The sequence below is a fragment of the Micromonospora sp. NPDC049201 genome (genome assembly GCF_055586805.1).
This window is the reverse complement of the sequence record NZ_JBVJHM010000001.1, coordinates 403,701-460,926: the sequence shown is the minus strand read 5'-3', so window position 1 is coordinate 460,926 and position 57,226 is coordinate 403,701. Positions and strand designations below refer to the sequence as shown.

Annotated in this window: 48 protein-coding genes and 2 pseudogenes (2 of these 50 only partly in view); 20 read left to right on the top strand and 30 right to left on the bottom strand. The window is 73.9% G+C overall.

From position 1 onward, the window contains the following. From ACZ6O5_RS01785 to ACZ6O5_RS01775, 3 genes are all read left to right on the top strand, one after another. Positions 1-695, top strand: the 3' portion of a protein-coding gene (locus tag ACZ6O5_RS01785) for a ribonucleotide-diphosphate reductase subunit beta (protein WP_465974008.1). 319 nt of this gene lie to the left of the window's left edge; the window shows 695 of its 1,014 coding nt (coding positions 320-1,014); its start codon lies off the left edge, out of view; its stop codon occupies positions 693-695. A gap of 149 nt (positions 696-844) precedes the next feature. Next, complete coding sequence (locus tag ACZ6O5_RS01780; protein WP_465974007.1) at positions 845-3,079, top strand: hypothetical protein; 2,235 nt, start codon at positions 845-847, stop codon at positions 3,077-3,079. Continuing rightward, a complete protein-coding gene (locus ACZ6O5_RS01775; protein ID WP_465974006.1) occupies positions 3,073-3,600 on the top strand; it encodes a hypothetical protein in 528 nt (175 codons plus the stop codon). Before ACZ6O5_RS01780 ends, ACZ6O5_RS01775 begins: the two co-directional genes overlap by 7 nt. Here ACZ6O5_RS01775 and ACZ6O5_RS01770 read toward each other — a convergent pair. The 10 genes from ACZ6O5_RS01770 to ACZ6O5_RS01725 form a co-directional block, all read right to left on the bottom strand. After that, positions 3,597-4,361 (bottom strand): helix-turn-helix transcriptional regulator, encoded by a 765-nt coding sequence (locus tag ACZ6O5_RS01770; RefSeq protein WP_465974005.1) that lies wholly within the window; start codon positions 4,359-4,361, stop codon positions 3,597-3,599. The two genes, ACZ6O5_RS01775 and ACZ6O5_RS01770, sit on opposite strands and share 4 nt — an antisense overlap. Before the next feature lie 129 nt (positions 4,362-4,490). Beyond that, entirely contained in the window at positions 4,491-5,492 is a 1,002-nt protein-coding gene (locus ACZ6O5_RS01765; RefSeq protein ID WP_396774720.1) for a hypothetical protein, read from the bottom strand. A gap of 265 nt (positions 5,493-5,757) precedes the next feature. Further along, positions 5,758-6,678, bottom strand: coding sequence for an ROK family protein (locus ACZ6O5_RS01760; RefSeq protein ID WP_465974004.1), 921 nt, complete (start codon positions 6,676-6,678; stop codon positions 5,758-5,760). Then, on the bottom strand, positions 6,675-8,126 hold the full coding sequence (locus ACZ6O5_RS01755; RefSeq protein WP_465974003.1) for a lyase family protein: 1,452 nt from the start codon (positions 8,124-8,126) through the stop codon (positions 6,675-6,677). The genes ACZ6O5_RS01760 and ACZ6O5_RS01755 overlap by 4 nt, the downstream gene beginning before the upstream one ends. Next, complete coding sequence (locus tag ACZ6O5_RS01750) at positions 8,123-9,094, bottom strand: amidohydrolase family protein (RefSeq protein WP_465974002.1); 972 nt, start codon at positions 9,092-9,094, stop codon at positions 8,123-8,125. Before ACZ6O5_RS01750 ends, ACZ6O5_RS01755 begins: the two co-directional genes overlap by 4 nt. Further along, positions 9,091-9,909, bottom strand: coding sequence for a creatininase family protein (locus tag ACZ6O5_RS01745; RefSeq protein ID WP_465974001.1), 819 nt, complete (start codon positions 9,907-9,909; stop codon positions 9,091-9,093). The genes ACZ6O5_RS01750 and ACZ6O5_RS01745 overlap by 4 nt, the downstream gene beginning before the upstream one ends. Next, entirely contained in the window at positions 9,906-11,687 is a 1,782-nt protein-coding gene (locus ACZ6O5_RS01740; protein WP_465974000.1) for an ABC transporter permease, read from the bottom strand. The genes ACZ6O5_RS01745 and ACZ6O5_RS01740 overlap by 4 nt, the downstream gene beginning before the upstream one ends. A 55-nt stretch (positions 11,688-11,742) precedes the next feature. Continuing rightward, positions 11,743-12,816, bottom strand: a complete 1,074-nt coding sequence (locus tag ACZ6O5_RS01735) for an ABC transporter ATP-binding protein (RefSeq protein WP_465973999.1) — start codon at positions 12,814-12,816, stop codon at positions 11,743-11,745. 109 nt (positions 12,817-12,925) lie between these two features. Further along, on the bottom strand, positions 12,926-13,975 hold the full coding sequence (locus tag ACZ6O5_RS01730) for an extracellular solute-binding protein (RefSeq protein WP_465973998.1): 1,050 nt from the start codon (positions 13,973-13,975) through the stop codon (positions 12,926-12,928). 38 nt (positions 13,976-14,013) lie between these two features. Then, on the bottom strand, positions 14,014-15,177 hold the full coding sequence (locus ACZ6O5_RS01725) for an ROK family protein (protein ID WP_465973997.1): 1,164 nt from the start codon (positions 15,175-15,177) through the stop codon (positions 14,014-14,016). A 428-nt stretch (positions 15,178-15,605) separates the two neighbouring features. Between ACZ6O5_RS01725 and coaD the strand changes: the two genes are divergently transcribed. The 5 genes from coaD (at position 15,606) to ACZ6O5_RS01700 (ending at position 20,981) form a co-directional block, all read left to right on the top strand. Further along, positions 15,606-16,064 (top strand): pantetheine-phosphate adenylyltransferase, encoded by a 459-nt coding sequence (coaD, locus tag ACZ6O5_RS01720; protein WP_465974321.1) that lies wholly within the window; start codon positions 15,606-15,608, stop codon positions 16,062-16,064. A 323-nt stretch (positions 16,065-16,387) separates the two neighbouring features. Beyond that, the gene (locus tag ACZ6O5_RS01715; RefSeq protein WP_465973996.1) at positions 16,388-18,625 is read left to right on the top strand and encodes a ricin-type beta-trefoil lectin domain protein; all 2,238 of its coding nucleotides are present in this window, start codon (positions 16,388-16,390) and stop codon (positions 18,623-18,625) included. Positions 18,626-18,772: 147 nt separating this feature from the next. Next, positions 18,773-19,663 (top strand): SGNH/GDSL hydrolase family protein, encoded by an 891-nt coding sequence (locus tag ACZ6O5_RS01710; RefSeq protein ID WP_281942067.1) that lies wholly within the window; start codon positions 18,773-18,775, stop codon positions 19,661-19,663. Between the two features lie 200 nt (positions 19,664-19,863). Continuing rightward, on the top strand, positions 19,864-20,016 hold the full coding sequence (locus ACZ6O5_RS01705) for a hypothetical protein (RefSeq protein ID WP_281942069.1): 153 nt from the start codon (positions 19,864-19,866) through the stop codon (positions 20,014-20,016). Further along, positions 20,016-20,981 carry a golvesin C-terminal-like domain-containing protein gene (locus tag ACZ6O5_RS01700; RefSeq protein ID WP_465973995.1) on the top strand — a complete coding sequence of 322 codons (966 nt, stop codon included), beginning with the start codon at positions 20,016-20,018 and terminating at the stop codon, positions 20,979-20,981. Before ACZ6O5_RS01705 ends, ACZ6O5_RS01700 begins: the two co-directional genes overlap by 1 nt. A 79-nt stretch (positions 20,982-21,060) precedes the next feature. On the opposite strand, the gene ACZ6O5_RS01695 is transcribed toward ACZ6O5_RS01700, so the two are convergent. The 4 genes and pseudogenes from ACZ6O5_RS01695 to ACZ6O5_RS01680 all read right to left on the bottom strand — a co-directional run. Next, positions 21,061-23,835, bottom strand: coding sequence for a DUF7507 domain-containing protein (locus ACZ6O5_RS01695; protein ID WP_465974320.1), 2,775 nt, complete (start codon positions 23,833-23,835; stop codon positions 21,061-21,063). A 6-nt stretch (positions 23,836-23,841) separates the two neighbouring features. After that, positions 23,842-25,251 (bottom strand): annotated as a pseudogene (locus tag ACZ6O5_RS01690) (choice-of-anchor A family protein); the annotation flags it as partial. 32 nt (positions 25,252-25,283) lie between these two features. Then, entirely contained in the window at positions 25,284-25,871 is a 588-nt protein-coding gene (locus ACZ6O5_RS01685) for a GNAT family N-acetyltransferase (protein ID WP_465974319.1), read from the bottom strand. Positions 25,872-25,904: 33 nt separating this feature from the next. Beyond that, positions 25,905-27,905: pseudogene (locus ACZ6O5_RS01680) on the bottom strand (penicillin acylase family protein); the annotation flags it as partial. Positions 27,906-28,002: 97 nt separating this feature from the next. On the opposite strand from ACZ6O5_RS01680, the gene ACZ6O5_RS01675 reads away from it, so the two are divergent. The 4 genes from ACZ6O5_RS01675 to ACZ6O5_RS01660 are packed head-to-tail and all read left to right on the top strand — an operon-like array spanning position 28,003 to position 33,126. Beyond that, entirely contained in the window at positions 28,003-29,508 is a 1,506-nt protein-coding gene (locus ACZ6O5_RS01675; protein WP_465973994.1) for a pyridoxal phosphate-dependent decarboxylase family protein, read from the top strand. Positions 29,509-29,516: 8 nt separating this feature from the next. Further along, positions 29,517-30,791, top strand: a complete 1,275-nt coding sequence (locus ACZ6O5_RS01670) for a lysine N(6)-hydroxylase/L-ornithine N(5)-oxygenase family protein (protein WP_465973993.1) — start codon at positions 29,517-29,519, stop codon at positions 30,789-30,791. Then, positions 30,788-31,357, top strand: a complete 570-nt coding sequence (locus tag ACZ6O5_RS01665; protein WP_465973992.1) for a GNAT family N-acetyltransferase — start codon at positions 30,788-30,790, stop codon at positions 31,355-31,357. The genes ACZ6O5_RS01670 and ACZ6O5_RS01665 overlap by 4 nt, the downstream gene beginning before the upstream one ends. Then, entirely contained in the window at positions 31,354-33,126 is a 1,773-nt protein-coding gene (locus tag ACZ6O5_RS01660) for an IucA/IucC family protein (protein ID WP_465973991.1), read from the top strand. The genes ACZ6O5_RS01665 and ACZ6O5_RS01660 overlap by 4 nt, the downstream gene beginning before the upstream one ends. Before the next feature lie 297 nt (positions 33,127-33,423). Here the strand turns inward: ACZ6O5_RS01660 and ACZ6O5_RS01655 are convergent, their stop codons facing one another. Beyond that, on the bottom strand, positions 33,424-34,038 hold the full coding sequence (locus ACZ6O5_RS01655) for an ATP-binding cassette domain-containing protein (RefSeq protein ID WP_465973990.1): 615 nt from the start codon (positions 34,036-34,038) through the stop codon (positions 33,424-33,426). Between the two features lie 304 nt (positions 34,039-34,342). Here ACZ6O5_RS01655 and ACZ6O5_RS01650 point away from each other — a divergent pair, with 304 nt between their 5' ends. Then, positions 34,343-35,263 (top strand): nucleotidyltransferase family protein, encoded by a 921-nt coding sequence (locus tag ACZ6O5_RS01650; protein WP_465973989.1) that lies wholly within the window; start codon positions 34,343-34,345, stop codon positions 35,261-35,263. Further along, the gene (locus tag ACZ6O5_RS01645; RefSeq protein WP_465973988.1) at positions 35,256-35,663 is read left to right on the top strand and encodes a lasso peptide biosynthesis protein; all 408 of its coding nucleotides are present in this window, start codon (positions 35,256-35,258) and stop codon (positions 35,661-35,663) included. The genes ACZ6O5_RS01650 and ACZ6O5_RS01645 overlap by 8 nt, the downstream gene beginning before the upstream one ends. 6 nt (positions 35,664-35,669) lie before the next feature. On the opposite strand, the gene ACZ6O5_RS01640 is transcribed toward ACZ6O5_RS01645, so the two are convergent. The 3 genes from ACZ6O5_RS01640 to ACZ6O5_RS01630 are packed head-to-tail and all read right to left on the bottom strand — an operon-like array spanning position 35,670 to position 37,940. Beyond that, entirely contained in the window at positions 35,670-35,951 is a 282-nt protein-coding gene (locus ACZ6O5_RS01640; protein WP_465973987.1) for a PqqD family protein, read from the bottom strand. Beyond that, complete coding sequence (locus ACZ6O5_RS01635; RefSeq protein ID WP_465973986.1) at positions 35,948-37,081, bottom strand: asparagine synthase-related protein; 1,134 nt, start codon at positions 37,079-37,081, stop codon at positions 35,948-35,950. The genes ACZ6O5_RS01640 and ACZ6O5_RS01635 overlap by 4 nt, the downstream gene beginning before the upstream one ends. Then, a complete protein-coding gene (locus tag ACZ6O5_RS01630) occupies positions 37,074-37,940 on the bottom strand; it encodes an ABC transporter permease (RefSeq protein WP_465973985.1) in 867 nt (288 codons plus the stop codon). The genes ACZ6O5_RS01635 and ACZ6O5_RS01630 overlap by 8 nt, the downstream gene beginning before the upstream one ends. Before the next feature lie 491 nt (positions 37,941-38,431). Here ACZ6O5_RS01630 and ACZ6O5_RS01625 point away from each other — a divergent pair, with 491 nt between their 5' ends. From ACZ6O5_RS01625 to ACZ6O5_RS01615, 3 genes are all read left to right on the top strand, one after another. Continuing rightward, entirely contained in the window at positions 38,432-39,448 is a 1,017-nt protein-coding gene (locus ACZ6O5_RS01625; RefSeq protein ID WP_465973984.1) for a helix-turn-helix transcriptional regulator, read from the top strand. Beyond that, complete coding sequence (locus tag ACZ6O5_RS01620; protein ID WP_465973983.1) at positions 39,445-40,413, top strand: AraC family transcriptional regulator; 969 nt, start codon at positions 39,445-39,447, stop codon at positions 40,411-40,413. The genes ACZ6O5_RS01625 and ACZ6O5_RS01620 overlap by 4 nt, the downstream gene beginning before the upstream one ends. 79 nt (positions 40,414-40,492) lie before the next feature. Next, positions 40,493-41,458, top strand: coding sequence for an AraC family transcriptional regulator (locus ACZ6O5_RS01615; protein WP_465973982.1), 966 nt, complete (start codon positions 40,493-40,495; stop codon positions 41,456-41,458). Positions 41,459-41,462: 4 nt separating this feature from the next. Here ACZ6O5_RS01615 and ACZ6O5_RS01610 read toward each other — a convergent pair whose 3' ends face one another. The 5 genes from ACZ6O5_RS01610 to ACZ6O5_RS01590 form a co-directional block, all read right to left on the bottom strand. Next, positions 41,463-42,368, bottom strand: a complete 906-nt coding sequence (locus ACZ6O5_RS01610) for a siderophore-interacting protein (protein WP_465973981.1) — start codon at positions 42,366-42,368, stop codon at positions 41,463-41,465. An 18-nt stretch (positions 42,369-42,386) separates the two neighbouring features. After that, on the bottom strand, positions 42,387-44,486 hold the full coding sequence (locus ACZ6O5_RS01605; protein WP_465973980.1) for an iron ABC transporter permease: 2,100 nt from the start codon (positions 44,484-44,486) through the stop codon (positions 42,387-42,389). 5 nt (positions 44,487-44,491) lie between these two features. Then, the gene (locus tag ACZ6O5_RS01600) at positions 44,492-45,478 is read right to left on the bottom strand and encodes an ABC transporter substrate-binding protein (protein ID WP_465973979.1); all 987 of its coding nucleotides are present in this window, start codon (positions 45,476-45,478) and stop codon (positions 44,492-44,494) included. Between the two features lie 29 nt (positions 45,479-45,507). Then, positions 45,508-46,308 (bottom strand): ABC transporter ATP-binding protein, encoded by an 801-nt coding sequence (locus ACZ6O5_RS01595; protein ID WP_465974318.1) that lies wholly within the window; start codon positions 46,306-46,308, stop codon positions 45,508-45,510. A gap of 137 nt (positions 46,309-46,445) precedes the next feature. Next, positions 46,446-48,059: a cellulose-binding domain-containing protein gene (locus tag ACZ6O5_RS01590; protein WP_465973978.1), complete on the bottom strand. Its 1,614-nt coding sequence runs from the start codon at positions 48,057-48,059 to the stop codon at positions 46,446-46,448. Positions 48,060-48,419: 360 nt separating this feature from the next. Between ACZ6O5_RS01590 and ACZ6O5_RS01585 the strand changes: the two genes are divergently transcribed. Next, positions 48,420-49,316: a hypothetical protein gene (locus tag ACZ6O5_RS01585; protein WP_465973977.1), complete on the top strand. Its 897-nt coding sequence runs from the start codon at positions 48,420-48,422 to the stop codon at positions 49,314-49,316. 76 nt (positions 49,317-49,392) lie between these two features. Here the strand turns inward: ACZ6O5_RS01585 and ACZ6O5_RS01580 are convergent, their stop codons facing one another. From ACZ6O5_RS01580 to ACZ6O5_RS01570, 3 genes are all read right to left on the bottom strand, one after another. Next, the gene (locus tag ACZ6O5_RS01580) at positions 49,393-49,863 is read right to left on the bottom strand and encodes a hypothetical protein (RefSeq protein WP_465973976.1); all 471 of its coding nucleotides are present in this window, start codon (positions 49,861-49,863) and stop codon (positions 49,393-49,395) included. A 313-nt stretch (positions 49,864-50,176) separates the two neighbouring features. Further along, positions 50,177-50,851 carry an ABC transporter ATP-binding protein gene (locus ACZ6O5_RS01575; RefSeq protein WP_465973975.1) on the bottom strand — a complete coding sequence of 225 codons (675 nt, stop codon included), beginning with the start codon at positions 50,849-50,851 and terminating at the stop codon, positions 50,177-50,179. Further along, positions 50,848-51,855 carry an ABC transporter permease gene (locus tag ACZ6O5_RS01570; protein WP_465973974.1) on the bottom strand — a complete coding sequence of 336 codons (1,008 nt, stop codon included), beginning with the start codon at positions 51,853-51,855 and terminating at the stop codon, positions 50,848-50,850. Before ACZ6O5_RS01570 ends, ACZ6O5_RS01575 begins: the two co-directional genes overlap by 4 nt. A 219-nt stretch (positions 51,856-52,074) precedes the next feature. Between ACZ6O5_RS01570 and ACZ6O5_RS01565 the strand changes: the two genes are divergently transcribed. Beyond that, the gene (locus tag ACZ6O5_RS01565; protein ID WP_465973973.1) at positions 52,075-53,277 is read left to right on the top strand and encodes a sensor histidine kinase; all 1,203 of its coding nucleotides are present in this window, start codon (positions 52,075-52,077) and stop codon (positions 53,275-53,277) included. Beyond that, complete coding sequence (locus tag ACZ6O5_RS01560) at positions 53,274-53,909, top strand: response regulator (protein ID WP_465973972.1); 636 nt, start codon at positions 53,274-53,276, stop codon at positions 53,907-53,909. Before ACZ6O5_RS01565 ends, ACZ6O5_RS01560 begins: the two co-directional genes overlap by 4 nt. Before the next feature lie 37 nt (positions 53,910-53,946). On the opposite strand, the gene ACZ6O5_RS01555 is transcribed toward ACZ6O5_RS01560, so the two are convergent. The 4 genes from ACZ6O5_RS01555 to ACZ6O5_RS01540 all read right to left on the bottom strand — a co-directional run. Further along, positions 53,947-54,774, bottom strand: a complete 828-nt coding sequence (locus ACZ6O5_RS01555) for an ABC transporter permease subunit (protein ID WP_465973971.1) — start codon at positions 54,772-54,774, stop codon at positions 53,947-53,949. Beyond that, positions 54,771-55,691, bottom strand: a complete 921-nt coding sequence (locus ACZ6O5_RS01550) for an ABC transporter ATP-binding protein (RefSeq protein ID WP_357297562.1) — start codon at positions 55,689-55,691, stop codon at positions 54,771-54,773. Before ACZ6O5_RS01550 ends, ACZ6O5_RS01555 begins: the two co-directional genes overlap by 4 nt. 91 nt (positions 55,692-55,782) lie before the next feature. Next, positions 55,783-56,460 carry a response regulator transcription factor gene (locus ACZ6O5_RS01545; protein WP_281942109.1) on the bottom strand — a complete coding sequence of 226 codons (678 nt, stop codon included), beginning with the start codon at positions 56,458-56,460 and terminating at the stop codon, positions 55,783-55,785. Then, positions 56,457-57,226, bottom strand: the 3' portion of a protein-coding gene (locus ACZ6O5_RS01540) for a sensor histidine kinase (protein WP_465973970.1). It continues 412 nt past the right edge of the window; the window shows 770 of its 1,182 coding nt (coding positions 413-1,182); the start codon falls outside the window, past its right edge — the gene reads right to left on this strand; its stop codon occupies positions 56,457-56,459. Before ACZ6O5_RS01540 ends, ACZ6O5_RS01545 begins: the two co-directional genes overlap by 4 nt.

Sequence of the window (57,226 nt, the reverse complement as noted above, 5' to 3'; positions counted from 1 at the left end):
ACGTCCAGTTCTACCTGAACCTGCTGGACACGTACGTGCCTGACGAACGGGAGCGGTTCGCCGCGTTCGCGGCGGTGGAGAACATCCCGTCGATCGCCCGCAAGGCGGAGTTCTGCTTCCGCTGGATCGACTCGATCCACGAGCTGCGGGAGCTGCGCACCCGCTCCGACCGGCGGGCGTTCCTGCTCAACCTCATCTGCTTCGCCGCGTGCATCGAGGGGCTGTTCTTCTACGGCGCGTTCGCCTACGTCTACTTCCTGCGGTCCCGGGGGCTGCTCAACGGGTTGGCCTCCGGCACCAACTGGGTGTTCCGGGACGAGTCGATGCACATGGCGTTCGCGTTCGACGTGGTGGAGACCGTCCGCGCCGAGGAGCCGGAGCTGTTCGACGCCGAGTTGGAACGGCAGGTCCGGGACATGCTCGCCGAGGCGGTGGAGTGCGAGGCGCAGTTCGCCGAGGATCTGCTCGACCAGGGCGTCTCCGGGATGTCGCCGGCCGACATGCGGCAGTACCTGCAACACGTGGCGGACCGGCGGCTGGCGGCGCTGGGCCTCGCGCCGACGTACGGCAGCGGCAACCCGTTCGCGTTCATGGAGTTGCAGGACGTGCAGGAGCTGTCGAACTTCTTCGAGCGGCGGGTGTCGGCGTACCAGGTCGGGGTGACCGGCAGCGTCACGTTCGACGACGACTTCTGACCCCGCGACCCGTCCCGGCCGCCGTCCACGGCCGGGACGGGACCGTCCCGGATACGCGCATGCGCGTATCGCCCGCGGCGCCCCCGATCCGCACAGTTGTCTGCGCCGATCCCCACCCGGGGCGTCGGCGGACGAGGGGGAACCGCACCATGAAACGGATACGTCGACGGCTGCGGCCGTTGCTGGCCGCGGCACTGGCCACGGTGGTCGGAGTGGCGTTCGCCGCCGCGCTGCCGGCCGCGCCGGCCGCGGCGAGTTACGGCTCCACGGTCACCGTCACGGCCGACGAGATGCACACCACGGAGTGCCTGGACCGGGTCTGGCTGGTCGTCTGCGACCCGCCGGAGCTGTTCGGCGTCGCGATCATCACGCAGGACGACGGCCAGCAGCAACGCTGTGAGATGGCGCTGCCGGCGACCGCCGGCACGGACATCGTCGGCGCCCGCACGGTCTGCGCCGGGCGGTCGGTCACCGGCAACTTCCGGGTCAACTTCGAGCTGTGGGAGGACGACTCCACCGAGGGCGGCAGCCGCGAGCAGGCCGACCTCAACCCGGGCACGGCGAAGGACTGGGCCACCACGAACCTGCTCGGCGGCCGGGCCGGGGTGTCCCGGTGGACCACCAGCGGCGGGCCGTCCCGGGCGATCTTCACGGTGACGGTCGCGGCCCGACCGACGAGCATCGCCATCTCGTCGCCGTCGCCGACCGGCACGCCGCGCGAGTTCGACCCGCGGCTCGGCGAGCGGCTGATGATCAGCGGATCGCTGTCGGTGCCGTCGGCGCTGCGGTTCACCGTCACCTCGCAGGCGACCGGGGCGTCGATCGTGCTGGCCGAGGCGCCGTTCTACGGCGGCGCGTTCAACATCGACTGGGACGGCCGCTGGTCCGACGGGTCGTACGCGGCCGTGGGCGGGTACACGATCACGGTGGTCGATCCGGTCGACGCCGGCTCGGCACGGACCACCCAGGCCCGGGTCATCCAGCGGGTCGGGCTGGCGTTCACCGGCATGACCAGCCAGCCGGCCATGAACTGGCAGTACCGTAGCGGCCCGATCGTGGTGAGCGCGGTGGCGACGGCCGCCGGCACGTTCCGGATGCGGGTGCTGCGCGGCGGCGTCGAGGTGTTCCGCAGCGCCGACCAGCGCCGCGCCGCCGGCCCGATCTCGTTCTCCTGGACCGGCCGGCACGCCGACGGCTCCTGGGCCACGCCCGGCAGCTACGTGTTCACGCTGGAGGGCACCGCCGACGACGGGCGGGCGTTCCCGGCCACCTCCCGTACCGTGCCGGTCAGCGACCCGCCGCCCGGCCTGGAGGTGTACGCGCTGGCCGAGCCGGGCGTCCCGGCGGTCAACCCGCAGGCGGTGCCCGGCACGTCGATCCGCGCCAAGGTGGTCGCCACCGACCACACCGCCCGGCCGGCGGCCCGGATCACCGTGGAGATGAGCCCGGCCGGCTGGATCGGACGCCCGGTGACGCTCGCGCCCCGCGTGGTGAGGACCTGCGAGCAGACCGACGAGTGCCAGGCGGTGATCCCGGCGGACATCCTGGCCGGCGCGGCGGTCGCCTACCGGGTCACCGCCAGCGAGGCGGACGGGGTGCCGGAGGCACGCACCGCGACGGCGGACTGGCGGATCACCGACCTGAACCCGCCGGCGCCGTCGCAGACGCCGGAGGTGACCCTGGTGCCGCTGTGGCGGGCCAGCGTGCCGGCGGTGGTGGACGGGACCGGGCGGGTGAACACCCGGCCGCTGAACCAGAGCATCGACGTGGCGTACGCGCCGGGCACCGGCTACGACACCACCACGCTGGACGGCGCGCGGCAGTTCGGCAACGCGGTGGACGACAACGCGTGGCAGTTGCTGGGCATCCGGTCGCGGGTGTTCCCCAGCTCGATCGGCACGCACTGGTCGCAGGTGGGGATCTGGGTGCAGAACGTGCCGGTCGAGGTGACGGTCAGCCCGGACGGCGACGCGTTGTGCCGGCGCGGCGCGTTCAGCCCGGTCAGCTTCGCCGAGACCAACGGCGTGCTGCACACCGTCAACTGCCGGGACAACGCCTCCGGCTCGGTGTTCAGCGCCGACTCACCGATCGTGGGCTGGCACGAGCTGCACCACAGCGCCTACCACGAGGGCGACGAGTACTGCTGCGACGGCGGCTACTGGTACGGCGAGGGCAAGAACACCTACCACTCGTTGACGGACTGCCGGCGGGGCGGGTCGGACGCGGGCACCTGCAACGAGATCACCGACGGCGTGACCCCGACCGGCTGGTGGCGCAGCGACGGCCCGATGGCCGACGTCATGATCGACAACTCGGTCGAGCGGGCCGACGACATCCGGGCCGCCGAGGCGACCTTCGCACGATGCGGGAGAGGGCAATGCTGAACCGACGTCTCCGTACCCTGGTGGTGGCCGCGCTGGCGCTGCCGTTCCTGGGCGCCGTGGCGGTCGCCTCGCAGGCCGCGCCGACGGCGGCCGGCGCGGCGCCGGTGGTGCCGGCGCCGACCGTCGACCCGGCGAACCCGACCACCGGCACCCACCTGCGGCTCGGGCTGCGCGTGTCGGCGCGGGCCGCCACCCCGACCCTGCTGGAGATCGACCGGGGCTTCCCCTCGTCGCTGCGCGACTCCGGCGGGCCGTTCCAGCTCGTGGTGCGCGACGCCGCCGGGTCGGTGCTGGACACGCTGGCGCTCGACGACCCGCTCGCGGTCCGGGTGTACGACAGCAAGCGCAACGCGCACGACACGCCCCGGGTCAAGGAGGCGGACGTGGTCGTGGACCTGCCGGTCGCCGACACCGCGGCCGTGGTGGACGTGATCCTGGCCGACCGGCGGGTCGGCCAGATCGAGATCGGGTCGCTGATCCGGGCCTGCCAGGGCGCGCCGCTGCCCTGCGCCACCATCTAGGACCGCCGGCCGGGCACCTCCAGGATGCCGAGTTCGACCGCCTTCATGACGGTGGCGACCGGCCCGGAGGTGCCCAGCTTGCGGTGCACGTGTTCCAGGTGCTTGCGGACCGTGCCGGCGGCCAGGCCCAGTCGGCGGGCGGTGGCCGGCACGGTCAGCCCGTCGGCGACGCCGCGGAGCACCTCCACCTCCCGCCCGGTGAGCGTCGCGCCGCCGGGGAGGGCGACGCCGGCGGGCAGGCAGGCCCGCCGGTGCACCGGGATCAGCGCCGGTTGCAGGCGGGTGAGCAGGTCCATCTCGCGCGCGTCGAAGGCGCGGTCGCGGTTGAACTGGTACCAGCTCAGCACCGGGGTGGGCGCGACCACCAGGGTGACGGTGTGCGCGCCGATGCCACGCGGGGCGAGCACCTCGCGGTAGAGCGCGTGCTGCCGCCACTGCCGCTCCGACAGCACGTCGGTCACCTGCGCCGGCTCCCCCGGGTACCGGTGCGAGCGGCGGACCGTCGGCGCGAACAGCGGATGGTCGGTCACCTGGTGGTGCATCCGGTGGACCAGCGCCCGGTCCACCGGACGGTCGGCGGCGAGGTCGGGCAGGCGCAGCGTGGCCAGGTCGAGTTCGGCGTAGGTGGACAGCTCGCTGTCGAGCCGGCGGGCGACGGCGGCCAGCACGGTGTCGACGAGCGCGGCGCCGCGCAGCGCCCCGATCCCGGTCGCCATCTCGCGTATCCACGCCTGGTCCGCCGCGGCGGTGGGAAGCGTCACGAGCGGCACCCTAGGAGCCGGCCCGCCATCCTCACGTCGCCAACCCGACACCCGTCACCTTCCCAACAGGAAAGGAGGGGGCCCCGCTCAACGCCTGCTGCGTAAGCGGGGCCCCCGGTTAACACCTGCCTACTTGAGGAAGCGGTCGAGCGCCGCCTCCATGGTGCCGCTGTCCGGCGCCGCGTACGACCTCATCGTCACCTTGTTGTAGGAGATGAAGCTCGGGCAGCGGGCGGCCGGCGCGGTCACGGTGCCGCCGTCGCCGATCTTCTCGCCGGTCTTGGCCGCGTGGAACGTCAGCGTGTACCGCGAGGAGATGTAGTCGACCGTGACGGCCTTGCCGTCGCTGGCCTTGTACTGGCACTTCTTCGGCGTGCCCTCGCTGCCGTCGACCATCTTGAGGCAGCCGATCACCGACACGGTGGCGAAGTCCGCCGACTTGGCGTAGTACGGCTTCTCCGAGCTGAAGGACTTCTGCGACCAGTACGACGGCCGGTCCGGGGAGTTCGAGAAGACGTACGCCTTCGCGTTCGCCGGGGTGGTGTACGGGGCGGCGTTGAGGATCGCCCCGCCGTCGCAGACCGCGGACATCTCGCTGGAGTAGCGGGCGGTCAGCGCGTCGTTGTTGGACGGCTCGTCCGGCCCGGTCGACTCCGGCCCGGACTGGCTCGGGACGGGCGTCGAGGCGCCGGGCCCGGGAGTCGCGCTGCCGGACGCGATCGGCGTCGGGTCGTCCTTGTCGTCCCCACCGAACGCGACGTAGGCGAGCCCACCGCCGCAGCACAGCAGCGTGAGCGTCACCGCGCCGGCGGCGAGGCCGACGATCAGCCCCTTCTTCGACTTGGCCGGCGGCGGGACCGGCGCGAACGGCGCCGGCGGGGGATAGCCGGGCTGCCCCTGGTACGGCGCACCCGGCTGGGCGCCGAACGGCGCACCGGAGGCCGGCTGCGTGCCGTAGGGCGCGCCGGACGCGGGCGGCGTGCCGTACGGGGCACCCGACGCCGGCTGCTGGCCGTAGGGCGCGCCGGAGGCCGGCTGCTGGCCGTAGGGCGCGTTGGGGTCGGGCTGGTTGCCCCACGCTCCGGCGTTCGGGTCCGGATAACCTCCGTAGGGAGGGTGATTGTCACTCATCTGAGGTTCTTCCACCTGTCGTCCGTGGTTCCGGCGATCAACCACCCCGCAGCGTAATGACGGGTGCAAATCCGCGATCACCGAAATTCGATCGGTCTTCACCACCGGTGCCGGGTCGATTCCGGTGCGTGCCCGGCGCGGCGCGTGATGCGTCCGGTGACCGTACCCCACCAGGCCGGATCCGTTGCGGCACAACGGATGTCGGCATCGGGGCCGGTCACCGGAGGTATACAAAAATGTGACACACGCTACATCGGTAAAGCGCTCAGTGTGGGACGGGCACCGTGTCCCGGGCCAACGCCAGCGCGCCGTACAACGCCGAGTCGTCGGCGAAGCGGGAACGCACCACGTCGGGCGGGTGCGGCAGCGCCTCGGTCAGCCGGTCGACGAGCATCCGCCGGATCACCGCGCTGCGCGTCACGCCGCCGACCAGCACGATCCGCTGCGGATCGAGCAGCAGGCAGCAGGTCACCAGCGTCCGGGCCGCCTCGTCGACGCGGGCGGCCAGCGCGTCGCGCGCCGCGCCCGGCGCCTCGGCAGCGGCGGTGAGGCCGGCCGCCCCGTCCGGCACGCCGAGGTCGGCGGCGAGCCGGTCCAGCGCCCGGCCGGAGAAGTCCAGCTCCAGCATCGTCCCCGGCCAGGGCGCGCCGGCCACCGCGTACCCGATCTCGCCGGCCGCGCCGCGATGGCCCGGCAGCACCGCGCCGCCGACCGTCACGGCCGCCGCGATCCCGGTGCCGATGCCCACCACCAGCCCGGGGTCGACGCCGCGCAGCGCGCCCAGCCGCAGCTCGGCCAGCGCGGCGGCGTTCAGGTCGTTGTCCACCGCGACCCGGGGCACGTCCAGCGCGTCGCGGACCGCGTCGGCCAGCCGCAGCCGTTCCCAGCCGGGCACGTTGGGCGCCAGGTCGATGCCGTCCGGGCGGACCACGCCGGGCGACGCCACGCCCGCGGCGGCGAGTGGGCCGCCGACCTCGCCGACCAGGTCACCGGCGAGCTTCAGCGCCCGGGACAGCGCCTGGGGCGCGCCCTGCTCGGCGTGCGTGGGCACCCGCCGGTGGGCCAGCAGCCGGCCGTCGGCGTCGGACACCCCGACCGCCATCTTCGTGCCGCCGAAGTCGATGCCGAGCAGCAGCCCCGCCGTGCGCGTGCCGGTGACGGACGGATCGGACAGTCGCACGGTCACCGCGCCCCCAGCTCGGCGGCCACGGCGTCCAGGATGTCGTCCGCCTGGCGCAGCAAACCCCGTACGGCGCTCAGCCGGTCGGCGACCGGGTCGAGCGCGGCGGAGAGCACCCCCACCTGGGTACGGACCGCGCGGGCGCCCGGCCCGTCGGCCTGCGCCCGCTGGAGCACCAGCTCCGGCCGGACCGCGGCGGCGATGAGGTCGGCGACCGCGGCGTCGTCGAGCGCACCGGTGATCCCGTCGGCGGCGGCGCGGACACCGTCCGGGGTCCAGGTGTCCGGTCCGCCGTCGCGCACCAGCCGGCCGACGAGCGAGTGCGCGGCCCGGAACGGCACGCCGTGGCGGGTCAACGCGTCCGCCGCCGCGGTGGTGGTCGCGCCGGAGGCGACGATCTCCGCCCGGCTGGGCGGGCTCAGCGGGGCGATCTCGGCGAGGAAGCCGCCGACCAGCGTGAAGAACCGCTCGGCCCGGTCGTTGCTCTCCCAGAGCCGCACCTGCACGTCGGTGGTGGCGTTGTTGGAGTCCTCCCACCAGGCGGCGCCCACGTTGTTGAGCACCGACGCGGCGTCCGCCGCGGCCTGCCCGGCGTACGAGACGAGGTGCTCCAGCACCACCGGGTTGCGCTTCTGCGGCATGATGCTGCTGCCCTGGGTGAAGTCCCCCGGCGTGGTGACCCACTGCCAGCTCAGCCAGTCCATCAGCGTGCGGGCCAGCCGGGCGCCGCTGGCCAGCGCCCGCGCGTTGAGCGTGCCGACCCGGACCAGGTGGTCGGCGCCGGCCACGGCCTCGTACGAGTTGGTGACCAGGCCGGCGAAGCCGAGCAGCTCGGCCACCCGGGCCGGGTCGATGTCCAGGTCGGTGCCGGCGAACGCGCAGGAGCCCAGCGGCGAGACGTTGAGCTGGTCGATCACGTCGGCGTACGCGGCGGCCTGGTTGACCAGCGCCTCGGCGTAGCCGGCCAGCGCGTGCCCGATGGTGGTGGGCTGGGCCGGCCGGCGGTGGGTGTAGCCGGTGATGACCACGTCGGCGTACCGGTCGGCCTGGGCCAGCGCGGTGCGACCGGTGTCCAGCACCCGCTGGAGCACCTCGACGAGCTGGTCGCGCAGCAGCATCCGGAACACGCCGGCGTCCAGGTCGTTGCGGCTGCGGGCGAGCTGCACGTCCAGCTCGGAGGTGGGGATGCCGCACGCCGCCGCGAGCCGCTTCTCCAGCAGGTAGTAGGTGTCCTCGAAGCTGCCGTCGTACGCCGGCAGGGCGGTGGTGTCGGCGCGCAGCTCGGCCAGGCCGCGCAGCAGCCGGGCCCCCCGGTCGGCGGGGATCAGCCGCTGCTCGGTCAGCATCACCACGTGCGCCTGGCTGGCGCGCACCATGGCCGGGTAGAGGTGCCCGACGTGGTGGTCGTAGGTCGGGGCCAGGTGGTGGCGCTGGTAGGTGGTCAGCGTGCTCATCGGGTTTCCTTCCGGTTCGCGGTCAGGCCGAGCAGCCGCTCGGCGTTCCCGGCGAAGATCGCGCGCAGGTGGTCCTCGGGCAGGCCCAGCTCGTGGCAGACGCGGAGCTGGTCGTCGAGGTAGCGGGTGACGTAGCCGCGCGGGAACCAGGACGAGTCGCTGCCGTAGACGATGCGCTGCGGGCCGATCGTCTCGTAGCAGCGGCGGAACAGGTCCTCCAGCGTGAGCCGGTACGGCATCCAGCGCACCCACTGGTTCGAGCCGGACGTGTCGATGGAGATGTTGGGGCAGCCCCAGGCGGCGAAGAACAGCTCCTGCACGTGCTGGACGCCGAAGTGCGGCACCACCACGTTCAGCTCGGGGAACCGGCGGGCCATCCGGACCAGCTCGTCCGGGCCGCCGTACCGGCCGACGGACAGACCGCCGGCGCTGCCGTAGTGACCGATGTGGATCAGCACCGGCACGCCGAGACGCTGGGCGGTGGCCCAGAGCGGATCGAGGTCGGCGTGGTCGAGCGGACCGCGCAGCAGCGGCGCGAACAGCTTCAGCCCGCGCAGCCCCCGCTCGGTGACCGCACGCTCCAGCTCGGCCGCCGCGGCTGCGCCGTAGGGGTCGTGGTGGGCGAGGCCGAGCAGCAGGTCGGGATGGCGGTCGACCACGTCGGCGAGCGCGTCGTTGCCGCCGCCGGTGACGAAGACCGCCCGGCGCACCCGCACCGCGCGCAGCTCCTCGGCCCACCGGTCCGCCTCGTCCTGCCAGCGTTCGGCGGGCGGCTCCGGGTCGGGGAAGCTCCAGGCCCGGCGCCACTGCCGGGCGTACGGCGCGGAGCCGGCGGCCCGCACCTCGCGTTCGTGCGTGCCGCCCGGGTGCATCCCGGCCGCGTCCTCGCAGGCGTGGATCGTCTCGTCGGCGCCGATGCGGAAGTGCAGGTGGAAGTCGACGACGTCCAGTCCCCGGTCGACTGTCACACGTCCTCCTGAGGCAGCGGGTCGGCGGTGGGCGGGGCCGGCAGCGGGGCGGCCACCCAGGCGGCCACGATCTCGCGCAGCCGCGCGCCGGCCGTGGCGCGCACCGTCCGGCCGGCCTGCTCGGTGGCCCGCGACACGTGCCCGGACCAGCCCTGCCACGGGTCGGGCCGCGACTCGACGAGCACGTACGGGTGGGGCACCGGCAGCTTCGGGCGCGGCGGCAGGTCGGTGGCGGCGTCCAGGCGTACCGTCTGCGGCGCGAAGCCGAGCACGCCGGACGTCTCGTACGCGCCGCCGTGCCCGCGGGCGACCACGTCGCCGTAGAGCGCGCCGGTCTCCGCCGGGGTGACCAGTTGGAACCAGTTGACCAGCAGCAGGCTGGCGGTGCGCCGCCCGGAGACCCACTCCATGGCGGCCCGCACGGTGGACATGTTGGCGTCGTGGCCGTTGACCACCAGCAGCCGGGGGAAACCGGCCGCCACGATGCCCTCGATCACGTCGGCGAGGTAGCCGACCGCGATCTCCGGCCGGATCGCCACCGTGCCGGGCCAGGGGCGGGTCTGGCCGGGGCAGGCCGCGTACGCGACCGGCGGGAACAGCACGCCGCGCGGGCCGGGCCCGGGCGCGGCGCTCTCGCCGGCGAAGCCCTCGGCGAGGATGAGGTCGGCGCCGAGCGGCAGGTGCGGCCCGTGCCACTCGACGGCGCCGACCGGCAGCACCGCGAAGTCGGCCGCCGCCACGACGTCGGCCAGTTCGCCGCCGGGGATCTCGGCGGCGGGCAGCAGCCCGCCGCCGGCCGGCCACAGATCGGTCACGCCGTCCACTTCGTCGCCTCCCGGGCGGCCCGGCCGCCGTTCTGCAAGCGGCCGGAGACCACCATCACCACGAAGATCAACACAACCTGGAGCATGCCGTACGCGGCGGCGGTGCCGACCTCGAACGAGTACATCCGGTTGTTGATCTCCACCGAGATCGGCGCGGTCTCCGACGTGTAGATGAGCACCGAGGCGACGAACTCGCCGACGCCGTTGACGAACGCGAGCAGCGCGCCGGCCAGCACGCCCGGCAGCATCAGCCGCAGCGTGACGGTGCCGAACGCCCGCGTCCAGGACGCGCCGAGGTTGCGGGCGGCCTCCTCCAGCGACGGGTCGAGCTGGGCCAGCGTGGCCGAGCTGGACCGGAACACCAGCGGCAGGAACCGCACGAAGTACGCCAGCGGCATGATCCAGAACGTGCCGATCAGCACCTGACCGAAACTGAACGCGTTGCCGGTGCTGAACGCCGAGATCAGGTTGATCGCCACCACCGTGCCGGGCAGCGCCCAGGCCAGCATGACCGCGACGTCGAGCAGGCCACGCCCGCGGAAGTCGAGCCGGCGCACCGCGTACGCGATGAGCACGCCGACCACGACGCAGCCGACGGTCGCGAGCAGGCTCATCTGGAGCGAGTTGACGATCGGCCGGTACGCGTCCGGGTCGGAGAAGATGGTGACGAAGTTCTGCGTGGTGTAGCCGGACGGGATCACCTCGGTGGTCCACGTCCCGTCCTCGGAGAACGCCACCAGCGCGATGGTCGCCACCGGAGCGAGCAGCACCACCACGGCGAGCAGCGAGGCGGCCAGCGCCAGCCAGCGGGCGAACGGGTTGGTCAGCTCGCGGCGGTGGCTGGCCACGCCCTTGGACTGGGAGCGGTAGCTGCGCCGCCCCTCGTACCAGCGCATGCCGAGCAGGAACAGCACCGAGACGACCGCGAGCACCGACGCGTAGGTCGAGGCCATCGGCAGGTCACCGTTGGTGCGGTTGATGTAGATCTGCATGGTCATGGTGCGGTCCACCCCGAACAGCAGCGGAGCGGTGTACGACGCCAGCGACGTCATGAAGACCAGCAGCGAGGCGGAGACCAGCGCCGGGGTGAGCATCGGCAGCAGCACGGTCCGCCACACCCGCACCCGGCCGGCGCCCAGGTTGTAGGCGGCCTCCTCCACCGACGGGTCCATGCCCATCAGCGCGGCGGACGTGGCCAGGTAGAAGAACGGGTACATGGTGAACGTGTGCACCACCAGCACGCCGGCGATGCCGCTGAACGGCAGCACCGGGTTCTCGGTGCCGAGGAGCTGTTGCAGCGCCCGGGGCAGGATGCCGGTCTCGCTGTAGAGGAGCTGGAACGAGATCGCCCCGATCAGCGGCGGCAGCGCCGCCGGCACCAGGATGATCGCCTCGATGAGCCGGCGGCCGGGGAACGAGAACCGCTTCAGCAGGAACGCCATGGCCACGCCGACGACGCCGCACAGGAACACGCTCGCGGCGGAGATCATCAGCGAGGTGAGCAGCGCGGAGCGGGCCACGCCGTCGCCGGTGAGGAAGCTGGCCCAGTTCTCCGGGCCGTCCACGCCGACGCTCTCGCCGAACGTGGCGAGCATCGGCTGCACCACGTAGCCGAAGAGGATCAGGACCAGCGGGAACACCAGGAGGTACGGGAACCAGCGCGAGTTGGCGTTGAGCTGCGGGCGGCGGGACCGCCGGCCCGGGGGCGTGGGGTCCTCGGTGATCGGCGGGACGGTGGCCGCGCTCGGGGTCGCGGGGATGGTACTCACAGCGTCACCTCAGTTCGCGACTGCGGGGCTCGCAAAACCGGCTCACTCCTCGCGCTCACGCACCCACCACCCACATGCGCTCCGGCGGCAGGCGCAGCCCGACCTGGTCGCCCACGGCCAGCCCGGCCGGGACGTCGATCGCGGCCACCTGGACCGGCTCGCCGGCCACGTCGACCAGCAGGTTGGTGGCCATGCCGGTGAACTCCAGCTCGGTGACCCGGCCGGGCAGCGCGCCCTCGTCGGTGGCCGAACCGAGCGTGATGTGCTCGGGCCGCACGCTGACCAGCGCGGTCACGCCCTCGCGGAGCCCGTGCTCGGCGGGCGCGGCGACCGGGACCTCCCAGCCGCCGGGCAGCGCCACCGTCACCTGCTCCGGGCCGGCGGTCACCACCGGCAGGCTGAGCACGTTGCTGCGGCCGATGAACCGGGCCACGAACGAGGTGGCCGGCCGGTGGTAGATCTCCTGCGGCGTGCCGACCTGCCGGACCCGGCCGGACTCCATCACGGCGATCCGGTCGGACATGGCCATCGCCTCGGCCTGGTCGTGGGTGACGTAGAGCGCGGTGGTGCCGGACTCCTTCTGGATCCGGCGGATCTCGACCCGGGTCTCCTCGCGCAGCTTGGCGTCGAGGTTGGACAGCGGCTCGTCGAGCAGCAGCGTGCGCGGCCGGATCACCAGCGCCCGGGCCAGCGCGACGCGCTGCTGCTGGCCACCGGAGAGCTGGTCGATGCGGCGCTCGCCGTACCCGGCGAGGTGGACCTGCCCGAGCGCCTCGTCGATGCGGCGCTTCACCTCGACCCGGCCGACCTTGCGGATCTTCAGGCCGTACGCGACGTTCTGGGCGACGCTCAGGTGTGGGAAGAGCGCGTAGTTCTGGAACACCATGCCGGTGTCGCGCTTGTTCGGCGGCCGGTTGGTGACGTCCTCGGTGCCGAACCGGATCCGACCCGAGCTGGGGAAGTAGAAGCCGGCGACCATGCGCAGGGTGGTGGTCTTGCCACAGCCACTCGGGCCGAGCAGGGTGAAGAACTCCCCCGCGCCGATGCGGAGGTCGACGTCGTCGACCGCCGCGGTGTCGCCGGCACGCGGGAAGCGCTTGCTCACCGACTCCAGCGTGACATCGATCATGATGTCTCTCCTTGCGTCCGGTAACCGGATCGGACCGGTGACGGGGTGGGTGGTGCGGAACGGCGACGGCGGGACGCCGGGTGCGCGCGGCACCCGGCGTCCCGGCCGGTCAGCCCTTGTTCTTGATCTGGCTGTTCCAGTGGTTGATCCACTCGGTCTCGTTCTTGCCGATCACGTCCCAGTTGACGTCCAGCGGCTTGAGGTTGAGCTGGGCCAGCCACTCCGGCTTCTCCGCGATGTCCACGGCCGGGATCTGGTAGTAGTCCTTGGCCAGCTCGGCGCGGAGCGAGTCGTCGAAGAGGAACTCCAGGAACTTCTGCGCGCCCTCGCTGTTGCCGCCCTTGACCTGGGCCAGACCGTCGACCAGCACCGGGGCGCCGGAGGCCGGCATCACGTAGCCGAACGGCATGTTGGCCTGGTTGGCCTGGAGCAGGATGTCCTGGAGGTTCCAGGCGCTCAGCGTGCCCTGCTGGCGGGACAGCTTGAGGTACAGGTCGGTGGGGTTGGCGGCGTACGCGCCGGTGTTGGCGTCGAGCTTCTTCAGCCAGTCGTAGCCGGGCTGCGGGTTGCTGCCGTCCGGGGACTGTCGCACGATCATCGAGGCGTAGATCGACCGCATGGTGCCGGACGCGGCCACGTCCCGGATGATGATCTTGTCCTTGAACTCCGGCTTCAGCAGGTCGTCCCAGTCCTTCGGGGCCTGCTCCGGGGTGAGCGCCTTGTTGTTGTACATGATGACCTCGGGCAGCAGGATCTCGCCGAACCACCGGCCCTGCGGGTCCCTGTACTTCTCGTCCATCTTGTCGGCGAACGACGGCTTCCAGCTCGTGAGCAGGTCCTCGGAGGCGCCCGAGGCGAGCCCCTGCTGGGTGCCGCCCCACCAGACGTCGGCCTGCGGGTTGGCCTTCTCCGCCCGGACCCGCTCCAGGATCTCCTGGGCGCCCAGGTTGAGCACCTCGACCTTGCCCTTGTACTCGGGGTACTTGGCGGTGAACTTGTCGACGACGAAGGTGGTGACCTTCTTGTCGCGGGCCGTGTAGATCGTCAGCTTCTCGGCCTCGCCGGAGCCGGAGCCGGAGTCACCGGAGCCGCCGCCGCAGGCGGTGCCGGCGGCGAGGACGGTGGCGAGCGCACCGGCGAGCAGGAGTCGACGTCTCATGGGGTACCTCCGAGGGGTGTTGTGGGGGGGTGGAGCGGTCAGGGAGCGGGTAGCAGGGTGGACAGGCCCGACGCGGCGGCCGAGAGTGCGTAGCTGACCGCGCCGTGCAGCACCGCCTGGTCACCGAGGACCGCGCGGCGGACCTCGGTCGGGCTGGGCGCGCCGGCGGACACCAGCGCCTGGAGCCGGTCCACGGCGGCGTCGTCGAGGTCGGCCGCGGCGCCGCTGAGCAGCACCCGACCCGGGTCGATCACGCAGGCGCAGGAGACGATGAGCCGGGCCCAGGCGGCGAGCACCTCGGCCAGGTACGCGCCGGCCCGCTCGTCGGTGGCGGCCAGCTCGACGAGCGCCCGTACCGGCGCGGCCGGCCGTCGGCCCGGGGCCAGGGCCACCACCCGCTCGGCGACGGCGCCGGCGGACCAGCGGGCCTCGAACGGGCCGATGCCGTCGTGCCCCCGGTCGGCCGGGTCGAGCGGCAGGAAGCCGACCTCGCCGGCCGCGCCGCCGGAGCCGCGACGGACCTGCCCGTCCAGCACCAGCCCGGCGCCGATGCCGTCGGCGACGTGCAGCAGGAGCAGGTCGGCGACGTCGGTCCCGGCGCCGGCCGCGTGCTCACCGGCGGCCATCAGGTTCACGTCGTTGTCAACCACCACCGGCACGCCGAGCCGCCGCTGCACCGACTCCCCCACCGGGCGTGCCTCGACCAGCCCGACCGAGGGGGCGAGCCGGACCGCGCCGCCGGTGGAGACGCCGGGCGCGGCGATGGCCACGCCCCGCAGCGCGGGCAGCCCGTCGCCGGCCAGCTCCGGCACGGCGGCGCAGATCAGGTCGACGATGTCGCCGGTACGCCGCACCGTGCGGTGGGCGATCACGGCGCCGTCGCTGTCGGCGATCTCGCAGCTGATCCGGGCCGGTTCCAGCGCGACGGCGGCGACCAGCTCGGCGCGGGGGTTGAACTCGAGGATGGCGCGGGGGCGGCCGGCCCGGGAGGCGCCGGGGCCGCGCTCGATCAGGTAGCCCTCGGCAATCAGGTCCCGGACCAGCGGGGTGAGCGTGGCGGGGCTCAGCCCGGTCAGCTCGGTCAGCTCGGCACGGGACAGCACCCGGGCGGAGCGGGCGGCGGAGATGACGCTGCTGCGCTTGATCTCCTTCGACCGCTCCCGGCTCACCGGGCTCGTCGGCGGGGTCACCACGTCTGTCACACTTCCTTCCTACGGCGAACGAACTATTGCGTCAAGTAACGATCTGGTCTCGCGGGCTCGGCACCCCGAACCGCGAACTGGACAAATGGCAGTGATGGACGCGTCCGGGCGAGCCTGGTTCCGCCGATGCCACCACCTCGGCACCCACGATCAGCCCGCCTTTAGTTCGCGTCCCGAAGAAATGCCGTCGCGCCCTTCTCCTGAGCGCCGTGATGACCCTGCCATTGAGGACAGTCACCCTTCCGGCCGGGGCGTCGACCAGCCGCCGGCAACTTCCCGGCGCCCGTCGCCTGTCGAGCTGAGAGCAGAAACGACTCACCTGCCGCACCTCGACCGGCCCCTGCCTCGCTCCGGCCGATCATCAGGTCGGGATGCCGGCCACCTACAGTCGTGCCATGCGGACCGACACGACCGGGACAGCCGAACCAGTGGCAGGTTCACATCCGGCGGGGTCGATTGCGGGGCGCGCGCCCGTCCGGGCCGTCTATCCCGGCACCTTCGATCCCGTCACGCCCGGACACCTGGACGTGGTGAACCGGGCGCGCGGCCTCTTCGACGAGGTGGTCGTGCTCGTCGCGGTCAACGACGACAAACAGCCGGGCAGCGGCGAGGACCAGCGGGCAGCCGCCGTCCGGGCCGCGTTGCCGGTCGGGTGGACCACCGTCACCGTGGCGGCGTGGCGCGGGTTGACCGCCGACTACTGCCGTCGCCACGGTGCGGGAGTGATCATCCGTGGCGTGCGGAACACCACCGACCTCCAGGCCGAACAGCGGCTCGCCGGGATGAACCAGTCGTTGGGCGTCCCCACCGTGTTCCTGCCGGCGCGGCCCGAACTGGCCGCGACGTCGTCCACGGCAGCGCGCACGCGAGGAAAGGCATCCGCGTAGCCGGCCCTTGCCTCGCCCATTCCGTACCAAGATCTATGAGAGCGCGGACCGCCGCTTCAGGTTGTCGACGAACGCGCCCCGGGCTGCGGTGTCGAAGCTCGCCGACGCGGCCGGCCGACGGCGCCCGGATCGCGGCGCTCGCCCGCCTGACCCGCTGAGCGTCGTCGCGGGGCGGTGACCGAGCGTGTACCGAGTTCCGGAACCGTCCGATTTCATTGACTCCGGTCACTCTCACGCGGTTACGTGGCGGTAGCACCCCACCCCACCACCCCCACGGCACACGTGCCGCCCGCGACGCGTGCCGGCGACGAAAGGTGCCCGAAATGATGCGATTCGGAGCGGCGTACCGACGATGGCCCGGCCGGCTCACCGCGTGCGGCGCGGTCGCCGCCGTGCTCGGCGCGGTCGGCGCGGTCGCCGTCCTCGCCCCGACCGGGGCGTACGCCGCCAGCACCGGCTCGCTGGTGAGCGCCGCGAACGGCAAGTGCCTCGACGTGGCGAACAACTCCACCGCCGACGGCGCGACCGTGCACATGTGGACCTGCTACCCGACCGTGGCCAGCCAGAAGTGGACGCTCGCCGACGACGGTTCGGTGCGCTCCCAGGGCAAGTGCCTGGACGTCGCGAACAACGGAACCGCCAACGGCGCCGCTGTGCACATCTGGACCTGCTACGCCACGGTCACCACCCAGAAGTGGACGCTCACCGCCGCCGGGGACCTGGTCAACGCCGCGTCCGGCAAGTGCCTGGACATCCGCGACAACAACCAGGCCGACGGCGCGCCCCTGCAGATCTGGTCGTGCGCCGGCTCGGCCAACCAGAAATGGACACTCACCGGCGTGAGCACCCCGACCACCCCGCCACCGACCGCCACCCCCACCGGGCCACCGCCCTCGGACACGCCGGTGACCAACCCGGACCTCGGCCCCAACGTCAGCGTCTTCGACCCGTCGATGTCGACCTCGACCATCCAGAACCGGCTGAACACGGTCTTCGCGCAGCAGGAGACCAACCAGTTCGGCAGCGCCCGGTACGCGTTGCTGTTCAAGCCGGGCAGCTACGCGGTGGACGCCAACGTCGGCTTCTTCACCCAGGTCGCCGGCCTGGGCCTCACGCCGGGCCAGACCACCGTCAACGGCCGGGTGCACGTCGAGGCGGACTGGTGGCCGGACGGCTCGCAGAACGCCACCCAGAACTTCTGGCGCTCGGCGGAGGGGCTGACCGTCAACCCGACCGGCGGGCTGGAGCGGTGGTCGGTGTCGCAGGCCGCGCCGTACCGCCGGATGCACGTGCGCGGCAACCTGGCGCTCTCCGACGGCGGCTGGTCCTCCGGGGGTTGGATCTCCGACACCAAGGTCGACGGGCAGATCCAGTCCGGCTCGCAGCAGCAGTGGATCACCCGCAGCTCGCAGATCGGCGGCTGGACCGGGTCCAACTGGAACCAGGTCTTCGTGGGCGTGCCGGGCGCGCCGGGCAACAGCTTCCCGAACCCGCCGTACACCACTGTCGACACCGCGCCGGTGGTGGCCGAGAAGCCCTACCTGTACGTGGACGCGGCCGGCGCGTACCGGGTGTTCGTGCCCGCGAGGCGCACCGACACCGCCGGCACCACCTGGGCCGCCGGCACCCCGGCCGGCCGGTCGATCTCGCTGAGCCAGTTCCAGATCGTACGGCCCGGCGACACCGCGGCGAGCATCAACGCGGCGCTGGCCGCCGGCCGGCACCTGTTGGTCACCCCCGGCGTCTACCAGCTCGACCAGACGCTGACCGTGACCCGGCCCGGCACCGTCGTGCTCGGCCTGGGCCTGGCCACGTTCGTGCCGCGCAACGGCGTCACCGCGATGACGATCGCGGACGTGGACGGGGTACGGCTGGCCGGCGTGCTCTTCGACGCCGGCACCACGAACTCGAACGTGCTGCTCCAGGTCGGGCCGCCCGGGTCGAGCGCCGACCACGCCGCCGACCCGACCGTGCTCTCCGACGTCTTCGTCCGGGTCGGCGGCGCGATCGCCGGCCGGGCGACCGTGAGCATGCAGATCAACAGCGACGACGTGATCGGTGACCACGCGTGGATCTGGCGGGCCGACCACGGCAACAGCGGCACGGTCGGCTGGACCGTCAACACCGGCCGCAACGGGCTGGTCGTCGACGGCGACGACGTCACGTTCTACGGCCTGTTCGTGGAGCACTACCAGCAGTACCAGACCATCTGGAACGGCGAGAACGGGCGGACCTACTTCTATCAGAACGAGATGCCCTACGACCCGCCGAACCAGGCCGCGTGGATGAACGGGTCGACCCGGGGCTGGGCGGCGTACAAGGTCGCCGACTCGGTCACCAACCACCAGGCGTGGGGGCTGGGCAGCTACTGCTTCTTCAACGTCAACCCGGCCGTGGTGAGCGCCCGCGCGTTCGAGGTGCCGGTGCGGCCGGGGGTGCGGTTCCGCAACATGGTGACGGTCTCGCTGGGCGGTGTCGGCACCATCAGCCACGTCATCAACGACACCGGGGCCACCGTCGACAGCGGTCACCAGGTGACAAGCATCGTCAGCGGTCCCTGACGGGATCGGCGTGGGCCGGCCCCTCCTCGGGGCCGGCCCACCACCCCGACCACCCCTTAACGGCGTTCGTCCATATTGACGGATATCACCGGCAGCGGCAGACTCTCGGACCACCACCACCCCCGATCCCGCTCCCGGGAGGGCGCCATGAACCGTCCCCACCTGCCGCTGAGGCGTACGGCCGCACGACTGGCCGCGCTCGCCGCGGCCACCGCCGGCGTGCTGCTCGCCGTCACCGCGCCCGCCAACGCCGCCGTGCCCGCCGGGCGCTACGTGGCGCTCGGCGACTCGTACACCGCCGGCCCGCTGATCCCCACCCAGGTCGACCTGAACTGCCTGCGGTCCAACCGCAACTACCCGACGCTTGTCGCCGCGTCGGCCGGGTCGTCGTCGTTCGCGGACGTGAGCTGCTCCGGCGCCACCACCGACGACATCCTGTACGGCGGCGACGGCCAGCTCGGCATCAACCTGCCGCCGCAGCTCAACGCCGTCACCTCGGCCACGGCGCTGGTGACTGTGCAGATCGGGGGCAACGACATCGGGTTCTCCGGGATCATCAGCGACTGCGCGGAGGCGAGCGTCAGCAGCCCGCTCGGCTCGCCGTGCAAGGACCGGTTCACCGCCGGCGGCACCGACCAGCTCCGGGCCCGGATCGCGGCCACCGTGCCGAAGGTGACCACCGTGCTGCGCTCGGTCCGGCAGGCCGCGCCGAACGCGCGGGTCGTGGTGCTCGGTTACCCGGCGATCCTGCCGGACAGCGGGTACGGGTGCTGGCCGGTGGTGCCGATCGCCTACCAGGACGTGCCGTACCTGCGCGGGGTGGAGAAGGCGCTGAACAGCATGCTGGCCGACACCGCGGCGGCCAACGGCGCGAGCTACGCCGACGTCTACACCCCGTCGATCGGCAAGGACGCGTGCAAGAGCAGCGGCACCCGCTGGGTGGAGGGCCTGGTGCCGCAGAACTCGGCCGCGCCGTTCCACCCGAACGCCCGGGGCGAGCAGGGCATGGCCACCGCGCTGCTGGCACACCTGAACTGAGTCGACCCCCCGGCCGAGCCGGTCCCGCCGAGCGGCGGGGCCGGCTCGTCGCCGTTCGGCGATCCCGAGCGCCGGCAAATATTTTCGCTCGGAAGAGTAGGGGTGAAGGGTATCGACAGAACAGCGCGCGCCGGGATAGCGTGCCCGCACTCACATCCGTCGATCGATCGGATGCCGAGCGTCGTCGCCGAAGGAGCGCCATGCCCACGTCCCGATCCGTCCGTCTGCGGCGCCGAGGTCTGCTCGGCATCCCGGCCCTGGTGGCCGCCGCGCTGACCGTGGTCGCCCGTCCCGGCGCGGCCGTCGCCGCACCGAAGGCCGAGTGCCTGGCCGACCTGCTCCAGGAGCGGTGATGGCCACGATCCCCTGGCTGGTGGACGTGCTGCGGGCCGCCGGCGTGCAGGTCGTCGTGGAGGGCGACTGGCTCAACCGGGCCCGCCCCGGCTCGTTCGACCCGATCGGCGTGCTGTGGCACCACACCGCGGCCACCTCCAGCGCCACCAACCCGCACCCGGCGCTCAACATCTGCATCAACGGTCGCCGCGACCTGGCCGGCCCGCTCTGCCAGGCGCTCGTCGACTACCACGGCGTGTTCCACGTGATCTCCGCCGGCCGGTGCAACCACGCCGGTGTCAGCGGCGGCAGCGGGCCGATCCCGGCCGGCGACGGCAACACCCTGATGATCGGGTGGGAGATCGACTACAACGGCGTGGACCAACGGATGACCACCGCGCAGTACACCGCCAGCATCGCCGCCACCGCCGCCGTGCTCACCCGGCTCGGCAAGGACTCCAGCTATGCCCGTGGGCACCGGGAGACCAGCACCACCGGCAAGATCGACCCGTCCTTCATCGACCTGAACACGATGCGGGCCGACGTCGCGGCGAAGATGTCCGGCACTGGCGGCGGCTGGTCCTCGATCGTGGACAACGCGACCGCCGGCCGCTTCTCCGCCAGCGGCAACTGGGGCGTCTCGTCCTTCTCCGGGCAGCGTTACGGCGCCGACTACCGCTACGCCGACCCGATCGCCGCCAGTGACGCCGCCTGGTACAGGTTCAACGTCCCGCGCACCGGCAACTACCGGGTCGAGGCGTGGTGGCCGGCGAACGCGGGCTACAACGCCTCGACGCCGTACGTCGTGGCCACCACCACCGGCAACCGCACCGTCTACGTCGACCAGCGGGCGACCGGCGGGCAGTGGCGCAACCTCGGCACGTTCACGCTGGCCGCCGGCGACGCCGACCGGGTGGCGGTGAGCCGGTGGAGTTCCGCCGCCGGCCTGGTCATCGCCGACGCGGTCCGGCTCACCGAGGTCTGACCGGACCGGCCGAGATCTGGTCGGTGCGGTGGCGGGGCCGGGCGTACCCGACACCGCCACCGCACCGGGAACCGGTCGATCAGGCCGCGCCGTGCCGTGGTGCGGCCCGGCGACGCCGGCCCCACACGGTCAACGTGATGCCGATCAGCAGCACCAGCCCGCCGACGACGGAGAGCGGGAGCAGGAACGAACTACCGGTGATCGGCAGCTTGCCGTGGTGCCACGGCCACGGGCCGGGCTTGGGACCGGGCCCGGGATGCGGACCGGGGCCCGGCTTGATCTTCACGTGGACGCAGAGCGTGACCTCCGGTGAGACGGGTGCCGGGCCGGACGGCGGCGTTCCGGTCGCGGTCGCGGTGTCGGTGATGCAGCGCTCCCTGGCGTCCGCCTTGGACACGGTGTAAACCGCGGTACAGGTGATCGTCTCCCCCGGCGCCAGGATGACCTCACCGTTGGGCGTGCCGTCCGGCCCGCAGGTGATCGGCCCGAGGTTCGCCGGGTCGGCCGGCGGCGCCAGCGTGTCCGTCACGGTCACCCCGGTCAGCGGCACCGAGCCGGTGTTGGTGACCTGGAATCGGTACTCCACCCGCTGACCGACCTTGTGCACCTCGGTCGGGTCGGCGGACTTCGTCACCACGATCGCCGCGCCCCTGGTGACGGTCACCGTGGCCGAGGCCGGATCGGAGCGTACGGGGGCGGGCGGCTCCTGGCCGGGGACGGTGGGCGGCGTACCGACCGCGACCGCGGTGTTGGTGATCCTCCCCGCCTCGACGTCCGCCTCGGTGATCGTGTAGGTCGCGGTGCAGGTCGTGCTCTGCCCCGGCGCGAGCGTGGTGTCGGCGCAGGTGATCGCCGAGGGTCGGCCGCTGCCGGAGAACGCGGTCTCGTCGATGGTGACGGCGGAGAGCGTGGTGTTGCCGGTGTCGGTGACGACGTAGCGGTAGGTGACGACGTCACCGGCACGGGACACCGTCTCCGGCGTCACGCTCTTCGCCAACGCGACGCCCGGGTGCAGGATCGGGATGTCGTACGTCGACGGCCCGGAGACCGGCGCCGGCCCGCGGGGCGGGGTACCGGTGGCGGTCGCGGTGTCGAGCAGCGACGCCTGGGCGAAGTCCTCCGCCGAGACCGTGTAGGTGGCCCGGCATTCGACGGACTCGCCCGGCGCCAGCGTGACGGTACCGTTCGGCACGTTGTCCGGGCCGCACGTGATCGCGGTCTGGTTCTCACGATCGGCCGGCGGCAGCAGGGTGTCGTTCACCGTGACCTTGGTCAGCGTCGAACCACCGGTGTTCACCACCCGGTAGGTGTAGTCGACCTTCTGACCGGCCTCGGTGACGGCGACCGTGGTGGACGACTTGACGACGTCGATGCCGGCCACGGGACTGGCGTCCGGCAGGGTCAGCGTGGACGGGTCGGAGTCGACCGGTGTCTGGCTGCCGGCCGGGGTGCCGTGCGCGGTCGCGGTGTCGGTGAGCGAGCCGTGGTCGAGGTCGGCCTGGGTGACCGTGTACGTGGCCGTGCAGGTGGTCGACGCGCCCGGCGCCAACGTCGTCACCGGGCAGGTGATCGGTCCGAGGTCGGCGTTCGACGACGGCGGCGTCTGCACGTCGGTCACGTTGACGTTCGACAGCGTGAGCCCGCCGGTGTTGACCACCACGAACAGGTACGGCACCTGCTCCCCGACCGCGACGAACTCCGTGGAGGTGGACGTCTTCTCCACGCTGATCGAGGCGTTCACCTCGGCGCGCGGGATGGTCAGCGTGGACGGGTCCGAGTCGACCGGGGTCTCACCGCCGGCCGGGGTGCCGTGCGCGGTCGCGGTGTCGGTGAGCGAGCCGTGGTCGAGGTCGGCCTGGGTGACCGTGTACGTGGCCGTGCAGGTGGTCGACGCGCCCGGCGCCAACGTCGTCACCGGGCAGGTGATCGGGCCCAGGTCCGCGTTCGACGACGGCGGCGTCTGCACGTCGGTCACGTTCACGTCCGACAACGTCACCCCACCGGTGTTCGTCACCGCGAACCGGTACGGCACCTGCTGCCCGGCCGAGACGATCGTGGTGGTGGTCGACGACTTGACCACCGTGATCTCCGCAGCCGCCGGGGTGGCCACGATCGTCAGCGTCGACGGGTCCGAGTCGATCGGCGTGGCGCTGCCCACCGGCGTGCCGTGCGCGGTCGCGGTGTCCGACACCGAGCCGATGTCGAGGTCGGCCTGCGACACGGTGTACGTGGCCGTGCAGGTGGTCGACGTGCCCGGGGCCAACGTGGTGGCCGCGCAGGTGATCGGCCCGAGGTTCGCGTTCGACGACGGCGGCGTCTGCACGTCGGTCACGTTCACGTTCGACAGCGTCAGACCGCCGGTGTTCGTCACCACGAACCGGTACGGCACCTGCTGCCCGGCGGCGGTGATCGTCGTGGTGGTGGAGGACTTCACCACCACGATCGCCGGCGTCACGGGCGTCGCCTCGATCGTCAGGGTGGACGGCTCCGAGTCGACAGGCGTCGTGCTTCCCGGCGGCCTGCCGTGGGCGACCGCGGTGTCCGACACCGAGCCGTGGTCGAGGTCGGCCTGGGTGACCGTGTACGTCGCCGCGCACGTCATCGACACGCCGGGCGCCAGGGTGCTCGTCGGGCAGGTGATCGGCCCCAGGTTCGCGTTCGACGACGGCGGCGTCTGCACGTCGGTCACGTTCACGTTCGACAGCGTCAGACCGCCGGTGTTGGTCACCACGAACCGGTACGGCACCTGTTCGCCGGGGGACGTGAGCGTCGTGGTGGTGGAGGACTTCTGCACCGAGATCGACGGGGTCAGGACCTCGGCCGGGATGGTGAGGTCGCTGGGCTCGGAGACCACCGGTGTGCCGCCGCCGGCCGGCGTGCCCCGCGCCGTCGCGGTGTCGGAGACCCCGCCGTGGTCGAGGTCGGCCTGGGTGACCGTGTACGTCGCCGTGCAGGTGGTGGACGCGCCCGGGTCGAGTGCGGTCACCGGGCAGGTGATCGGGCCCAGGTCGGCGTTGGACGACGGCGGCGTCTGCGTGTCGGTGACGGCGATGTCGGTCAGCGCGACACCACCGGTGTTGACCACCCGGAACGAGTACGGCACCTGCTGTCCGACGGATCCGATCAGCGCGGTGGTCGACGACTTCACCACCGCGATGCTTGCCGGCGTGCCGCCGTTACAGGTCAGCGTGGTGCTGAACGGGAAGTAGTGGATCTCGCCGCCCTCGTGGTCGAGCGTGCGGGTGATCACGCTGCCCTCGGTGTTGCTGGCGGACAGGTCGGTGAAGTCGGCGTTCGGGGCGTAGATGCTGCCCTCGACGGTGCGGGCCCCGGCCGTGAGCGTGAGCCGGGTCGCGGTCGGGAAGTTGATCAGGATGTACTGGGCCTGCTGGCCGCCGATGCCGGAGAAGTTCGGCGCGGTCCAGTCGAACGTGTTGCCGACGCCTGTGGTGTCCACGTTGATCAGCAGCGGCGTGGTCGCGGTGGGCTGGTCGCGGAAAGTCAACGTGTCGATGTTGTTCAGGTCCGTGGCGCCGATGTTCAGCACGTTGGTGACGCCGCTGGTCAGCGTGATCACCGCGTTGCTGCCCGGCGGGATGGGCCGGGGCAGGACGTTCCCGTTGGGGTCGGTGAGCACCACCGTGTTCTCGCAGCCGGCCAGGCCGGTCGAGGTGGACCGGAACGACGCGAACGCGTCGGCGAAGTTGATCGGCGAGGTGGGGCCGACGCTGCCGACCGGCTGCCGGACGGTCAGCTCCACTCGGGGGAAGGCGTCGTAGTTGTCGCTGGGCAGGATCCGGGTGTTGACCGCGGCACCGTTGTTGTCGGTGTCCCGGACGAACGTGCCGGCGAGGTTCCCGACCTTGGCGTACCCCTGGGACAGCACCTGGAGCCGGGTTCCTGGCACGCTGCCGGCGAAGTCGACCCGGCCGCCGACCACGAGCGCGGTCGGCCGGCTGTCGCCGGGGACCACGAACGAGCCGGCGGTGTTGTTGGCGAGCTGGTAGTTGCCGAAGGAGAGGTCACCGCCGACGGCCATGGTGCCCTCGTTCTCGTTGGTGACCACCCTGGCGTCACCCTCGGTCATCACCCCGAAGCTCTGCGCTGCCGCTACCGGGTTGACCGGCCCGATCGCTCGCGCCGCCGGTGGTGGCGGCTGGCCACCCGGCGCGGCCGACGCGACCGCGACCGGTAGCGGCGCGGTGAGCGCCGCGACGGCCACGACCGCGGCGGCTCGCCGCCACGGGCCACTGAACGTCCTGATCATCATTCCCCCGCTTGTCCGATTTGGGGGGATATTAGCTAGCCGATCGTCGGCTGAGGATCACTACCCGGAACGTGAGCCCCCGTCTCGAACCGTTCGCGGGTGAGGAACGCCAACTGGGCGCGCTTGCCCGGCAGATCGATCTCGTCGGCCAGTGCGAAGCCCTCGGTCCGCAGACGACGCAGTGCGGCCGTGTTGCGTACGTCCGGCTCGACCACCACCCGCCGCGCCGCCGGGTCGCGCAGCAGGAACCGGATCAGCGCGGGCACCACCGCCGAGGTGAGGCCGCGCGCGTACCGCCGGGGCGGGTTGAGCAGCAGGTGCATGCCGACGTCGCCGGGCCGGACCGGGTAGCGCTCCCCCACCGGGTCCGCCTCCGGCCGGTAGGTCTGGAACAGCCCGACCGGCTCGTCGTCCAGCATGATCAGGTACGCGTGGTGGGTGTCCAACCCGTCCAGGAAGGCGTAGACCTCGCGCACCTCGTCGCGGGTGTGCGCGCCCATGCCCCAGAACCGGTTGCGGGGCAGCGTGACCCAGCCGTGCAGCAGCTCGGCGTGCCGGTCCGGGCATACCGGCGTCAGCGCCAGCTCACCGAGGTCGGGGTCGCGCTCCAGGGGGATCGTCATGGTGTCGTCCTTCGGAAGAGGGTCGGCGGGCACCGGGATCAGCGTGCCGGCGGCCCAGTGCGGAAACTGGTCGGTGAAGTGCGGGTCGCCGGACCGCCCGGACGCGCCGAACGGGACGATCCAGCGGCTGGCCGCCCGGTCGGTCAGGTCCCAGACGTAGCGGGCGACCGGACCCCGCCAGCAGGTGTCGGAGACGCCGGCGACACCGGACGTGGCCAGCACGCAGTCGGTGTCCCCGCCGAGCGCGGCCCGCTCCCGCATCGCGGCGACGGCGGCCGAGGTCCCGGCGGCCACCCCCAGGTGCAGCGGGTGCGGCAGGTGCCGGCGACCCCACGGCTCGGGCGGCGGCCCGGCGGCCACCTCGACCAGCGCGTCGACGCCGAGCGACACGACGTCGACGCCAGGCTCCTCGACGAGGTGGTCCAGGGCCAGGCCGATCCGGGTCGCCGGGTCGGTCCAGGGGGTGAACAGCTCGTCGTACCCGGACGGCTCGTGCAACGCCCGCAGCGACGGATGGGCGATCAACCGGCGGGCGAGCGCCGCGCGCCAGGCCGCGTACGCTCCGGCGTCGGGCGAGTCGGCCGCCATCTCGCGGTTCCAGGCCAGCAGCCGGTCGCACAGCGCGCGGGCCGGCGCGCCGAGTCCGACGGCGTCGAGCCGGCGCAGCAGCCGGTACGTCGGGGTCACCGGGAGGCGGGCGTCGGTGTGCACGGTGGACGCCTCGACGCCGTCGGCGAGCAGGGCGCGGATCCGCCGGGCGCGGTGCGGCGGCGCGAAGTCGACCCCGTGCGCGGCGACGTCCGGGCGACGGTCGTTGGCGCAGACCGCGACCCCGTCGACCTTGTCGTCCACCATCGGCAGGTAGTCGCCGCGCCAGTGGTGGCGCGGCTCCCAGCCGGGTACCGGCTCGCGGCGGCAGCGGTCGTCGCGTACCGGGACCAGGCCGGCGACCAGGCGACGGACCGTGCCGCCGGGGTCGGCGACGAGCACGCTGTTGACCGGCTCGACCCAGTCGCGCAGCGCGTCCGCGACGTCGCCGGCGTGCCGGGCGCGCAGCAGCGGCAGCAGCGCCTCGAACCCGAGCCGGGCCTCGACCCGGCTCGGCGTGCGCAGGCTGAGCGCCTCGCCGGTGACCCGGTCGTGGTCGACGACCGGGCCGCGCGGCGTCTCCACGATCTCGACGCGTTCGACCGGACCGCCGCGCACCTCGATCTCCTCGACGTGCCGCGCGACCGGCACCCAGCCGGCGGCGTCGCGCGCCAGCAGCCGGTCACCGTCGCGGCGGAGCTGTTCGCGGTAGACGTCCTGGTAGTCGGCCATCGCGTTGGTGACGGCCCAGGCGACCCCGCCGGCATGACCGAAGTGCGGCAACCCCGGTACGCCGGGAAAGGCCAGCCCGACCACGTCGAACTCCGGGCAGGCGAGCCGGATCTGCTGGTAGACGCCGGGCAGTTCGAGCAGGCGGTGCGGGTCACCGGCGATCAGTGGGCCGCGTCCGGCGGCCGGGTCGGCGGGCAGCGCCCAGGCGTTGCTGCCGGCGGACGCCGGCCCCTCCACCGCGAACCGGCCGACCGCGTCGGGGCCGAGCGTGCGGGCGACGTGCGCGTGCCAGAGCTTGTTCGGGAACGTGGAGAACAGCGCGTGCTGGACCAGGAACACACCGAGCGGCGTCCACGGCCGCCACGGCTCCGGCGCGCTGCCGGTGGCGGCGAACTCGGGTGCGGCGGCGGCACCCTCGGCGAGCCCGTCGTTGACGCCGTCGACGTACGCCGCGACCCACCGGCGGGTGCCCGGGTCGAGTCGGTCGTGGCAGCGGCGGGCGGTGTCGTCCAGGCGGGCGCGCCTGGCGAACCGGTCCCAGGGCAGCTCCGTCGCGCCGACGTGGGCGGCGAGCCGGCCCTCGGCCCGCCACCGTTCGACGCTGAGCTGCCAGGCCCGGTCGGCCGCGGTGACGCGGCCCTGGAGGTACGCGAGCGCGTCCACGTCGTCGGCCCACAGCTGCGGTACGCCCCACCGGTCACGTTCGACACGCATCCGACCACCCCTCCTTGATAGTTAGGTGAGCCTAACCTAATCTGACTGCCGCGTGGCCCTCGCCGCGCCCCTGTCCGCACGACCACCGGGAAGCCGCATGAGTTCGACCGTCAGCGCCGCGCGCGCCCACCTGTTCCACACCGGATCCGTCGAGCGGTACCGGGACGTGCTGACCCGCGGCGTCGAACGGGTCGCCCGCCGGGTCGCCGAAGTGGACCGGCCGGGCACCGGCGTCCGACCCGAGGCGCTCGCGCCGCTGGTCGGCGGCATCGACCTGGACCGGCCGCTGGGCGACACCGACGCCGCCCTGGACGAGTTGCACGACGTCTGGCTACGCGACGCGGTCTGGTTCCACCACCCGCGCTACCTGGCCCACCTGAACTGCCCGGTGGTCATCCCGGCGCTGCTCGGCGAGGCGGTGCTCAGCGCCGTCAACTCCTCGCTGGACACCTGGGACCAGAGCGCCGGCGCGACGCTGATGGAACGCCGGCTGATCGACTGGACGGCCGGCCGGATCGGCCTCGGCGCCACCGCCGACGGCGTGTTCACCAGCGGTGGCACCCAGTCGAACCTCCAGGCGATGCTGCTGGCCCGGGAGGAGGCGTACCGGCGGGAGGTGGGCTCGGCCGCCACCCGGCCGGCCCGGCCGGAGGTGCTGGCCCGGCTGCGCGTCGTCACCTCGGCAGCCGGTCACTTCAGCGTGCAGAAGGCCGCCAAGCTGCTCGGCCTCGCCGCCGACGCGGTGCTCACCGTGCCCACCGACGCCGGCCGCCGGATGCGCACCGACGAGCTGGCCCGCACCATCGACCGCTGCCGGCGCGACGGTCAGGTGGTGATGGCGGTCGTCGCCACCGCCGGCACCACCGACTTCGGCACCATCGACCCGCTGCCGGAGATCGCCGACATCTGCACCGCCGCCGGCGTCTGGCTGCACGTGGACGCCGCGTACGGTTGCGGGTTGCTGGTCTCCCCGACCCGCCGGCACCTGCTCGACGGCATCGAGCGGGCCGCCTCGGTGACCGTCGACTACCACAAGTCGTTCTTCCAGCCGGTCAGCTCCAGCGCGCTGCTGGTCCGCGACGGCCGGACGCTGCGGCACGCCACCTGGCACGCCGACTACCTCAACCCGGCCCGCGCGGCCGAGCAGGGCATCCCGAACCAGGTGGACAAGAGCCTCCAGACCACCCGACGCTTCGACGCGGGCAAGCTCTGGCTGACGCTGCGGATCATGGGACCGGACGCGATCGGCGCGCTGTTCGACCGCGTCGTCGACCTCGCCGCCGACGCCTGGCGGCACCTCGACGCCGACCCCCGCTTCGAGGTGGCGGCCCCCGCCCAGTTGAGCACCGTGGTCTTCCGGTACGTGCCACCCGACGCGCCGCCGCACCTGGTGGACGAGGCGAACCTGCACGCCCGGGAGGCGCTCGCCGCCTCCGGCGCGGCGCTTGTCGCCGGCACGAAGGTGGACGGGGCGCACTGGCTGAAGCTGACGCTGCTCAACCCGGAGACCACCGTGGACGACGTGCTCGCGGTGCGCGACCTGATCGCCGAGCACGCCGCCTGGTACGCCCGCACCGCGGCCACGCTGTCCCCGGTCGGTTGAGGAGCGCCATGTCGACGTACGACTTCATCGCCGTCGGGCTGGGCCCGTACAACCTCGGCCTGGCCTGCCTGACCGCGCCGATCGACGACCTGGACGGGCTGTTCCTGGAGGCCCGCGACGACGTCGACTGGCATCCCGGGATGCTGCTCGAATCGGCCCGGTTGCAGACGCCGTTCCTGGCCGACCTGGTCACGCTCGCGGACCCGACCTCGCCGTACTCGTTCCTGAGCCACCTCAAGGAGACCGGCCGGCTCTACCCGTTCTACATCCGGGAGAGCTTCTTCCCGCTGCGCGCCGAGTACAGCGCCTACTGCCGCTGGGCCGCCGCCAAGCTGGCGAACCTGCGCTTCCGGCACACCGTCACCCGGGTCGAGCACGACGACACCGACGACCGCTACGTGGTGCACGCGGACACGCCGGACGGGCCGGTCACCCACCGGGCCCGGCACCTGGTGCTCGGCACCGGCACCCCGCCGCACCTGCCGCCGGCGTGCGCGGGCCTGGGCGGCGACCTGATCCACACCTCGCGCTACCGGGAACACCGGGCGGCGCTGCGGGCCAAGCGCAGCATCACCGTCGTCGGCAGCGGGCAGAGCGCCGCCGAGATCTACCACGACCTGCTCGGCGACGTCGACACCTACGGCTACCAGCTCAATTGGGTGACCCGCTCGCCGCGGTTCTTCCCCCTCGAATACACCAAGCTGACGCTGGAGATGACGTCACCGGACTACGTGGACTACTTCCACGCGCTGCCGGAGGCCACCCGCTACCGGCTGGAGGCCGCGCAGAAGCCGCTGTTCAAGGGCGTCAACGCCGACCTGATCAACGACATCTACGACACGCTCTACGCCAGGAGCCTGACCGGCCCGGCCCCGACCCGGCTGCTCACCAACACCGAACTGGTCGACGCCGCGTACGCCGACGGGCGCTACCGGCTCGGGCTGCGCCACACCGAGCAGGACCGCACGTTCACGCTGGACACCGAGGGTCTGGTGCTGGCCACCGGCTACCGCCACCGGCTGCCGGACTTCCTCGCGCCGGTGCGCGACCGGCTGCGCTTCGACACGCACGGCCGCCTCGACGTGGCCCGCAACTACAGCGTCGACCGCACCGGGCGGGGCGTGTTCCTCCAGAACGGCGGCACCCACACGCACAGCATCACCTCGCCCGACCTGGGCATGGGCGCGTACCGCAACTCGTGGATCATCCGGGAGCTGACCGGCCGGGAGCACTACCCGATCGAGCAGGCCATCGCGTTCCAGGAGTTCGGGGTGCCCTCATGAGTACCTTCACCCGGATCGACGGGCGACTCGGACTGTTCGCGCTGCGCCCGCTGGACCCGGACGCCGACGCGCCGCTGCTGCACCGCTGGGTCACCCACCCGAAGTCGGCGTTCTGGCTGATGCAGGACGCCGACGAGGCCGGCGTCGCCGAGGAGTACCGGCGGATCGCCGCCCACCCGCACCACCACGCGTACCTCGGATCCTGGCGCGGCCGGCCCGCGTTCCTGGCCGAACGCTACGACCCGGCCCGGGTGGAACTGGTCGGCCTCTACCCGCCGGAGCCCGGTGACGTCGGCATGCACTTCCTCTGCGCGCCCACCGACACGCCCACGCAGGGCTTCACCCGCGCCGTCATCACCACGGTCCTGGCGTGGCTCTTCGCCGACCCGGCCACCCGCCGGGTGGTGGTGGAGCCGGACGTGCGCAACCACGCCGTGCACGCGCTCAACGCCGCCGTCGGCTTCAGCGTCGTCGGCGAGATCCGCAAACCGGAGAAGGACGCGCTGCTCAGCGTCGTCACCCGGGACCAGTTCCGCGACGCCACCGAAGGAGACCAGCCGGCGTGAACCCCATCGCATCCGTCGACCACCTGACCCCCGAGGCGTGGGCGACCGCCAACCGGCTGCTGGTCCGCAAGGCGCTCGCCGAGTTCGCCCACGAACGCCTGATCACCCCCGAACCGGCCGGCGACGGGTGGTGGCTGGTGCGCGGCGACGCGGTGGAGTACCGCTTCGCGGCGCAGCGCCTCGCGCTCGACCACTGGCACATCGACGCGGCCAGCATCACGCGGCACCGCGACGGCCGGGAACTGCCGCCCGACGCGGTCGACCTCTGCCTGGAGCTGCGCGGCCAGCTCGGCCTCACCGACGCGGTCCTGCCGGTCTACCTGGAGGAGATCACCTCCACCCTCGCGGGCGCCGCGTACAAGCTGGGCAAGCCGGCGGTCACCGCCGCCGAGCTGGCCGCCGCCGACTTCCAGGGAGTCGAGACCGGCATGACCGAGGGACACCCGTGCTTCGTGGCCAACAACGGCCGGCTCGGCTTCGGCATCCACGAGCATCACCGGTACGCCCCGGAGGCCGCCGCCCCCCTCCGGCTGCTCTGGCTCGCCGCGCACCGCGACCACACCACGTTCACCAGCGCCGACGACCTGGACTACGGCACGCTGGTCCGGGCCGAGCTGGGCGCGGAGACGCTCGCCCGATTCGCCGCCACGCTGGCCGGGCTCGGCCTCGACCCGGCCGACTACCTGCTCGTCCCGGTGCACCCGTGGCAGTGGTGGCACAAGCTCGCTGTCACGTTCGCCGGTGAGGTCGCCGCGCGCCGGCTGGTCTGCCTCGGCGAAGGGCCCGACGAGCACCTGGCCCAGCAGTCCGTCCGCACGTTCTTCAACGTCACCGACCCGACCAAGCACTACGTCAAGACCGCGCTGTCGGTGCTGAACGTGGGCTTCATGCGCGGGCTGTCCGCCGCGTACATGGAGGCCACGCCGGCCATCAACGACTGGCTGGCCGCGCTGGTCGCCGACGACCCGGTGTTCACCCGCGCCGGGCTGACCATCCTGCGGGAGCGGGCCGCGATCGGCTACCGGCACCGGCAGTACGAGGCGGCGACCGCGCCCGGGTCGCCGTACCGGAAGATGCTGGCCGCGCTCTGGCGGGAGAGCCCGGTGCCCGGTCTGGCGCCGGGCCGGCGCCTGGCCACCATGGCGTCGCTGCTGCACGCCGACCGGGACGGCCGTCCGTTGGCCGGCGCGCTGATCGCGGCCTCCGGCCTGACGCCGGCCGACTGGCTGCGCCGCTACCTGGACGCCTACCTGGTGCCGCTGCTGCACAGCCTCTACGCCTACGACCTGGCGTTCATGCCGCACGGCGAGAACGTCATCCTGGTGCTGCACGGCGGCATCGTGGAGCGGGTGGTGTTCAAGGACATCGCCGAGGAGATCGTGGTCATGGACCCGGACGCCGACCTGCCGGAGCGGGTCCGCCGGGTACGGGCCGCGGTGCCGGAGGACGAGAAGGTCCTGGCCATCTTCACCGACGTGTTCGACTGCTTCCTGCGGCACCTCAGCGCCACCCTGCACACCACCGGCGTGCTCGACCAGGACGACTTCTGGCGCACCGTCGCCGAGTGCGCCAGCGGTTACGCCGACACGGTGCCGCACCTGGCCGAGCGGATGCGGCGGCACGACCTGTTCGCGCCGGAGTTCCCGCTGTCCTGCCTCAACCGGCTCCAGCTCCGGAACAACCAGCAGATGGTGGACCTGACCGACCCGTCCGCCGCGCTCCAGTTCGCCGGCACGCTGCCCAACCCGATCGCCCGCTTCGCGGGGTAGGGCCGTCAGTCCGGGAAACGGACCGTGAGACCACCACGCCGGTACGGGCCCGGCGAGCTGGCCGCCCTGTTCGGCGGGTCGCGTCAGCGGGTCCTCCAGATCACCCGCCGGCCCGGGTTCCCCGAGCCGCTCGCCCGGGCTGGTCGGCACGAACGTCTGGGACGCGGACGAGGTGGACGAGTGGGCCCGGCACCACCGCCCGCCCCGCCCTACAGACGGCGACGAGCACCACCGGCGCTGCGGTGCGGAATCGGCGACGCCGCATGCCACACACCTCCCCCACGAGGGCAGGGCTGGTCAGCGGTGGATCGGCATGGCCAGGGTCCGGTCGCAGTGGGACCGGTCCTCGGGCAGGTGCGAGGCGAGCACGACCGTCGACTCCGGACGGCGGTCCAGCGCGGCCCAGAACAGGGTCCGCGCCTGCGCGTCGAGGGACCGGCCGGGTTCGTCCAGCAGGATGACCGGCGGGTCGCCGAGCAGGGCGCGGGCGACGCTGACCCGGGACCGCATCCCGGCCGAGCAGCGGTTCGCCGGCTGCCGGGCGTACGCGGTGATGGCGAACTCCTCCTCGACCCGGGCGACCGCCTCGGCGGCGCGACGGGCGGGCAGGCGCATCCGGGCCACCAGCATCAGGTTGTCGTGTGCGGAGAGCCCGCCGCAGAGCGTCTGCTCCGGGGCGAGCGCGACGCCGACCAGGTGACGGGCCGCACGCGAGCCGACCGGGTGACCGGCGACGGTGGCCCGCCCCCGGCTCAGCGTGAGGACACCGGCCAGACAGCGCAGCAGCGTGGTCTTGCCGGCGCCGTTGCCGCCAGCGAGGAGCAGGCGTACGCCGGCCGGCACCTCCAGGTCGAGGCCCGAGAACGCCGAGCGTGGCCCGAAGGCGCGCCCGGCACCGTCCAGTTGCAGCATGACCCGCCGATCGTAGCGAGCCGGGGCCGTGTCGGGCCGGCGAACGAGTCGCTCGCCGGAACCCGGCGACACGACCGGTACGAAAACCGCACAGGACAGGACGGATAACGACGACCCGAAGCACCAGAGGTTCTCCAGGTCGAGGACGAGTGCACTATCGAAACCAGCCTTCGGCATCGACGAAGACGAATCAACCTCGGAAGGCGGGTGCGATGTCACCGTTCTCCCGGATCCGCGACCGGGTCGTTCCCGTCGCCACCCGGCCGCTTCAGGGCGCTGCGCCCGTGTCCGTCGGGGCGCGGTGGTGACCGCCGGCCTCGCGGTGCGCTGCCTGGCCCTGGACGCCCTCGCGGTAGCCACCAGCGACCTGCTGCGCCGGCACGGCGTCGACTGCCTGCTGCTCAAGGGCGCCGGCCTGGCCCGCCGGCTCGGCGTCGACCGGGTCTACGGCGACGTGGACCTGCTCGTCGCGCCGGAGACCGTGCCCGCCGTGCGGGACGCCCTGCACGCCGCCGGCTACCGCCCGACGCTGCCGCCCGAACCGTACGACGTCGCGGCGTCCTGGCACGAACAGCCCTTCACCGCTCCCGGCGCGCTGCCGCTGACCGTGGACCTGCACCGCGGCTTCGCCGGCGTGGGCGACCCGGACGCGCTGTGGCGGTCGCTGCACGACCCGGCGGAACCGCTCGACCTGGCCGGCGGACGGGTCCTCGTCCCCGACGAGGCCGGGACCGCGCTGCTGGCCGCGCTGCACGCCGCCTGCCCGGGAGCCAGCGACAAACCCGCGCTCGACCTGGACCGCGCGCTGGCGGTGCTGCCGCCGTCCGCCTGGGTCGGGGCCGGTCGACTGGCCACCCGCTGCGACGCCGTCCCGGCGTTCACCGTCGGACTGCGACTGCGGCCGGCCGGCGCGGTGGTCGCCGACCGGCTCGGTCTGTCCGCCGCGGCCGAACCGGCGTCGATGTGGCTCGCCGCCCGACGCGCCACCCCCACCGCTGTCGGGCTGGCCGGCGCGGTGGAACTGCCCGGCCCGTGGCTCCGCCGGCTGCGCCTGCTCACCCGGCTGGCGCTGCCGCCGCCGGCGTACCTCCGGCAGGCCGACCCGGCGGCGCGCGGCGGGTGGTGGCGCCTGCTGCGGGCGTACGCCCGCCGGGCCTGGCGGCATGTCCGATGGCTGCCCCGGGGGGTGCGGGAACTGCGGACCGCGCGGCGGCGTCATGGCTGACCCGGTACGCGCGCTGCGCGCCCTGGCCCGGGTGACGCGCCGGCACGGGCCGCTCGGCCTGGCGCTGGTGGCGTGGACGCTGCTGGCCTGCCGACGGGTGCGCCGGCAGCTCGCCCGTGGCGGGCTGGGCGCGGTGCGCCTGCCCGCGCCGCCGCCCGGCGGCACCGACGCGCTGGTCCGGCAGGCACTGCGACGCGGCGGCGGCAACTGCCTGGAGAGCGCGCTGGTGCGCCAGCGTTTCCTGGCCCGGCGGCGGGTGCTGCGGACCGTGGTGATCGGGGTCAGCGCGCCGGGCGCCGGCTTCCACGCGCACGCCTGGCTGGACGGCGACCCCGACCCGCACCGGCACGAGCTGGCGGAGATCCTGCGCCGGCCCGTGCCGCCCGCCTGGCTGCCCTGACCGGGGTCAGACCCGTTCGAGCAGCCCGGCGGCCTCCAGGTCGGCCAGGAACGAGCGCACGTCGGCGACCGCCCGCTCCCGCTCGACCTCGGCCTGGCCGACCAGCACCTCGGCCAGTTGGGCGGTGGAGGCGCCGGCCACCAGGTACGGCCACAGCGCGGTGGCGGCGCGGTCCAGCGCGAAGTAGACGGACTGCCCGACGTCCAGCAGCACCGTCTCGTCGCCGTTGGTCCGCCACGCCACCCGGTCGCCGCGGACCCGGTACAACACGGACGGTTCACCTGTCATCTCGGCGCCTCCAGATCGGGTCGTCCCTCGGTGGCCGACAGGCCGGCCAGCCACACCTGCTGCACCAGCGCCGCGGTGCGTGCGTCGAACCGCCAGCGCGACCACTCCCGCCGCAGTGCCGCCACGTCGACGAGCGAGTCGTCGACACCGCTGCCGTCCCAGGCGCGTACCAGCTCGCGGGTGGCTGCCCGCAGGAACACCTCGTCGAGGGTGGCCTTTCGGCGCGGCGTGATGATCACCGGGGGCAGCTCGGCATCGGCGATCGCCGCGAGCAGTTCCTGACGCGACGGGGACCGCAGCCGACCGTGGCGGGCGGCCAGCGCGGCGGCGAACCGCTCGTCCAGCAGCGGCGTCACGGCCAGCACGTCGTGGTCGGCCGCGATCGCGGCCAGGCCGACCCGGCTCATGGTGAGGTCCCGGCGGCGCAGGTGCCAGGCGATCCGGGCGGCCAGCGGGTGCGGCTCGGCGCGCTGCTCGGCGGCGAACGCGCGGCGCGCCTGCCGGGCCGCCTCCGGGCGCAGCCAGGGCAGCGGATCCGGCGGTCGGCGTCGCAGCCCGCCCCGGAGCCGGCTGAGCCGCGCCCGCAGCGAGGCCGGACGCCGCCGCCAGCCGGCGAGGATCGGGGTGCCGCCGACGCCGGTGAGCAGCGCGCCGCCGCGGGCCAGCTCCACGATCGGCAGGTGCAGGTGCCGATCCGGCGGGTGCACCTGGCCGTACCGGGTCAGCAGCCGCCGGGCGACCGGCCCGACCAGGTCCAGGTCGTCCCCGGCCTGGAGGATCTGCCACTGCCGGGTCAGGTCCAGCTCCGCGATGATCTTGGCTTGCCAGGGCGACTCCTGCGCGCGGGGCGCGTCGGTGAACCGCCAGGTGACCGGCACCGGGTCGGGCAGCCCCTCGCGCCGCGCCACCCGGGCGGCGACGGCCAGCACCAGCGAGGAGTCCAGTCCGCCGGAGAAGCTGACCAGGCAGGGCGGCCGGCGCAGCGCCGGCAGCACGGCCCGTTCCAGGGCCACCAGCGGCGGCGGCGCCGGACCGGACCGGGCAGCCGGCGTGGGCGCGGCCGGGGACAGGCCCAGCACGACGCCGTACGCCACGTCACGGGCGGTGGGGCGCGGGATCAGGTCAGTCACGGGTGAGCACCCCTCTGCGCCGGGCCAGCCGCAGCGCACGGTCGAAGATCCAGGCGGCGAGCGGCAGCAGCACCGAGGCGGCGACGGCCAGCGTCCCGGCGGCCCGGCCCCAGTCGCCGCCGGCGAGCGCGGCCCGCAGCCCGTCCAGGGCGACCCGGGTGGGCAGCACCGCGCACACCGGGTGCAGGGCGCCCGGCAGCGCCGAGATCGGGAAGTAGGTACCGGACAGGAACGACAGCGCCACCACCAGCAGCCGGGCCGCCGGGTCGCCGTACCCGACCGCCACGGTGAGGCCCATCAGCGCCATTCCGAACGGCAGCGCGCCCAGCACGGCGAGCACCAGCATCACCACCGCCCCGGGCCAGGACGTGTCGGCGACGCGCAGGCCCAGGACGCCGGCCAGCAGGACCAGGTAGAGGCCGGCGCGCAGCAGCGCGAACGCGAACGGGTACGCCACCAGCCCCAGCGCCAGCGACCAGCCCGGCACCGGCTGCGCCGCCCACAGCTCCAGCATCCCGTCCCGCTGCTCGGCGGCCACCCGCGTGACCACCTGCACGATCGCGGACTGGAGCACCAGCAGGAACACGATGCCCACCGCGACGAAGTCGAAGTAGCCGCCGGGGCCGGTGAAGCCGGCGCCCGGGTGCAGGACGAGCACCCGGGAGACGAACAGGAACACCAGCAGGTTCAGCACGCCGAACACCAGGTCCAGCAGGAACGGCACGCGCAGTCCGCGGCGCTCGGTGAGGTCCCGGCGCAGCAGCGCCGTCACCGCGCGGCCGGCGACCCGCCACCGGGACGGCACGCCGCGGGCAGCCGGAGTCCCTGGTCCGGCAACCGCCGCCTCGACGCTCCTCATCCGCACCTCCCCCGAGGCGAACCGCCGAGCCGGACGCGGCTACGGCGACTGCGGGACCGGCCGACCGGGGTCGGCATCGTCGCCTGACTCCGATCGGCCGGCCGTCTGTGCCGGGCCCGACAAGCGGCTCGGACAGGCCAGACGGTAGAGCCGGACGACCGTACCGGCCGGGACGTCCGAGCAGTCAGCTACCTGACAATTTCGCCCGACGCGTCGCGTAACCAGATGGCCGCTTTCTTCCCTCGCCGTCCGGTCCCGGCCGACGAGAAAAGTGGGGGCCGGGGTGATTTGTTACCGACCGGTGAAGCGTGCCGGCGCATCGCGTCGCGCCGGTGTTCGCGAAACGACCACTCGAATGCGGAAAGTGGATCGGCTGTTTTATCCGGCGTGTCGCGCCCGCACCGGCCGTCCGTATCGAACCGTTGCCGCCCGGCAAGTGGCCCGTTCATCCAGGAGAACGCGCCCCGGACCGGTTCACCCGGAGGTAACTCATGACCGTGCGGTGGACGGGCCGTCCCGCGCAGCAGGAATCGATCAGCCACGACGTGGTGGAGACGGACGACCCCGAGCACGCCCACCACCTCATCGCACGCCGGTACGGCGACCACCGGGCCCGGGTCTCCGGACCCCGCGACCGCTTCCGCTACCGGCTGCGCCGGCTCCGGGCCGACGAGCTGGAGATCGACACTCTGCTGTACACCATGATCACGCGCGCCGAAACGCCCCCCTATCCCGGCTTCGCCGCCGTGACGGTGGCGCACGGGCGCTCCGGCCTGCACACCCGGGGCGAGGAGCTACGCCTGGTCCCGGGCACGACCGGCCGCTATCCGAACGCTCCCGCCACCCTGCTCTCCGACGACCTGGCGGCCTCCGTCGTCCGGCTGCCGATGCCCCGGATCGCGACGGTCGCCGCCACCCGCACCGGCCTGCCCGCCGCCGCGTTCCGCTTCACCGCGCTCGCGCCGCTCTCCCCCACCATGGCGGTCCTGTGGCGCTCGACCGCGGCGTACCTCCGGCAGCAGCTCACCGACGACGCCATGGTGGCCAGCCCGCTGACCCGGGCCAGCCTGGTGGACCTGGCCGCCGCCACCGCGCTGTCGGTGTTCCCGAACACCACCATGACGGTGTCCTACCTGCCCGCCCCGCCGGCCGTCCGCCCGGCGTCGGTGCGCCGGGCCGCCGAGTTCATCGAGGCCCACGCCGCGCGTCCGCTGACCCTGGCGCAGATCGCGGCAGCCTGCGACGTCGGCCCTCGCGCGTTGCAGGTCGCGTTCCGGAAGCACCACGGGCAGAGCCCGATGGCGTTCCTGCGCGCGGTCCGGCTCCGCCGGGCACACCGGGACCTGACGCAGGCCCGACCGGGACAGACCGTGGCCGGCACCGCCCGCGACTGGGGCTGGGCCCACCCCGGGCGGTTCGCGAGCGCGTACCGCGAGACGTACGGCTGCCAGCCCGGCGACACGCTGCGCGCGGCGGGAGTGACCACGCCGACGGAGCCGGATCGGTGACGGACGACCGCCCGGCACGGCGGTTCGAGCTGTCCACCCGGGACCCGGACGTCGCCCGCCTGGCCATCGTCGAGGCGTGCGGCGAACACCGGCCGCACTTCCGGGGCACCCGACGCGACTTCCACTTCGCGTGGCGAGGGGTGCGGGCCGGGCCACTCGGCCTCACCCGGGCCGCGCACTCCATGGACGCCCGGGCGGAGCTCGGACCGTACCCGGACTTCCTGGCCGTGCACGTGGCCCGGGGCCGGTTCCGGTTCGTCGACGGCGATGACGAGCTGCTGGTTCCCGCGGGTGGAATCGGCCGGTATCCGCTGCGCCGGTCGGTGCTGTACTGGACCGACTCGGTGGCCACCACGGTCCGGCTGCCGATGGACCTGGTGGCGCGCGTCGCGGCCACCCGGGCGGAAGCGGCCCCGCACACGTTCCGCTTCCTCGGCCTCGCGCCGGTGTCGCCGGCCGCGGCCCGGTCCTGGGCGCACCTGTCCGCGTTCCTGTACCGGATGGCCGCCATCGGCGACGACGGCCTCGACCAGCCGCTGATCCAGGCGTCGCTGGCCGACCTGACCGCGGCCACCGCGCTCACCGTCTTCCCGAACACCACCATGACCAGCAGTTACGTGCCGCAGCCCCGCCGGGTCGCGCCCTCGGTCGTCCGGCGGGCGCAGGCGTACCTGGACGAGCACGCCGCCGAGCCGGTCACCGTGGCCCAGGTCGCCGCCGCCTGCGGCGTCGGACCGCGCGGACTCCAGGCCGCCTTCCAGCGGCACCTCGGCTACAGCCCGCTCACCTACCTCCGCCGGGTCCGCCTCGCCCGCGTCCACCGAGAGCTACTCGCCGCCGACCCGGCGGGCGGCGAGACGGTGGCCGGCATCGCCCGCCGCTGGGGCTGGACCAGCCCCGGCCGCTTCGCCGCCGCCTACCGCGACGCGTACGGCCGGCCGCCGCACGAGACGCTGCGCGAGTGACGCCGACGATCCGTTGCGGATCGAGGGCTCACGCGTTCATACCGGGAGGAGTTCCCGACCGGACGGAGGCACGGCCCCGATGACGACCGGAGCGGGCACCGAGGTGTACCGACACGAGCTGGTGACCCGGGACCCGGACGTCGCCCACCACGCCATCGCCCAGGCGTACGCCGAACACCGGCCCCGGTTCGCCGGCTCCCGGCAGGGCTTCCGCTTCGCGCTGCGCACCACGCAGGCCGGGTCGCTCGGACTGGACCGGATCGTGCACTCGATGGACGCGCGGGCACACACCGGACCGTACCCCGATTTCATGACCGTGCACGTGCTGCGCGGCCGGTTCCGGTTCGCCGACGGCGACGAGGAACTGCTGGCCCCGACCGGTACGGTCGCCCGCTATCCGCTGCGCCCGTCGGTGCTGGGCTGGACGGACGTGGTCGGCACCATGATCCGGCTGCCGCACGAGCGGGTGGCACAGGTCGCGGCGACCCGGACGGAGAGCACGGCGGCCGACTTCCGGTTCCTCGGCCTCGCGCCGGTGTCGGCGGAGAAGTCCCGGGGCTGGGCGCAGCTCTCGGCGTACCTGCACGGGTTGAGCGACGACGCGCTCGCCCAGCCGATCCTGCGGGCGTCGCTCGCCGACCTGGCGGCGGCCACCGCGCTCACCGTGTTCCCGAACACCACCATGACCGCCGGCTACCTGCCGCAACCGCGCCGGGTGACACCGGCCGTGGTGCGGCGGGCCCGGGCCTGGCTGGACGAGCACGCCGCCGAGCCGGTCACCGTGGCCCAGGTCGCCGCCGCCTGCGGCGTCGGAGCGCGCGGGTTGCAGGCCGCGTTCCAGCGGCACGACGGCCGGAGCCCGACCGCCTACCTGCGCCGGGTCCGGCTGGAGCGGGCGCACCGGGACCTGCTCGCCGCCGAGCCGGGCGGCGACGAGACGGTCGCCGGCATCGCCCGCCGCTGGGGCTGGACCAGCCCCGGCCGGTTCGCCGCCGCCTACCGCGACGCGTACGGCCGGCCGCCGCACGAGACGCTGCGCGGGTGAGCGGTCAGCTCTCGGCGCGACCGGCCCGCCAGTAGCCCATGAACGCCACCGCCCGACGGTCGAGCCCACGGTCGGTGACCAGGTGCCGGCGCAGGCCCCGGATCACCGCCGCCTCGCCGGCCAGCCAGGCGTAGAGCGTGGCGTCGGCCGGCCGCTCCGGCACCTCCCAGAGGACCTCCCGGTCGACGTCCACCTCGGCCGGCGGCGGGCCGGCCGGTGACCCGGTCGGCCGCGGCAACAGCCGGGCGGCGAGGGCGGTCACCGCCTCGGTGAGCCGGCTGCCGTGCGGGGCGCCGCCCCGGGGCAGCCAGGTCACCGTCACGCCGGCCGGGACACGACACGGCAGTTCGTCCCCCTCCGTCGGCACCTCCACCACGGCGTGGCCGTGCGCGTCGGCCGGCAGCCGGTCCAGGATCGCGCAGATCGCCGGCGCGGCGGTCTCGTCGCCGGCCAGCAGCAGCGTGGCACCGGCCGGCGACCGGAACTCGACGCCGCCGTGCCCGCCCGGCCAGCCGGCGTCCGGGCCGACAAGCGCGAGCCGGTCACCGAGGCGGGCGCGGCGGGCCCACCGGGTGGCCGGGCCGCCGTCGCCGTGCAGCGCCACGTCCACGTCGATCTCGTACGCCGCCGGCCGGGCCGCCCGGACCGTGTAGGTGCGGATCGGGCTGCGTTCCTCCGCCGGCAGGTCCCGCCACCGCTGGTACCAGTCCGGTCCGTCGGGCAGTTCCGCCGCGCCGCCGTCCACCAGCGGCAGCGCCAGCTTGATCCGCTGGTCGTAGCCGTTGTCGGCGAACCGGTCCAGATCCGGGCCGGTGAACGTGACGCGCAGGAACGACGGGCCGAGCCGGCGCAGCGCGCGGACCTCGACGGTGAACACGCGCCACGGCGCGGCGGCCAGGGTGCTGGTCATGGTGACTTCCTCTCGGGCTCAGCGGACGCCGGCGGCGGCGCGGGAGCGCCACAGCAGCCAGACGAAGTAGGGGGTGCCGATCAGCGCGGTGACCAGGCCGGCGGGCACCTGCGCCGGGGCGATGACGGTGCGGCCGAGCGTGTCGGCGAGGCTGACCAGCGTGGCGCCGAGCAGCACCGCCACCGGCAGCACGCGGGTGTGCCGGCCACCGACCAGCGCCCGCGCGGCGTGCGGCGCGACCAGCCCGACGAAGCCGATCACGCCGACCGCCGACACGGCGGTGGCGGTGAGCAGCGCGGCCAGGCCGAGCGCGACCAGCCGGGCGCGTTCCAGCCGGACGCCGAGCACCCGGGGCGTGTCGTCGTCGAGCGCCAGCAGGTCAAGTTCCCGGCGTACCGCCGCCACCACCGGGACGGCGACCAGCAGCGCCAGCGCCACCGGCAGCACCTGCGGTGCGGTCCGCCCGTAGGTGGAGCCGGACAGCCAGGTCAGCGCCTTGCCGGTGTTCCACGGGTCGGAGGAGACCACGATGAACGTGATGACCGCGGCGCCGCCCTGCCAGACCGCGAAGCCGATCAGGACGAGCCGGTCGGAGTTCAGCCCGCGCCGCCGCGCCAGCCCGTAGACCAGCGCGAAGGCGGCCACCGCGCCGAGCCCGGCCGCGCCGGAGAGCATGAGCACGCCGGCCGCCGGGGCGAACGTCAGCAGCGCCACCGCGCCGATCCCCGCGCCGCCGGTGATGCCGAGGATGCCCGGCTCCGCGAGGGGGTTGCGGCAGACCGCCTGCACGGTGGTGCCGGCCAGGGCGAGGGCCGCGCCGGCCAGCAGCGCCGCCGCGACGCGCGGCCAGCGGGCGTCCAGCACGAAGGTGTACGCCGGCCCGGTGCGCCCCTGGAGCCAGTTGACGATGTCGCCGAGCAGCACCCACGTGTCCCCGGCGAGCATGCCCACCACCAGCGCCGCGACGACCGCGCTCGCGCAGACCGCGACGACCGAGGTGTGCACGGCACGGGAGCGGACGGCGGCGTGGCCGCCCGGGGGTTGCCGGGTGGGTCCGGCGTCGCGGTGCCGGCGGGCCAGCCAGACCAGCAGCACCGCGCCGAACAGCGTGGTGACCACGCCGGTGGGCACCTCCACCCCGGCCTGCCCGCCGAGCACGGCCCGCAGCAGCACGTCGGAGCCGAGCACGATGATCACGCCGACCAGGCCGGCCAGTGGCAGCAGCACCCGGTGCCGGTGCACCTCGGGCACCCACCGGCCGAGCAGCCGGACGATCACCGGCGCGCCGAGCCCGACGAAGCCGATCGGGCCGGCGAGCGTGACCGCCGCGGCGGAGAGCAGCACCGCGAGCAGCACCACGACGAGCCGGGTCCGACGCACGTCCAGCCCGAGCACGGTGGCGGTGTCGTCACCGAGGGCCAGCAGGTCCAGCCGGTGCCCGAGCGCGACCAACAGCAGCGCGGCGAGCACGATCACCGGGCCGAGCTGGGTGACCGCCACCAGGTCGCCCTGCACGAGCGAGCCGTTGCCCCAGGCGAACAGCCCGATGGTGGCCTGCTCGAACAGCAGCAGGAGCAGCGTGGTGAGCGAGGCGAGCGCCATCGCGGTGGCCGAGCCGGCGAGGATCAGCCGAGTGGTGGCGGCCTGACCGCCGGCCGACAGCAGCATCACCAGCGCGGCGGCGGCCAGCCCGCCGCAGAACGCCAGTCCGCCGGCGGGCAGCGCCGGCAGCGCGATGCCGAACGCGGCGGTGGTCACGATCGCCAGGTGGGCGCCGGCGTTCACGGCGAGCGTGTCCGGCGAGGCGAGCGGGTTGCGGGTGGTGGACTGGAGCGCCGCGCCGGCGAACCCGAGCGCCACGCCGACCGCCAGGCCGGTGAGCAGGCGCGGCAGCCGGGAGGCGACGAGCACCCGGGCGGTCTCGTCGTCCGCGCCGGTGAGCAGCCGGAGCAGGTCGAGCGCGCCCACCGACGACGTGCCCTGGGTGAGGTGCACCGCGGTGACCGCGACCAGCAGCGCGGCGGCGAGCAGGAACGCGCCGGCGACCCGGCGGCGGGCCGGTGGCGGCCCGACCGGGGCCGGCCGGGTGGCCGGCTCCGGTACGGCGGTGGCGATCATCGGGCTCAGGCCGTGTAGACGGCGACGAGCTGGTCGACGTACTGCTTCGCGGACAGGGTGCCGCCGAACGTCCAGACGCCGTCCGGCATCTTGTGCAGCTTGTTCTGCTGCACGAACGGCAGGGAGCGCCAGATCGCGTTGCCGGCGAGGCCGTCGGCGAAGACGTCCTGACCGTCCGAGGCGTTGTAGAAGAAGTGCAGGTCCTGTCCCTTGAGGACGCCGAGCCCCTCGACGTCGGTCTGGCCCAGGCCCCACATGGCGTCGGTCTTGCCGGTCCAGGCGTTCTTGAGGCCGAGCTGGATGCCGAGCTGGGAGACGAGCGCGCCCTGACCGAACATCCGGATGGAGACCGTGCTGCCCTCCTTCCAGCCGTCGGCGAAGGCGAACTGCCGGCCGGCCGCGCCGGCGTCGGCGATCTTCTTCCGCCCCTCGGCGAGCGTGGCGTCGAAGTCGGCGAGCAGCTTCTCGGCCTGCGCGGTGCGTCCGGTGGCGGTGGCGATCATGGTGAGGTCGGACCGCATCCGGGCGAGGTTGTCGGCGGCGTCGCTGCCCTTGGTGACCAGCACCGGGACGTACTTCTCCAGTTGGGTGACGATCGCGGCGCCGCGCTCGGCCTCCATCACCACCAGATCCGGCTGGAGCGCCACGATGGCGTCGACGCTCGGCTCGCCCCGGGTGCCGACGTCCTTGACGCCCGGGTCGAGCGGGGCGGCGGTGACCCAGGTGGCGTACCCCTTGGGGTCGGCCACGCCGACCGGCATCACGCCGAGGCCGACGAGCATCTCCACCTCGCCCCACTCCAGGCCGACCACCTTGGCGGCCGGGTTCTTCAGCGTGATCGCCTTGCCGCGGCTGTCGGTGACGGTGACCGGGCCGGTGGCGGTGGTGTCGGAGGGGGACGGCGCGGCGGCCGGCGTCTCGGTGGTGCCGCAGCCGGCGATCAGCAGCGCGGTCGCGGCGGCGGCCAGCAGGGTCAGACGGGTACGCAACATGGGTTTCTCTTCTGTCGTCAGGACGTGGATCAGCGGACGTTGTGCCGGCCGACGGGACGGGTGGAGAGCAGGCCGGTGACCGGGTCGGCGGTCACCTCGACGCGGATGCCGTACGCGTCGGTGAGCGCCGCCTCGGTGAACACCTCGCGCGGGGTCCCGGTGCCGCGCACCCGACCCTCGTGCAGCAGCACGACGTGGTCGGCGACGGCGGCGGCCTGGTTGAGGTCGTGCAGCACCACGCCGACGGCCACGCCGGCGGTGTCGGCGAGGTCGCGCACCAGGTCGAGGATCTCCACCTGGTAGCGCAGGTCGAGGAACGTGGTCGGCTCGTCCAGCAGCAGCACGGCGGTGTCCTGGGCCAGGCAGGTGGCCAGCCAGACCCGCTGGAGTTCACCGCCGGACAACGCGTCGACGGGTCGGGCGGCCATGGCGGCCAGGCCGGTCACCGTCATGGCCCGGTCGATCGCGGCCGGGCCGTCCGGGTCGTCGGCCCGCCACCGCTGCCGGTAGGGGTGCCGGCCGTAGCCGACCACGTCCCGGACGGTGACGCCGCTCGGGGTGGGGCGGCTCTGCGCCAGCAGCGTGACCCGGCGGGCGAAGTCGCGCGCCGACAGCGCCCGGGCCGGGGTGTCGTCGGCGAGCACGATCTCGCCGTGCTGGAGCGGGTGCAGCCGGGCCAGCCCGCGCAGCAGCGTGGACTTGCCGCTGCCGTTCGGCCCGACCAACGCGGTCACCGCCGCCGGGCGCAGCGTGATGGCCGCGTCGTGCACCACGGTGGTGCCGTGGTAACCCAGGCGCAGCTCACTGCCCCGCAGGCCGTCGGCCCGCATCGTTCCGCTCGTCACGAAGGTTAGGCTAACCTAACCCACGATCATCCTGTCAAGCCGGTCCCGACATCCGTCCGGGTGCGTTCGCCGTCGCCGGGACGACACCGAACGCACCCGGATCGCGCCGGAGGCGGAACGGATCAGAGGGAGACGACCCGGCCGCCGAGCGTGACGACCAGCCGGCCGTCGCCGGCGAAGGACCAGCCCAGGGCGCCGGCGTAGGTGGCGCAGCGGGAGCCGTTGGCGCCGGACCAGAACTGGTTCGAGCCGTCCACGTTGCCGACCGTCTTGTCGTTCGACCCGCTGCCGCTGCGGCAGGACGTGTTGGTGCGGAAGACCGAGGTGCCCGCGTCGAACGAGAAGTTGCGCTCGGTGTTGTCGATGCTCAGGTTGTTGGAGATCGTCATCGAGCCCGGGTTCCGGTTGTAGGTGAACCCGTGCTTGCCGTTGCGGTACGCGATGGTGCGCCGGACGGTGTGGTTGACCGCGATGTCCTCGCCGCCGAGCTTGAAGCCGTTGCGGTCACCGTTGCCGTTCTGCGTGCCGTTGCTGAGCGTGCCGTTGTTGTAGGAGAGGGAGTCCTCGATGGTCACCGGGCCGATCGCGCCGGTGTCGGTCTTGGTGTACAGGTCCCAGCCGTCGTCGATGTTGTGGTGGGACACCGCGTACCGGAAGACGTTTCCGGTGCCGACGGTGAGCTTGGCGGCGAACCCGTCGGCGTCCTCGCCGTCGGAGTCGGCGTTGTCGTGTGACTCGACGCTGACCATGAGGTTGTTCGCCGGCCACTGGTCACGCGGGGTGCTGGAGGCGACCCGGGACAGTTGCAGGCCGCTGTCGCGGTTGAACCGGGTCACCGTGCGCTCGATGACGTTGTTGCTGCCGCCGACGAAGATGCCGTTGTCACCGGCGCGTTCCACCACGATCCCCCGCACGTGCCACCAGGACGCGTTCAACGCGAGACCCCGGTTGGCGGGGTCCTCGGTCATCGCGGAGAAGTTGAGGATCGGCGTCTCGCCCGGGTACGCGTACAGATTCTTGCGGGCGCTCGCGGTGCCGTTGTTGCCGGCGGCGACGGTGACGGTCTGGGCCAGGTTGTAGGTGCCGCCCCGCAGGTAGACGGTGCCGCCCGCGCCGACCCGGGTGATCGCGGCGGCGATCGTGGTGGGGTTGGCCTGGGTGCCGGCCGCGCCTGCGGTGCCGTTCGGCGCGGCGTACACCGCGCCGCTGGTCGGCGGCGGGGTGGTGGGCGACGGCGGCGGGGTGGTGGGCGAGGGCGGCGGGGTCGTCGGCCCGGGCGGCGGGGTGAGGGTTCCGCCGGGGTCGGTGGGGATGGCCCCGCCGCAGAGGACGCCGTTGACCGCGAACGAGGCGGGGACCGGGTTGCTGGTGTTGTTCCAGCCGCCGTTGAAGCCGAACGACGTGGTCGCGTTCGTGCCGAGACTGCCGTTGTAGCTGACGTTGGCGGCCCGGACCGACGCGCCGGTCTGGGTGATGTCGGCGCCCCAGGCCTGGCTGACGGTCTGACCACCGCTGAAGTTCCAGGTGACGGCCCAGCCGTTCAGCGGGTCGCCGAGGTTGGTGAGGTTGACGTTCGCGGTGAAGCCGCCGGACCACTGCGCGGTCACCGCGTAGTCGACCCGGCAGCCGGCGGCGGCCTGGGCGGGGTTCGCGCCCATCGCCAGGCCGGCGGCGGCGAGCGTGGCCGCCGCGATCGTGGACGTCCACAACGCCGCACGGCGGTGTCGGTTGATCATGGGAATTCTCCTGCGGGTGGTGGGTTCGGTGCCGCGCCGGCGTCGACACCGATGCCCGGTCGGTGCCGCCGGCGGGCCTTCCTGCTGCCCCGGACGCCCGTGTGCTCGACGGGCCGTCACGCCTCCCGCTGTGAAAGCGCTTTCAGCGCAGTCTACTGACGCACGCCGATGTGGTCAATCTCCGCCCCGACACTGAACGATCCGGCCGCGCCGGCCGTACCCATCCCCGACAGGGACATCGTCCTGAACCGCGATGCCGGAGCGGGCACGAGAGGCGATTCCTGCGTCTCACTGCGCACCGCGGAGCGGCGGCGCGGCACACGCCGCGCCGGCCCTCCAGGTCAACCAAAGGAGAGGTGCATGGCCAGGGGTACGCGCAACAACGCGGTCCTGAAACTCGGTGGGGTGGGCGCCCTCGCGGCGCTCCTGCTCGCCGGCGGACTGCAACTGGCGTCCGCCGACGAGAACGGCGGCTCGGCCGCACCGGCCGCCGCGGCACAGACCGTGAACTGCCCGACGGTACGCGACAAGCTGCCCCCGGTGCCGGCGGCGGCGAACGCCGAGGTGGAACGGGAACTGGCCAACCTGGATCAGGAGATCGCCCGGCAGAACGAGCGGTTGGCCCGGCTCGCGGTCAAGCCCGAGGGCGGCCCGAACTTCGTCAACAACGCCATCCTCGGTCCGCTGAGGAACAAGCGCACCGCCGCGCTCGACCGGATCGAGATCGCCTTCAACCGGATCGGCGCGCAGCGCCCGAACCTGGACGCGCTGGCCGGGTGCGGGCTCAACGCCGCCGGCGTGCCGAGCGCCGTCAACGGCGGCGCCGGCCAGGGCGGCGCGACCGGCGGACAGAACGGGGCCGGCGGACAGAACGGGGCCGGCGGACAGAACGGGGCCGGCGGACAGAACGGGGCCGGCGGACAGAACGGTGAGGGCGGACAGAACGGAGGGGCGGCGACCGGGGCGGCCCGGACCGTGAACTGCCCCGGGGTGCGGCTCCCCGCCGTCCCCGCGGCGGCGGCGGCCCAGGTGCGGGCCGAGCTGGCCACACTGGACAACCAGATCGCCGAGGCGAACGCCCGCCTGGCCCGGCTCGCGGTCCGGCCCGAGGGCGGGCCGGCGTTCATCGACAACGCCATCCTCGGCCCGCTGAAGAGCAAGCGTGGCGCCGCGCTCGACCGCATCGAGATCGCCTTCAACCGGGTCGGCGCGCAGCGCCCGAACCTGGACGCGCTGGCCGCCTGCGGCCTGAACTGAGGTGATTGCCGGGGCCCCTTCCTATCGCCCAGGCGTTAGGAAGGGGCCCCGGCAATCCCGCGGGGCGGGCTGGCGGCTAGGCCTCGGTGGAGGCGTCGTGTGCCCGGAGCGTCGAGCGCACCACGGCGCGGACCCCGCCGGCAACCAACAGGCCGAAGCCGGTGGCCATCAGCGGCAGCCCGACCCCGAACGGCAGCTCCGCGATCCAGTTGATGCTGCCGCGCTCCCGGAACTCGGCGAAGCTCGCCGCGACCACGGCCAGCGCGAACGTCAGCGCGCCGACGGCCGCGGTCAACGCGGTCAGCGCGGCGCCCGGGTACGCCCGCGCCCAACCGCCGGCCACCAGCGCCACCAGCAGCCAGCCCAGCGTCAACAGGGTCCAGCCGCCGCCGGTGCTCAACGACGCGTACGCCCAGCCGGAGAAGGACCAGGAGTAGCCGGCCGAGACGCGGAACCACGGCGACAGATAGCCCACCGTGGCCAGCAGCGCGCCGAGCACGACCACGGCGTCCGGCGCGAACGATGGCCTGATGTCCTGCGTCGTCACGCCGGCCACCGTAGCCGACGCCGGCCACCACCGCCGACGGCCCGGGGTGGTGCTGCGGTACCCGGACCGGGCAGCAGGCGGGATTTCGGACCGGCCGAGGCTGGAAGCCGTCACCGAAGCCGGGACGAGGAGTTCCCGCGACCCGCCGACCGTTCCGCGCTCGCCGCCGGCGCGCTGGCCGTGCTGACCGCCACCGCCCTGGGCGTGCCCGCCGCGTCCGCCGCGCCCACCCGGGCCGAGCGACCCGACGTCGTCCAGCAGCACCTCTGCGGCCGGTAGCGCCGGCGGCGGAAGGTAGCGCCGGCTGTACCACTCAGGTCGCGTCGCGCAGACGGCCGTCGCGCATCGCCACGATCCGGTCGGCGGCGGCGAGGTGGTCGCGGTCGTGGGTGACAAGCACCGTGGCGGTGCCCCACTCGCGGGTGAGCCGGCCGATCAGGTCGATGACGGCGGCGCCCCGCTCGTGGTCGAGCGCGCTTGTCGGCTCGTCGACGAGCAGGACGACCGGGTCGTTCATCAGGGCGCGGGCAATGTTGACCCGCTGGCGCTGGCCGCCGGAGAGCTGGTGCGGGCGCCGACCGGCCTGGGCGGCGAGCCCGACCGCGTCGAGCAGCTCCCGCGCCCGGTCGCGGGCCCCGGCCGGCGACCGGCCGGAAAGGGTGGCCATCACCTGGAGCTGCTCGGCGGCGGTCAGCGACGGCAGCAGGTTGGGCTGCTGGAAGACGATGCCGATCGCGCGCCGGCGCAGCGCGGCGAGCGCGCCGCGGCCCAGCCCGGTGGTGGCGACGCCGTCGACGTGGACGGCGCCGGCGTCCGGGGCGACGAGCGTGGCGGCGACCGCGAGCAGGCTGGACTTGCCCGACCCGGACGGGCCGACCACGGCGGTCAGGTCGCCCTTCGCGACCGAGAGCGTCACGTGGTCGAGCGCGGTGAGCCGGTTCTCGCCGTCCGGGTAGGTGAGCGTGACGTCGGTCAGGTCGAGGCTCATCGGGCGCTCCCCAGTGCGGTGAGCGGGTCGACGGCGGTGATGCGGCGCACGGACAGGGCGGCGCCGAGCATGCCGAGGAGCACCATCACGGTGGCCGGGACGGCGACGGTGGCGGGCGTCAGCACGAACGGCACGTCCGAGCCGGAGACCAGCACGCCGAGCCCGGCGGCCAGGCCGGTGCCGAGCGCGGTGCCGCCGACCAGCAGGACGCCGGCCTGCCCGAGCGCGTCGACGAGCAGGGCGGCGGTGGAGGCGCCGAGGGCCTTCAGGACCGCGACGTCGCCGCTGCGCTGGATCGTCCACACCGTGAAGAAGGCGCCGATGACCAGGGCGGAGATGGCGAACAGGAAGCCGCGCATGAGTTGGAGCGAACCGTTCTCCGAGCGGTAGGAGCCGATCGCGGCCAGCGAGTCGCCGGTGCGGACCGTCCGGGTGCCGGCGGCCCGGTCGGTGGCGGCCACGTCCACGCCGGCGGTGGTGCGCAGCGCGATCACGGTGGCGGTGTCCGGGTCGGCGTTGCCGGTCCGCCGCCACGAGTCGAGGCTGGTCCACACCACCGGGGTGTGGCTGAAGGAGGCGTCGCCGCGGACCGCCGCCACGGTCAGCTCCCGGCCGGCCACGGTGAGGCGGTCGCCGACGCGCAGACCCAGGTCGGTGGCGGCCGGGGTGGACAGCACCGCGGTGTGGTCGTCGAGGTCGCCGGGGGCGAGGCGGGAGCCGGCCCGGACACCGAACACGGAGACGGCGGCGCTGCGGCCACCGGCGGTGACCCGGGTGGTGCCGATGCCCAGCGGCTCGGCTGCGGTGACGCCGGGCGTGTCGGCCCAGCGCTGCCACTGCCGGCGCGTGACGGTCGAGTCGGCGTACGACGGCTGCGGGCCGCCGAAGGCGATCCGGTCGGCGGGCAGGCCGGTGATCGCGGAGGTGTTCTGCCGGCCCAGCCCGGCGGTCAGCCCGGACAGCAGGCCGACCAGCAGGGTGATCAGCACGATGACGGTTCCCATCAGGGCGAAGCGCCCCTTGGCGAACCTGAGGTCTCTCCAGGCGACGAACACGGGCGACGCGGTCCTTTCGACGGCGGGGTGGTCGCTTCCACGGTCGTCGCCGGAGGCCGGCCCGGGCATCCGGCGGTGGACGGCACTTCCCGGGCGGAACGGCGGTGGGCCGGTTACACCTTTCGACAGATCCCCGCCGACCTGCGCCTCCTCTAGGCTGGGAGGGCCGTGACCGCCGTTCCCGCCCTGACCTCCACCGCCCGCGTACTGGCCTGGTGCCTGCACCTGCTGGTGGGTGTCCTCTTCGCGCTCGCCGGCCTCCGGGCCGTCGTCACCGGGCAGCCGCACGCGCCGGTGATCGCCGCGGTCGCGGCGGCGGGCCTGCTGACGTACGCGGCCGGGGCGCTGCGGCCCGGCGTCCACCGCTCCCGACGGGCCGCCGGCTGGTGGCTGGCCGCGGTCGGTGTCGGGTGGCTGGCGTTGACCGTGCTGACCGTGGACGGGCTGTGGCTCGCGTTCCCGCTCTACCTGTTGCAACTGCACCTGCTGTCCCGGCGCGCCGGACCGGTCGCCGTCGCGGTGACCGCCGTGGTGGCCGTCGTCGCCTTCGCCGCCCATCGGGGCGCGGTCAGCGTGGCGGGCACGGTCGGGCCGGTGCTCGGCGCCGCGGTCGCGGTGGCGGTGGTCCGGGGCTACCAGGCGCTCTACCGGGAGAGCGAGCGCCGCCGGCGGCTGATCGAGGAGCTGACCGCCACCCGCGCCGACCTGGCCCGGGCGCAGCACGAGGCCGGGGTGGCGGCGGAACGCGAGCGGCTGGCCGCCGAGATCCACGACACGCTGGCGCAGGGCCTGACCAGCATCCAGTTGCTGCTGCGCGCCGCCGGCCGGGTGCTGCCGGACCGGCCGGACACCGCCGCCCGCCACGTCGAGCAGGCCCGGCAGGCGGCGGCGGACAACCTCGCCGAGGCCCGGCGCTTCGTCGCCGCGCTCACCCCACCGGCGTTGGACGACGCCACGCTGGCCGACGCGCTGCGACGCCTCTGCGCCACCACCGGCGCCCGGCACCGGCTCGCCGCCCGGTTCGCGGTCACCGGGGCCCCGGTGACGCTGCCGACCGCGTACGAGGTCGCGCTGCTGCGCGTCGCCCAGGCGGCGCTGGCCAACACCGTGCGTCACGCCCGGGCCACCACCGTCGAGGTGACGCTCGGCTACCGCGCCGACCGGGTGACCCTGGACGTGACCGACGACGGCGGCGGGTTCGACCCCGAGCGGCTGCCCGATCCGGGGCCCGACGGCGGTGGGTTCGGCCTCGCCGCCATGCGGGCGCGGACCCGCGCGCTCGGCGGCGCCCTGACCGTGTCCGCCGCGCCCGGCCGCGGCGCCACCGTGTCGGCCCGGCTCCCCCGCACCCCGCCCGGCGGGCGGCCGTGACCGACGCGCCGGTCCGGCTGCTGATCGCCGACGACCACCCGGTCGTCCGGGCCGGGCTGCGCGCCGTGCTGGAGACCGAGCCGGGCCTGGTCGTGGTGGCCGAGGCGGCCACCGCCGAGGCGGCGGTGGCCCGCGCCGCTGACGGCGATGTCGACGTGGTGCTGATGGACCTACGCTTCGGCGCCGGCCTGAGCGGGGTCGACGCGACCGCCGCCATCACCGCCCGGCCGCACGCGCCCCGGGTACTGATCGTCACGACCTACGACAGCGACGCGGACACGCTGCCCGCGATCGAGGCCGGCGCGACCGGCTACCTGCTCAAGGACGCCTCCCCGGACGAGCTGGCCGCCGCCGTGCGGGCCGCCGCCGCCGGCCGTGCCGCGCTGGCTCCGGCCGTCGCGAACCGGCTGGTGAACCGGCTGCGCACGCCGGACACGGCGCTGACCCGGCGGGAGACGGAGGTGCTCGGCCTGGTCGCGGACGGGCTGTCCAACCAGGCCGTCGGCCGCCGCCTGCACCTGACCGAGGGCACGGTCAAGTCGCACCTGTCGCGCATCTACACCAAGCTGCGCGTCGACTCCCGCACCGCGGCGGTCGCCGCCGCCATCGACCTCGGCATCCTCCGCCGCTGACCGGCCGCGCGGTTCCGCGACCGGCCGGCGGCGCCGGTCAGGCGTCCCGGCGGCGCAGCAGGACCAGGGCGGCGCCGAGCAGGACGACAAGCCAGGCCGCGAGGACGGCCGCGCCGGCGCCCGGGGAGAGCAGGTCGCCGCCCCCGCCCACGCTCATGAACGCCTGCCCGGCGTTGGACGGCAGGTACGGCGAGATCCGCTCCGACCAGCTCTCCGGCAGCAGCGACACCACTCCCGGCACGACCAGCAGCAGCGCGACCACGCTGGTCAGCGCGCCGGCGGTGGTGCGCAGCAGCGAGCCGAGCGCCGCACCGAGCACACCGACGGCCGCGAGGTAGCCGGCCGTGCCGAGCACCGCGCGCAGCACGCCGTCGTCGGAGAGGGAGATGCCCTGGTCGCCCAGGATCGCCTGCCCGCCGAGGAAGGTGAGCAGCGTGGTCGGCACCAGCACGGCCAGCACGACGCCGGCCAGCACGACGACCTTGCCGGCGAGCACCGGCCAGCGGGTCGGCACCGCGGCGAGGGACGAGCGGATCATGCCGGTGCCGTACTCGCCGGCGGCCAGCAGCACACCGAGCGTGCCGACGAGCAGTTGGGCGAGGTTGACGCCGCCGAGGCTGGCGCCGAGCGGGTCGAGCGACGACGGCCCGCCGGGCGGCGCCGGGGTGCCCGGCTCGATCGTGGCGTCGGCCAGGAACGTCGAGAAGCCGAGCCCCAGCGCGGCGAACACCACCACGGTCGCGGCCAACATGATCAGCGACGAGCGCAGGGACCGGAACTTGATCCATTCGCTGCGGACCACCCGGGGGACGGTGATCCGGGCGTCGGTCGGCACGGTGGTGGCGGGTGGGGCCGCGGTGGTCATCGGTCAGCTCCTTCGGTGGCGCCGACGTACTCGACGGCGTCGCGGGTCATGGTCATGAACGCCTCTTCGAGCGACGCCTCGGTGGGGGTCAGCTCGTGCAGGGTGAGCCCGGCGGCGGCGGCCCGGTCGCCGATCGCCTCGGGGCGCAGTCCGCTGACGTCCAGCACGCCGGGCTCGCCGCCGGTGATGGTGACGTCCGGGCCGGCCAGCAGGTCGCGCAGCGCCGTGGCCTGGGGTGAGCGCACCCGTACGGTGCCGCGGGAGGCCCGGCGGGTGAACTCGGCGAGCGACACGTCGGCGATCAGCCGGCCCCGGCCGACCACGATCAGGTGCTCGGCGGTCTGGGCCATCTCGCTCATCAGGTGCGAGGAGACGAAGACCGTCCGGCCCTCGGCGGCGAGGCCCTTGAGCAGGCCGCGGATCCACCGGATGCCGTCCGGGTCGAGGCCGTTGACCGGCTCGTCGAGCATCACCACCGCCGGGTCGCCGAGCAGCGCGCCGGCGATGCCCAGCCGCTGACCCATGCCGAGCGAGAACCCGCCGGCCCGCCGGCCGGCCACCTCACGCAGCCCGACCAGGTCGATCACCTCGTCGACGCGGCGGCGGCCGATGCCGTGCGTGGCGGCTACGGCGAGCAGATGGTTGCGGGCGGACCGGCCGGTGTGCACCGCCTTGGCCTCCAGCAGCGCGCCGACCTGGCGCAGCGGGTCCCGGTGCGCGACGTAGCGGCGGCCGTTGACCCGTACGGTCCCGGCGGTCGGCGCGTCCAGGCCGAGGATCATCCGCATGGTGGTGGACTTGCCGGCGCCGTTGGGACCGAGGAAACCGGTCACCACGCCGGGTCGGACGGTGAAGGTCAGGGCGTCGACGGCGAGCTTGTCGCCGTACCGTTTGCTCAGGTCGTGGGCTTCGATCATGTGCTCAACCCTGGCCCGCGTACCCCGGCCGGCGCGTCGGCCGGACGCGGACACCTGCGCGTACCGCGAACGCGGTACGCGGACGGTCCGGCTACCGCGCCGGTGGGTCGGCCCGGACCAGGCCGCTCTGGTAGGCGATCACCACCAGTTGGGCCCGGTCCCGGGCGTCGAGCTTGGCCATCGCGCGGTTGACGTGGGTCTTGGCGGTCAGCGGGGAGACCACCAGCCGCTGGGCGATCTGCTCGTTGCTCAGCCCGGCGGCGACCAGCGTGACCACCTCGCGTTCCCGCTCGGTGAGCACCCGCAGCCGCTCCGGGGTGGCCCCGGGCCGCGGGTCGGGCTGGGCCAGGAACCGGGCGATCAGCCCACGGGTCGCCTTCGGGGACAGCAGCGCCTCCCCGGCCGCGACGGTACGGATCGCGTCGAGCAGCTCGGCCGGTTCCACGCCCTTGCCGAGGAAGCCGCTGGCGCCGGCGCGCAGCGCCTCGAAGACGTACTCGTCGACCTCGAACGTGGTCAGGATCAGCACCCGTACGCCGGCCAGGTCCTCGTCGGCGGTGATCTCCCGGGTGGCGGCCAGGCCGTCGAGGTCGGGCATCCGGATGTCCATCAGCACCACGTCGGCGCGGGTGGCGCGGGCCCGTTCGACCGCCTCGCGCCCGGTGGCGGCCTCCCCCACCACGCACAGGTCCGGCGCGGAGTCGACGAGCGCGCGGAAGCCGGCGCGGATGAGGGTCTGGTCGTCGGCGAGCAGCACCCGGACGGTCATGCCACCTCCTGCGGGATCGGGGCGGGCAGTTCCGCGCGGACCCGGAAGCCGCCGCCGGGCCCGGCGCCGGCGTGGAACGCGCCGCCCACCGCCTCGGCCCGCTCCCGCATCCCGAGCAGGCCGAGACCGGTTCCCTGGTCGCCGGTTCCGCTCGGGCCGGGCCCGTCGTCGCGGATCTCCACCACCACGCCGGCGCCGGTGTACGTGACGCCGACGGTGACGGCCGCGCCGGGCGCGTGCCGGTGGGCGTTGGTCAGCGACTCCTGGACGATCCGGTAGGCCGCCACGTCGACCGTGCTGGGCAGCGGCCGGGGCCGGCCGGTCAGGGTCCAGCGCACCGGCTGGACGGCGGCGAAGCCGTCGACGAGGGCGTCGAGGCGGCCCAGGCCGGGCGTCGGCTCGGTCGGCGCGTCCGGCTCGCCGCGCCTGAGCAGGCCGAGCAGGGTGGCCAGCTCGTCCAGCACGGTACGGGTCGCGGACCGGACGTGCCCGAGCGCCTCCTCGGCCGCGTCCGGCCGCTCCCGCAGCAGGTGCCCGGCCACCCCGGCCTGCACGTTGATCAGCGCGATCTGGTGGGCCACCACGTCGTGCAGCTCCCGGGCGATCCGGAGCCGTTCCTCCACCACCCGCCGGCGGGCCTCCTCCTCGCGGGTCCGCTCGGCCCGCCGCGCCCGCTCCTCCAGCACCGCCACGTAGGCCCGCCGGCTGCGGACCGCGTCGCCGGCCGCCACCGCGACGCCGAACCAGAGCAGCAGCACCACGACCG

Coding starts and splice junctions, on each gene's coding strand:
- ACZ6O5_RS01710 (WP_281942067.1), top strand. CDS start 18,773: ATGAACCGTCCCCACCTGCCGCTGAGGCGTACGGCCGCACGACTGGCC.
- ACZ6O5_RS01645 (WP_465973988.1), top strand. CDS start 35,256: ATGGCTGACCCGGTACGCGCGCTGCGCGCCCTGGCCCGGGTGACGCGC.
- ACZ6O5_RS01590 (WP_465973978.1), bottom strand. CDS start 48,059: ATGATCAACCGACACCGCCGTGCGGCGTTGTGGACGTCCACGATCGCG.
- ACZ6O5_RS01555 (WP_465973971.1), bottom strand. CDS start 54,774: ATGACCACCGCGGCCCCACCCGCCACCACCGTGCCGACCGACGCCCGG.
- ACZ6O5_RS01545 (WP_281942109.1), bottom strand. CDS start 56,460: ATGACCGTCCGGGTGCTGCTCGCCGACGACCAGACCCTCATCCGCGCC.
- ACZ6O5_RS01675 (WP_465973994.1), top strand. CDS start 28,003: ATGAGTTCGACCGTCAGCGCCGCGCGCGCCCACCTGTTCCACACCGGA.
- ACZ6O5_RS01700 (WP_465973995.1), top strand. CDS start 20,016: ATGGCCACGATCCCCTGGCTGGTGGACGTGCTGCGGGCCGCCGGCGTG.
- ACZ6O5_RS01600 (WP_465973979.1), bottom strand. CDS start 45,478: ATGTTGCGTACCCGTCTGACCCTGCTGGCCGCCGCCGCGACCGCGCTG.
- ACZ6O5_RS01735 (WP_465973999.1), bottom strand. CDS start 12,816: ATGATCGATGTCACGCTGGAGTCGGTGAGCAAGCGCTTCCCGCGTGCC.
- ACZ6O5_RS01730 (WP_465973998.1), bottom strand. CDS start 13,975: ATGAGACGTCGACTCCTGCTCGCCGGTGCGCTCGCCACCGTCCTCGCC.
- ACZ6O5_RS01780 (WP_465974007.1), top strand. CDS start 845: ATGAAACGGATACGTCGACGGCTGCGGCCGTTGCTGGCCGCGGCACTG.
- ACZ6O5_RS01685 (WP_465974319.1), bottom strand. CDS start 25,871: ATGACGATCCCCCTGGAGCGCGACCCCGACCTCGGTGAGCTGGCGCTG.
- ACZ6O5_RS01765 (WP_396774720.1), bottom strand. CDS start 5,492: ATGAGTGACAATCACCCTCCCTACGGAGGTTATCCGGACCCGAACGCC.
- ACZ6O5_RS01585 (WP_465973977.1), top strand. CDS start 48,420: ATGGCCAGGGGTACGCGCAACAACGCGGTCCTGAAACTCGGTGGGGTG.
- ACZ6O5_RS01755 (WP_465974003.1), bottom strand. CDS start 8,126: ATGAGCACGCTGACCACCTACCAGCGCCACCACCTGGCCCCGACCTAC.
- ACZ6O5_RS01715 (WP_465973996.1), top strand. CDS start 16,388: ATGATGCGATTCGGAGCGGCGTACCGACGATGGCCCGGCCGGCTCACC.
- ACZ6O5_RS01610 (WP_465973981.1), bottom strand. CDS start 42,368: ATGACCAGCACCCTGGCCGCCGCGCCGTGGCGCGTGTTCACCGTCGAG.
- ACZ6O5_RS01665 (WP_465973992.1), top strand. CDS start 30,788: ATGAGTACCTTCACCCGGATCGACGGGCGACTCGGACTGTTCGCGCTG.
- ACZ6O5_RS01640 (WP_465973987.1), bottom strand. CDS start 35,951: ATGACAGGTGAACCGTCCGTGTTGTACCGGGTCCGCGGCGACCGGGTG.
- ACZ6O5_RS01615 (WP_465973982.1), top strand. CDS start 40,493: ATGACGACCGGAGCGGGCACCGAGGTGTACCGACACGAGCTGGTGACC.
- ACZ6O5_RS01575 (WP_465973975.1), bottom strand. CDS start 50,851: ATGAGCCTCGACCTGACCGACGTCACGCTCACCTACCCGGACGGCGAG.
- ACZ6O5_RS01570 (WP_465973974.1), bottom strand. CDS start 51,855: ATGGGAACCGTCATCGTGCTGATCACCCTGCTGGTCGGCCTGCTGTCC.
- ACZ6O5_RS01775 (WP_465974006.1), top strand. CDS start 3,073: ATGCTGAACCGACGTCTCCGTACCCTGGTGGTGGCCGCGCTGGCGCTG.
- ACZ6O5_RS01595 (WP_465974318.1), bottom strand. CDS start 46,308: ATGCGGGCCGACGGCCTGCGGGGCAGTGAGCTGCGCCTGGGTTACCAC.
- ACZ6O5_RS01605 (WP_465973980.1), bottom strand. CDS start 44,486: ATGATCGCCACCGCCGTACCGGAGCCGGCCACCCGGCCGGCCCCGGTC.
- ACZ6O5_RS01670 (WP_465973993.1), top strand. CDS start 29,517: ATGTCGACGTACGACTTCATCGCCGTCGGGCTGGGCCCGTACAACCTC.
- ACZ6O5_RS01625 (WP_465973984.1), top strand. CDS start 38,432: ATGACCGTGCGGTGGACGGGCCGTCCCGCGCAGCAGGAATCGATCAGC.
- ACZ6O5_RS01550 (WP_357297562.1), bottom strand. CDS start 55,691: ATGATCGAAGCCCACGACCTGAGCAAACGGTACGGCGACAAGCTCGCC.
- ACZ6O5_RS01630 (WP_465973985.1), bottom strand. CDS start 37,940: ATGAGGAGCGTCGAGGCGGCGGTTGCCGGACCAGGGACTCCGGCTGCC.
- ACZ6O5_RS01655 (WP_465973990.1), bottom strand. CDS start 34,038: ATGCTGCAACTGGACGGTGCCGGGCGCGCCTTCGGGCCACGCTCGGCG.
- ACZ6O5_RS01705 (WP_281942069.1), top strand. CDS start 19,864: ATGCCCACGTCCCGATCCGTCCGTCTGCGGCGCCGAGGTCTGCTCGGC.